General features: G+C 64.2%; 35 protein-coding genes, 1 tRNA gene, 1 pseudogene and 1 CRISPR repeat array. Of the genes and pseudogenes, 20 read left to right on the forward strand and 17 right to left on the reverse strand.

Features of this window, described 5'->3' with window-relative positions:
• Positions 1–366: 366 nt before the first annotated feature.
• Positions 367–525 (forward strand): annotated as a pseudogene (locus J1C48_RS19310) (transposase); the annotation flags it as partial.
• A gap of 44 nt (positions 526–569) precedes the next feature.
• Here the strand turns inward: J1C48_RS19310 and J1C48_RS17645 are convergent.
• Positions 570–659, reverse strand: a tRNA-Ser gene (locus tag J1C48_RS17645).
• A 289-nt stretch (positions 660–948) separates the two neighbouring features.
• Between J1C48_RS17645 and J1C48_RS17650 the strand changes: the two genes are divergently transcribed.
• Positions 949–1,719: a hydroxypyruvate isomerase family protein gene (locus J1C48_RS17650; protein ID WP_343217709.1), complete on the forward strand. Its 771-nt coding sequence runs from the start codon at positions 949–951 to the stop codon at positions 1,717–1,719.
• Positions 1,720–1,726: 7 nt separating this feature from the next.
• On the opposite strand, the gene scpA is transcribed toward J1C48_RS17650, so the two are convergent.
• The 8 genes from scpA to J1C48_RS17690 form a co-directional block, all read right to left on the reverse strand.
• Positions 1,727–3,892 carry a methylmalonyl-CoA mutase gene (gene scpA / locus J1C48_RS17655; RefSeq protein ID WP_207259326.1) on the reverse strand — a complete coding sequence of 722 codons (2,166 nt, stop codon included), beginning with the start codon at positions 3,890–3,892 and terminating at the stop codon, positions 1,727–1,729.
• Positions 3,889–5,937 (reverse strand): ATP-binding protein, encoded by a 2,049-nt coding sequence (locus tag J1C48_RS17660; RefSeq protein ID WP_207259327.1) that lies wholly within the window; start codon positions 5,935–5,937, stop codon positions 3,889–3,891. The genes scpA and J1C48_RS17660 overlap by 4 nt, the downstream gene beginning before the upstream one ends.
• Before the next feature lie 87 nt (positions 5,938–6,024).
• Entirely contained in the window at positions 6,025–6,402 is a 378-nt protein-coding gene (locus J1C48_RS17665) for a hypothetical protein (protein ID WP_207259328.1), read from the reverse strand.
• Positions 6,402–6,686: a DUF2442 domain-containing protein gene (locus J1C48_RS17670; RefSeq protein ID WP_207259329.1), complete on the reverse strand. Its 285-nt coding sequence runs from the start codon at positions 6,684–6,686 to the stop codon at positions 6,402–6,404. The genes J1C48_RS17665 and J1C48_RS17670 overlap by 1 nt, the downstream gene beginning before the upstream one ends.
• Positions 6,664–6,804: a DUF4160 domain-containing protein gene (locus J1C48_RS19040; RefSeq protein WP_231081883.1), complete on the reverse strand. Its 141-nt coding sequence runs from the start codon at positions 6,802–6,804 to the stop codon at positions 6,664–6,666. The genes J1C48_RS17670 and J1C48_RS19040 overlap by 23 nt, the downstream gene beginning before the upstream one ends.
• Positions 6,805–7,066: 262 nt before the next feature.
• Positions 7,067–7,984: a glutathione-dependent disulfide-bond oxidoreductase gene (gene yghU / locus J1C48_RS17680; RefSeq protein WP_207259330.1), complete on the reverse strand. Its 918-nt coding sequence runs from the start codon at positions 7,982–7,984 to the stop codon at positions 7,067–7,069.
• 114 nt (positions 7,985–8,098) lie between these two features.
• Positions 8,099–9,631, reverse strand: coding sequence for an acyl-CoA carboxylase subunit beta (locus J1C48_RS17685; RefSeq protein ID WP_207259331.1), 1,533 nt, complete (start codon positions 9,629–9,631; stop codon positions 8,099–8,101).
• A 148-nt stretch (positions 9,632–9,779) separates the two neighbouring features.
• Positions 9,780–10,505: a GntR family transcriptional regulator gene (locus tag J1C48_RS17690; RefSeq protein ID WP_207259332.1), complete on the reverse strand. Its 726-nt coding sequence runs from the start codon at positions 10,503–10,505 to the stop codon at positions 9,780–9,782.
• A 223-nt stretch (positions 10,506–10,728) separates the two neighbouring features.
• On the opposite strand from J1C48_RS17690, the gene J1C48_RS17695 reads away from it, so the two are divergent.
• The 13 genes from J1C48_RS17695 (at position 10,729) to J1C48_RS17755 (ending at position 28,027) form a co-directional block, all read left to right on the forward strand.
• Positions 10,729–11,019 carry a UxaA family hydrolase gene (locus tag J1C48_RS17695; protein ID WP_207259333.1) on the forward strand — a complete coding sequence of 97 codons (291 nt, stop codon included), beginning with the start codon at positions 10,729–10,731 and terminating at the stop codon, positions 11,017–11,019.
• A gap of 80 nt (positions 11,020–11,099) precedes the next feature.
• Complete coding sequence (locus tag J1C48_RS17700) at positions 11,100–12,278, forward strand: UxaA family hydrolase (protein ID WP_207259334.1); 1,179 nt, start codon at positions 11,100–11,102, stop codon at positions 12,276–12,278.
• Between the two features lie 119 nt (positions 12,279–12,397).
• Positions 12,398–13,330 (forward strand): hydroxyacid dehydrogenase, encoded by a 933-nt coding sequence (locus tag J1C48_RS17705; protein WP_207259335.1) that lies wholly within the window; start codon positions 12,398–12,400, stop codon positions 13,328–13,330.
• Positions 13,327–14,322, forward strand: a complete 996-nt coding sequence (locus J1C48_RS17710) for an Ldh family oxidoreductase (protein ID WP_207259336.1) — start codon at positions 13,327–13,329, stop codon at positions 14,320–14,322. Before J1C48_RS17705 ends, J1C48_RS17710 begins: the two co-directional genes overlap by 4 nt.
• A gap of 53 nt (positions 14,323–14,375) precedes the next feature.
• Positions 14,376–15,569 (forward strand): phytanoyl-CoA dioxygenase family protein, encoded by a 1,194-nt coding sequence (locus J1C48_RS17715; RefSeq protein WP_207259337.1) that lies wholly within the window; start codon positions 14,376–14,378, stop codon positions 15,567–15,569.
• 182 nt (positions 15,570–15,751) lie between these two features.
• The gene (locus J1C48_RS17720; protein ID WP_207259338.1) at positions 15,752–16,342 is read left to right on the forward strand and encodes an ANTAR domain-containing response regulator; all 591 of its coding nucleotides are present in this window, start codon (positions 15,752–15,754) and stop codon (positions 16,340–16,342) included.
• Positions 16,342–17,514, forward strand: a complete 1,173-nt coding sequence (locus tag J1C48_RS17725) for an ABC transporter substrate-binding protein (RefSeq protein WP_207259339.1) — start codon at positions 16,342–16,344, stop codon at positions 17,512–17,514. The genes J1C48_RS17720 and J1C48_RS17725 overlap by 1 nt, the downstream gene beginning before the upstream one ends.
• Before the next feature lie 516 nt (positions 17,515–18,030).
• Entirely contained in the window at positions 18,031–19,413 is a 1,383-nt protein-coding gene (locus J1C48_RS17730; RefSeq protein ID WP_207259340.1) for a CmpA/NrtA family ABC transporter substrate-binding protein, read from the forward strand.
• Positions 19,414–19,497: 84 nt separating this feature from the next.
• Positions 19,498–20,592, forward strand: a complete 1,095-nt coding sequence (locus tag J1C48_RS17735; protein WP_207259341.1) for an ABC transporter permease — start codon at positions 19,498–19,500, stop codon at positions 20,590–20,592.
• A gap of 17 nt (positions 20,593–20,609) precedes the next feature.
• Complete coding sequence (locus tag J1C48_RS17740; RefSeq protein WP_207259342.1) at positions 20,610–22,373, forward strand: ABC transporter ATP-binding protein; 1,764 nt, start codon at positions 20,610–20,612, stop codon at positions 22,371–22,373.
• Between the two features lie 99 nt (positions 22,374–22,472).
• Positions 22,473–24,926 carry a nitrite reductase large subunit NirB gene (gene nirB, locus J1C48_RS17745; RefSeq protein ID WP_207259343.1) on the forward strand — a complete coding sequence of 818 codons (2,454 nt, stop codon included), beginning with the start codon at positions 22,473–22,475 and terminating at the stop codon, positions 24,924–24,926.
• Positions 24,926–25,276, forward strand: coding sequence for a nitrite reductase small subunit NirD (gene nirD, locus J1C48_RS17750; protein ID WP_207259344.1), 351 nt, complete (start codon positions 24,926–24,928; stop codon positions 25,274–25,276). Before nirB ends, nirD begins: the two co-directional genes overlap by 1 nt.
• Before the next feature lie 66 nt (positions 25,277–25,342).
• The gene (locus J1C48_RS17755; protein WP_207259345.1) at positions 25,343–28,027 is read left to right on the forward strand and encodes a nitrate reductase; all 2,685 of its coding nucleotides are present in this window, start codon (positions 25,343–25,345) and stop codon (positions 28,025–28,027) included.
• Between the two features lie 294 nt (positions 28,028–28,321).
• Here the strand turns inward: J1C48_RS17755 and parE are convergent, their stop codons facing one another.
• From parE to J1C48_RS17770, 3 genes are all read right to left on the reverse strand, one after another.
• Entirely contained in the window at positions 28,322–30,346 is a 2,025-nt protein-coding gene (parE, locus tag J1C48_RS17760; RefSeq protein ID WP_207259346.1) for a DNA topoisomerase IV subunit B, read from the reverse strand.
• 374 nt (positions 30,347–30,720) lie between these two features.
• On the reverse strand, positions 30,721–32,130 hold the full coding sequence (gene glnA / locus J1C48_RS17765; RefSeq protein ID WP_207259347.1) for a type I glutamate--ammonia ligase: 1,410 nt from the start codon (positions 32,128–32,130) through the stop codon (positions 30,721–30,723).
• A gap of 65 nt (positions 32,131–32,195) precedes the next feature.
• Positions 32,196–32,534 (reverse strand): P-II family nitrogen regulator, encoded by a 339-nt coding sequence (locus J1C48_RS17770; protein ID WP_207259348.1) that lies wholly within the window; start codon positions 32,532–32,534, stop codon positions 32,196–32,198.
• Positions 32,535–32,784: 250 nt separating this feature from the next.
• Between J1C48_RS17770 and J1C48_RS17775 the strand changes: the two genes are divergently transcribed.
• A complete protein-coding gene (locus J1C48_RS17775) occupies positions 32,785–34,335 on the forward strand; it encodes an NAD(P)H-hydrate dehydratase (protein WP_231081885.1) in 1,551 nt (516 codons plus the stop codon).
• A gap of 23 nt (positions 34,336–34,358) precedes the next feature.
• On the opposite strand, the gene J1C48_RS17780 is transcribed toward J1C48_RS17775, so the two are convergent.
• The 4 genes from J1C48_RS17780 to J1C48_RS17795 form a co-directional block, all read right to left on the reverse strand.
• On the reverse strand, positions 34,359–35,891 hold the full coding sequence (locus J1C48_RS17780) for an undecaprenyl-phosphate glucose phosphotransferase (protein ID WP_207259349.1): 1,533 nt from the start codon (positions 35,889–35,891) through the stop codon (positions 34,359–34,361).
• Positions 35,892–36,056: 165 nt separating this feature from the next.
• Positions 36,057–39,374 (reverse strand): error-prone DNA polymerase, encoded by a 3,318-nt coding sequence (locus J1C48_RS17785; RefSeq protein WP_207259350.1) that lies wholly within the window; start codon positions 39,372–39,374, stop codon positions 36,057–36,059.
• Between the two features lie 14 nt (positions 39,375–39,388).
• Positions 39,389–40,918, reverse strand: coding sequence for a Y-family DNA polymerase (locus J1C48_RS17790; protein ID WP_207259351.1), 1,530 nt, complete (start codon positions 40,916–40,918; stop codon positions 39,389–39,391).
• The gene (locus J1C48_RS17795) at positions 40,827–41,576 is read right to left on the reverse strand and encodes an ImuA family protein (protein ID WP_207259352.1); all 750 of its coding nucleotides are present in this window, start codon (positions 41,574–41,576) and stop codon (positions 40,827–40,829) included. Before J1C48_RS17795 ends, J1C48_RS17790 begins: the two co-directional genes overlap by 92 nt.
• A 485-nt stretch (positions 41,577–42,061) precedes the next feature.
• Between J1C48_RS17795 and J1C48_RS17800 the strand changes: the two genes are divergently transcribed.
• The 4 genes from J1C48_RS17800 (at position 42,062) to cas7c (ending at position 48,079) form a co-directional block, all read left to right on the forward strand.
• On the forward strand, positions 42,062–44,353 hold the full coding sequence (locus J1C48_RS17800) for a CRISPR-associated endonuclease Cas3'' (protein ID WP_207259353.1): 2,292 nt from the start codon (positions 42,062–42,064) through the stop codon (positions 44,351–44,353).
• Positions 44,354–44,662: 309 nt separating this feature from the next.
• The gene (cas5c, locus tag J1C48_RS17805; protein WP_207259354.1) at positions 44,663–45,361 is read left to right on the forward strand and encodes a type I-C CRISPR-associated protein Cas5c; all 699 of its coding nucleotides are present in this window, start codon (positions 44,663–44,665) and stop codon (positions 45,359–45,361) included.
• Positions 45,358–47,136: a type I-C CRISPR-associated protein Cas8c/Csd1 gene (gene cas8c, locus J1C48_RS17810; RefSeq protein ID WP_207259355.1), complete on the forward strand. Its 1,779-nt coding sequence runs from the start codon at positions 45,358–45,360 to the stop codon at positions 47,134–47,136. The genes cas5c and cas8c overlap by 4 nt, the downstream gene beginning before the upstream one ends.
• On the forward strand, positions 47,129–48,079 hold the full coding sequence (cas7c, locus tag J1C48_RS17815; RefSeq protein WP_207259356.1) for a type I-C CRISPR-associated protein Cas7/Csd2: 951 nt from the start codon (positions 47,129–47,131) through the stop codon (positions 48,077–48,079). The genes cas8c and cas7c overlap by 8 nt, the downstream gene beginning before the upstream one ends.
• A 399-nt stretch (positions 48,080–48,478) precedes the next feature.
• Positions 48,479–49,628: a CRISPR direct-repeat array (repeat unit 32 nt; unit sequence GTCGCTCCCTTCGCGGGAGCGTGGATCGAAAC).
• A 40-nt stretch (positions 49,629–49,668) separates the two neighbouring features.
• On the opposite strand, the gene J1C48_RS17820 is transcribed toward cas7c, so the two are convergent.
• Positions 49,669–49,765, reverse strand: a 97-nt coding sequence (locus J1C48_RS17820; RefSeq protein ID WP_207258440.1) for an IS3 family transposase, incomplete at its 5' end; no start/stop codon positions are given.

The following is a 49,765-nucleotide window of genomic DNA, read 5'->3' on the forward strand; positions in this document are numbered from 1 at the left end:
GCCCCGATCCTTCACCAGCCTCACTGTCTCAAGCTTGAACTCGCGGCTGAACTTCCTTCTCTGCATTCCAACTCTCCAGTTCCGTTAAACACCTTATCTCGGTGTCCACGAAACCGGCAGCAGGCCATTCCAACCGTTATTTCATCAGGAGGTTGTTCGCAAAGCTCATGAGTGACGACTCCGAACGGAACCGCGCCGGGTGTGCCGGAGGCTCCCACTTATCAGAGGCTGGAGCGATGACGACGAGAGGTTCTGATTGCTTCCCAACGTCCGCATGCGTGCGGTTCGAATGGTTTCGGATCAATCGCAGCGAGCACGCGTTGCAGTGGGCCGCGTTCAGTCGATCTCATCGACGATCGGCCTTTCACCGCGATGGCCGCCCAGAGGCTGGATATCAAGAAAATCGACGGCGGCATGGGGATCGCCAGCTTTATGAGCCATGATCTCGGATATATCGACCGGGAACAGAGACCCCTGCAGACCATCGACAGTCCGTTCGGCACGAGACTGTCACCCATGTCCTAGGGACAATCTGTTACCCATGTCTCCGGGTCGTACACAGACTGAAGTGGCGGAGAGGAAGGGATTCGAACCCTCGATACCGTCTCCGGTATACTCCCTTAGCAGGGGAGCGCCTTCGACCACTCGGCCACCTCTCCGTCGCGCCCTTCTAGGCTTATCCGGTTGATTTGCGCAAGCCCCTGCGATGGGGTTTCCATCGGCTTGGCGACAGCTTTGGCGGCCGGCGCGCGGTGGCTTTATATAACCGCGATGACGGCGGCAAAAGCGCTGGCTTGACGATCGAAACGGCGAGACGGGGGCGTGCTTGAAGGGCGGCTCGAAGCGTTATTTTCGGGTGATGACGGCGATGGCGGCCTGCCTGCGGTGTGACGGCGATCGGCGTTGCCGGCGATGAGGGCGCCCGGTCAAAATGCGAAGGGGAAATCCGTGGTCCTGCGCTTGTCCGCCAATCTCGGCTTCTTATTCGCCGACCAGCCGTTGCCCGAGGCCATTCGGGCGGCGCGTGCGGCGGGGTTCGATGCCGTCGAATGTCATTGGCCCTACGATGTCGATCCCGGCGCGGTCCGAGCGGCGCTCGTTGAGACCGGGCTGTCGATGGTCAGCCTCAACACAGGACGCGGCAGCCGCGATGACGACTTCGGATTGGCGGCGGTGCCGGGCCGGGAGATCGAGGCGCGGGCGGCGATAAGCGCGGCGATCGCCTATGGGCAGACGATCGGCGCGGCGTCGGTTCATGTTCTCGCCGGACGAGCGGCGGGAGAGGCGGCGGCCCGCACCTTCGAGGCCAATCTCGCCTTCGCCTGCGAGTGCGCCGCGCCCCATGGGATGACGGTGCTGATTGAGCCGCTCAATCCGCAGGATGCGCCGGGCTATTATCTGATCGGGCTCGATATGGCGGTTTCGATCATCGAGCGTCTGGCGCGGCCCGAGCTGAAAATCCTGTTCGACTGCTATCATCAGCAGATCACCGGCGGCGATCTTTTCCGGCGCTTTGCCGCTCATTTGCAGATGATCGGCCATGTGCAGTTCGCCGGCGTGCCGGATCGCGGCGTGCCGAATGCCGGGGAGGTCGCTTTCGATCGGCTGCTGCCGGCGCTGCAGGACCTGGGCTATGCCGGGCCCTTCGGCGCCGAATACCGGCCGGCCGGGGCGACGGAGGACAGCCTCGGCTGGATGAGCGCGTTCCGCCGCCCCTGAGCCACGATCAGGCCGGCAGGCGTTCGCCGTCCCGGCTGTTGCGGCGGCGCCCTTCGAGCACGCCGAGAACGGCCATCGCGGCTTCGAGCACATTCGTGCCGGGGCCGAAAATCTCGGCGACGCCGGCATTATAGAGGGCTGCGTAGTCCTCCGCCGGAATGACGCCGCCGCAGATCACCTGGATGTCGCGCCGGCCGATCTCGGCAAGCTTGTCGATCAGCTCCGGCACCAGCGTCAAATGGCCGGCCGTGTGAGACGAGATGCCGACGAGATCGACATTGCGCTCATCCGCCAGCTTGGCGATTTCGGCCGGCGTTTCGAACAGCGGGCCCAAACACACGTCGAAGCCGAGATCGGCAAAGGCGGTCGCGATCACCTTCGAGCCGCGGTCGTGTCCGTCCTGACCGAGCTTGGCAACGAGGATCGAGGGCTTCCGGCCCTTGGCCGCGCCATGGTCGGCGATCCGTTCGCGGATCGTGCGAAACTCCGGGTCGTCGGTATGGGCGGCGGCAAAGACCCCGGAAATCAGTGAGGTCGAGGGCTCGTGCCGGCCGCCGAACCCATCCTCCATCGCTTGCGAGATTTCGCCGAGGGTGGCGCGCGCCCGGGCCGCGGCGATGGCGGTCTCGAGGAGATTGCCGTGGCTTGCCGCCGTACAGGCCCGCAGCGCCGCGAGTGCGGCCTCGCAGGCATTCTGGCTGCGGCTGCGCCGCACGGCTTCGAGCCGGGCAATCTGCGAACGACGAACGGTGGCGGTGTCGATTTTCAGGATTTCGATCGGCGCCTCTTCCTCGAGGCGGAACCGATTGACGCCGACGACGACGTCCTCGCCCTTGTCGATGCGTGCTTGGCGCAATGCCGCAGCTTCTTCGATGCGGCGCTTCGGCAGGCCGTCGGCGACGGCCTTGGTCATGCCGCCGGCCGCCTCGATTTCCTTGATCAAGGCCCAGGCCTTGTCGGCGAGATCTCTGGTCAGCGCCTCGACGTAATAGGAGCCGCCGAGCGGGTCGACGACTTTGGTCACGCCGGTCTCATGGGAGAGGATCAGCTGGGTGTTGCGGGCGATGCGGGCGGAGGTGTCGGTCGGCAGCGCGATCGCTTCGTCGAAGGAGTTGGTGTGCAGCGATTGGGTGCCGCCAAGCACCGCCGACAGCGCCTCATAGGCGGTCCGCACGATGTTGTTCATCGGGTCCTGTTCGGTCAAGGAGACGCCCGAGGTCTGGCAATGGGTACGCAGCATCTTGGAGCGATCCGAGGTGGCGCCGAAATCGGTCATGATCTTTGCCCATATCTGCCGCGCGGCGCGAAGCTTGGCGACCTCCATGAAGAAGTTCATGCCGATGCAGAAGAAGAAGGAGAGGCGGCCGGCAAAGGCGTCGACGTCAAGGCCCCGCGCCATCGCCGCACGCACATAGTCCATGCCGTCGGCAAGCGTATAGGCGAGCTCCTGGGCGAGCGTCGCGCCGGCTTCCTGCATGTGGTAGCCGGAGATCGAGATCGAATTGAAGCGCGGCATCTCGGCCGCCGTGTAGCCGATGATGTCGGCGACGATGCGCATCGAGGGCTCGGGCGGATAGATATAGGTGTTGCGGACCATGAACTCCTTCAGAATATCGTTCTGAACGGTTCCGGTCAGCTTGGCCTTGTCGACGCCCTGTTCCTCTGCTGCGACGATGAACATCGCCAGCACCGGGATGATCGCGCCGTTCATGGTCATCGACACGCTCATCTGATCGAGTGGAATACCGTCGAAGAGGATCTTCATATCCTCGACGCTGTCGATCGCGACGCCCGCTTTGCCGACGTCGCCGGCGACTCGCGGGTGGTCGGAATCATAGCCGCGATGGGTGGCGAGATCGAAAGCGACCGAGAGGCCCTTCTGCCCGGCGGCCAGATTGCGCCGGTAGAAGGCATTGGATTCTTCGGCCGTCGAGAAACCGGCATATTGCCGGATCGTCCAGGGCTGGCCGGCATACATCGTCGCGCGCGGGCCGCGGGTGAACGGCGCGACGCCGGGCAGGGCGCTCGCAGCGGCCTCCGGCAGGTCGCCCGGGCCGTAGACGGGCTTGATGGCGATGCCTTCCGGCGTTTGCCAGGTCAGCTCCTCGACCGGGCGCCCCTTCAGCTCTTGGGAGGCGATGTCGAGCCAATCGGGGGGATGGTCCGCGCTCATTGTTCGAACTCCATGATGACCGCGTCGACGGTGAGGCTGTCGCCCTCTGCCACAGGAATGGATTTGACCACCGCTTTGTTCTCGGCGCGCAAGACGTTTTCCATCTTCATCGCCTCGACGACGGCAAGCGCCTGGCCGGCTTCCACCGTGTCGCCGGGCGAAACGGCGATCGAGACGACGACACCCGGCATCGGGCACAAGAGTAGGTTCGAGGTGTCCGGGGCCTTTTTGATCGGCATCAGCTCGGCGAGCTTGGCGACATGCGGCTGATAGACCTTCGCCTCGATCGCAATGCCCCTGAGGCGGAGCCGGAAACCGTTGGTGATCGGCTCGACCCGAATCGTCAAAGCGTCGTCGCCGACGCCGACATGCGCCAGCGGTTCGCCGCGCCGCCAATGCGTGGCGACAGGACCAAGATCGACGCCGCCGACGGTGACGCGATCGCCCCTGCACTCGACGGGGAGGCGTTGCTCGCCGATGAAGACGATGCGCCGGATGTCGTCGCGGATCAGCCCGAGGTTGGCGCCAAGGGTCGCCTCGCCAGAGGCGAGGCAACGCTCACTCCGCGCCGAGAGCACGACGGCGGCTGCGGCAAGGCGCGCTGTCAGCGCGTCGCCCGCGACGGCGCCCTGAAAGCCGCCGGGATATTCCTCGGCGATGAAGCCAGTCGAGATCTCGCCGGAGCGCCAGCGCGGATGCTGCATGATCGCCGCGACGAAGGGCACGTTGTGGCCGATGCCGTCGAGGCGGAACTGGTCGAGCGCGCTCGCCATCGCGTCGGTGGCGGCCGCGCGGCTGTCTCCCCACGTGCAGAGCTTGGCGATCATCGGGTCGTAGAACATCGAGATCTCGGACCCTTCCGCAACGCCGGTGTCGTTGCGGATGATTGCTCGACCGCCGCCGATGGCGCGGCCGGCGGGACCGTCGCCGGTTGCCGGACTGCCGTCGAGCGGCCCCTCGGCGGGGGGGCGATAACGCTTCAGCCGGCCGATCGAGGGCAGGAAGTTGCGATAGGGATCCTCGGCATAGATGCGGCTTTCGATCGCCCAGCCGTCGATCGTCACATCGTCCTGCGTGAAGGGCAGCGCCTCGCCATGGGCGATGCGGATCATCTGCTCGACGAGATCGACCCCGGTGATCAGCTCGGTCACCGGGTGTTCGACCTGCAGTCGGGTGTTCATCTCAAGGAAGTAGAAGTTCCGGTTCTTGTCGACGATGAACTCGACCGTGCCGGCGCTTTGATACTCCACGGCCTTGGCGAGGGCGACGGATTGCTCGCCCATCGCCTTGCGGGTGGCGGTATCGAGAAAGGCCGACGGCGCCTCTTCCACGACCTTCTGATTGCGGCGCTGGATCGAGCATTCGCGCTCGTTTAAAGAGACGCAATGGCCGAAGCTGTCGGCGAGCACCTGAATCTCGATGTGCCGCGGTTCCTCGACGAATTTTTCGATGAAGATCCGATCGTCGCCGAAGGAACTCTTGGCTTCGGAGCGGGAGCGCTCGAAGCCGTCGCACGCCTCGGCATCGTTCCATGCGATGCGCATGCCTTTACCGCCGCCGCCGGCCGAGGCCTTGATCATCACCGGATAGCCGATTTTGCGGGCGATCCGGACGGCGTCCTCGGCGTCGTCAATCAGGTCCATATGGCCGGGCACGGTCGAGACACCGGCTTCGGCAGCGATCTTCTTTGAGGTGATCTTGTCGCCCATCGCCTCGATCGCCCGCGGCTTCGGGCCGATAAAGGTGATGCCGGCAGCCTCGAGCTTTGCGCAGAAGGCGGCGTTTTCGGAGAGGAAGCCATAGCCCGGATGGACCGCTTCGGCGCCGGTGTCCTGGCAGGCTTTGAGGATCGTGTCGGCGAGGAGATAGGATTGTGCGGCTTGCGGCGGGCCGATATGGACGGCTTCATCGGCCATGGCGACGTGCAGCGCGTCCGTGTCGGCGTCCGAATAGACCGCGACCGTTGCGATGCCCATACGCTTGGCGGTCTTCATGACCCGGCAGGCGATCTCGCCGCGATTGGCGATGAGGATCTTCTTGAACACCGTCTCGTCCCTCCCTTGCGCGGGGCGGCGCCGGCTCCCCGCTGTTGTCATTGTTGGACCGCCGCGGAAAAGACCCGCCGCCGGCGATCAGACGTCCAGAACGTTCTGAAAGGCTTCCGGATAGCTGTCGCGCGCCACCGCTTCGTCGATCATCAAGAGCGCCTCGTAAGAGGCTGGATCGAAAGGCTTTTCGGCCGGCACGATCTCGCGATTGAATAGCCATGAGATGCGGCCGGCATCGAGATTGCCGCGCTCGAACGGCTCCTCGCCGAACATATGCCACAGGGCGTGCAGAAAGGCGGCGTCGGCGAGCTTTTCCGTCGCGGTGCGATCGTGGAAGCGCTTGCGCTCGATGATCTTGGTCGCGCCCTTGGGATTGGCGCGGCGGATGGTGAACTGAAAACCCGTTCCCGGCAGCCCCGAGGGGAAGCCGCGATGCTTGGTCATGTCGGGAAGTTTCGGCATTATGCGGCGGCCTCTGCGGGCGGGGTGGCTCTGGGGGCAGCGCCCCCGACGATCAGCGCCTTGGCGCTGATATATTCGTCGATGGCTTCCCATCCGACGGCATCGCCGAAGGGGAGGATCTGCCAGTCGCGGCGCTCTGCGGGACTGGCTGTGGCGAGGGGCGGATACCACCACAGCGGCGCTTCGATTTTCCGTCCGTCCGCCATCGTGAAGACGATCATGTTGTCCGTCACCGCGACGTCGCAGACGAGAAGTTGACGGTCACCAATCTCCAAAATGATCATGCCAAGCCTCCAAAAAGCGCTGTCTGTTGTCGGCGACGACCTTGAGGATGGCATTGACCTCATGGTCTGCGAAGCCTGCCACTCGCGCGATGCGCATCTCTTTCAGCCAGACCTTCAAGTGTTTGCCGTTTTGAGGACGTGGATGTGGGGCGGCTCGCCGACGTCTTTCGAATAGAAATGGAAGCGGTGACCTTTCCAGAGCAGAACTTTTGGCACGGGATCGTCCGTCCGCTGTGGTCGGCTCCCGATCAGAATGCGTCAAGGCGACAGTCTTTTCCATGTCGATCCGTTTGGCGGTCGGTGTGGTCCGGTCATCTCTTCCCTCCCCGGCAGACCACCTGGCGCCGAGCGCGCCCGCGGTCAGCCGGGGACGCTTTTTATCAGGCTTTGTCGCCGATCTTGTCCTCAGTCTTCGTTTCGAAGTCCGAGGCATCGTGACGCTCGTGCAGCTGGGTCGCCGGATCACCGGTCAGCGAATTGACCATCGCGCCGCGCTTGACCGCGGCGCGCGCGCCGACCTGCTTGGTCCATCGCTGGACGTTGGCGTAGTCCTCGACCGACAGGAAAGTGCCGGCATCGCCATAGGCATCGTGACTGGCGAGGCGACCATACCAGGGCCAGACGGCCATGTCGGCGATCGAATAGGCACTGCCGGCGAGATATTCGTGATCCTTCAGATGCCGGTCGAGCACGTCCATTTGCCGCTTCGTCTCCATGGCGTAGCGATCGATGGCATATTGGATCTTGATCGGCGCATAGGCGTAGAAATGGCCGAAGCCGCCGCCGACAAAAGGCGCCGAGCCCATCTGCCAATAGAGCCAGTTCATCGCCTCGGTGCGGCCGCGCAGATCACTAGGCAGGAAGGCGCCAAATTTTTCGGCGAGATAGCTCAGGATCGAGCCGGATTCAAAGACCCGTAGCGGCGCGCCGCCGTCCTTCGGCTTGTGATCCATCAGCGCCGGGATCTTCGAATTGGGATTGACCGAGACGAAGCCGGAGCCGAACTGCTGGCCCTTGTCGATGCGGATCAGCCAGGCGTCGTATTCGGCCTCGGCATGGCCGGCGGCGAGGAGCTCCTCCAGCATGATCGTGACCTTTTGGCCGTTCGGCGTGCCGAGCGAATAGAGCTGCAGCGGATGCTTGCCGACCGGCAGCTCCTGTTCGTCGCGGGCGCCGGCCGTCGGCCGGTTGATCGAGGCGAACTGACCGCCGTTGCCTGGCTCGTATTCCCAGACCTTGGGTGGGACGTAGCCGGCCGGCAGGTTGTTTTCCGGCGGAAATTTGTTGTCGTCGCTCATCGGTGATCGACCTTCAAAAGTTTCAATTCTCGGGCGATGCGGCGCACCGCCCGCTCAGACATATTGGGTCGCCGTCGAATTGGGACCGGTGACGGCGCGTTCACGAAATCGGCCTCAGAGCGGAATGTTGTCATGTTTGCGCCGCGGCGTGGCGACGGATTTGGTCTTCAGCATCTCGAAGGCGCGGATGATCCGGCGCCGGGTCGAATGCGGCATGATCACCTCGTCGATGAAACCGCGTTGGGCGGCGATGAAGGGGTTGGTGAAGCGGTCTTCATACTCTTTGGTATGCTGGGCCAGCCGGTCGGCGTCGCCCGCGTCCTTGCGGTGGATGATCTCGGATGCGCCCTTGGCGCCCATCACCGCGATCTGAGCGCTCGGCCAGGCGTAGTTGACGTCCGCGCGAATGTGTTTCGACGCCATCACATCATAGGCGCCGCCATAGGCCTTGCGGGTGATCACCGTGACTTTCGGGACCGTCGCCTCGGCATAGGCAAAGAGCAGCTTTGCGCCGTGCTTGATGATCCCGCCGAGTTCCTGCGAGACGCCGGGCAGAAAGCCCGGGACGTCGACAAGGGTGAGAATCGGAATGTTGAAGGCGTCGCAGAAGCGGACGAAGCGCGCTGCTTTGCGCGCCGCATCGATATCGAGGCAGCCGGCGAGCACCATCGGCTGGTTGGCGACGACGCCGACGCTGGAGCCGTTCAGCCGGACGAAGGCGGTGACGATGTTGGGCGCGAAGTCTTTCTGGATCTCGAGAACGTCGCCTTCGTCGGCGAGCTTCTCGATCAGCTCGCCCATGTCATAAGGCTTGTTCGGATTGTTCGGTACGAGGGTGTCGAGGGACGGCTCGATGCGGGCCGGATCGTCAAACGTCTCGTAGACCGGCGGCGTCTCGCGGCTCGACAGCGGCAGAAAAGCGAAGAGCCGGCGCATTTCGGCGAGCGCCTCGACGTCGTTTTCGAAGGCACCGTCGGCGACCGAGCTCTTCTTCGAATGGGTGCCGGCGCCGCCTAGCTCCTCCGCCGTGACCACCTCGCCGGTGACCGTCTTCACCACATCCGGGCCGGTGACGAACATATAGCTGGTGTCGCGGACCATGTAGACGAAGTCGGTCATCGCCGGGGAATAGACCGCGCCGCCGGCGCAGGGGCCCATGATCACCGAGATCTGCGGGATGACGCCGGACGCCTGAACGTTGCGCCAGAACACCTCGGCATAGCCGCCGAGCGAGGCCACGCCTTCCTGGATGCGGGCGCCGCCGGAATCGTTGAGGCCGATCAGCGGGACGCCGTTCTGGACAGCAAGATCCATGATCTTGCAGATCTTCTCGGCATGGGTCTCTGACAGCGAGCCGCCGAAGACGGTGAAATCCTGTGAGAAGACATAGACCGGCCGGCCTTCGATGGTGCCCCAGCCGGTCACGACGCCGTCGCCGGGGATCCGTTGCGTCTCCATGCCGAAATCGGTGCATCGATGGGTCTTGAAGGTGTCGTATTCCTCGAAGGAGCCGGTATCCAGAAGCGCGTCGAGGCGCTCGCGCGCCGTCAGCTTGCCCTTGCCGTGCTGGGCGGCGATGCGGGTTTCGCCGCCGCCGAGGCGCGCTTCGCTGCGGCGGTCTTCCAACTGCTGGATGATATCGAGCATCGGCGTGTCTCCTCCTTCGTCAGCCGCGAGCCTGCCATGGCGAGGCCGTCCTTGTATGGATGACAACCCGGTCCTCGTAAATGCAACGAAGGGAGGCAGTGTCCAGACGATGCGGCGACGCGCCCGATCGTCACTCGAACGGCCGGTCTCAAAGGTCCAGGCGGTAGTGAAAGTTGGCGGTTCGGCAGTAGGACACCCGATGCTCGACCGGCGTATCGTCGAGGGCGGTTGCCAGACGCTCGATCACGAGCAACGGATCGCCGGCGGTACAGCCAAGCCGCGCGGCCGTTCGGGCATCCGCTGCGCCGGCCTTCAGCTTCTCGGTCGCTTTGCCGATGGTGATGCCGAAGTGCTCCGAATAGAGCGCATAGACGTTGTTGGGGATCGTCTCCATCGCGGCCAACCCTTCGAACCGGATGGCGGGCAGGGTGATCTGCTCCGAAATCACCGGCGTGCCGCCGAGGCTGCGAACGCGGTCGATTCGCCAGACGGCCTCATCGATTCCAAGCCCCAGCAAGGCGCGTTCGTCGGCACTGGCGGGCGCCAGCTGCCTGTCCATCACCCGGCTTTCGGGGAAGATCCGCGTGCCGTCATCGGCGATCAGACGGAAAAACTGGAAGAGGATCCGGCTTTCCTCCGGCAGGGCGACAAACGTCCCGCGACCCTGCCGACGCACCAGAAGATGCTCCGCCGTCATCGCGTCCAGCGCTTTGCGCACCGTGCCTTGGCTGACGCCGAGTTCGGCGGCGAGCTGGAATTCGCTAGGGATCATCGAACCCGGCGTCCATGCGCCATCGATCAGCCGCTGCACCAACATGTCGCGGACCTGGCGATAAAGCGGCGTGAAGGCGAGGCCCTGTTTGGTCTGGCTCATGAGTGTCTCGATGGGTCTATCGTCATTCCAGCACAGCAGGCTTGACAGGGCAAATGAGATCTAATTTATATCTTATATAAGACTGCGGCGCAAATGAATGGCTCGGGTTTTCGATCCGCAGCCGCGCAGGGGCCCGCAGCCGGTTTGCAACCCCGGTCTTTCATCAACGCGAGTGCGCCCTGCGCGACGTCGCCGTGTCAGCCATTTTGAGGGAGAACAGCCCATGAGCGAGCATCCACAGCTCCTCGTCCACGACCACAAGGACAATGTCGGCGTCGTCGTCGTCGAAAATCTGTCGGCCGGCACCGAGATGCTCTGCGTTGTCACGGCCGACAACTCGTCGTTCCGCCTGACCTGCAACGATGATGTTCCGATCGGCCACAAGGTCGCGCTGAAGGACATCGCCAACGGCGATGTGGCGGTAAAGTACGGCGAGGACATCGGCCGCTTCAAGGCCGATGTGAAGAAGGGCGGTCACGTCCATGTCCACAATCTGAAGACCAACCGCTGGTGAGTGCCGGCCACGCGCCCTTGTTTCGAGGCGCTGGCGCCGCGCCCACCAGGTGAACCGACCCCGTTTCAGAAAGTCTCCTCATGCCGATCAACACCAATCGCAAGTTCATGGGCTATCGCCGTGAAAACGGCCGCGTTGGCGTGCGCAACCACGTCGTCATCCTGCCCGTCGACGATATCTCCAACGCCTGCTGCGAAGCGGTCGCCAACAACATCAAGGGCACGCTGGCGCTGCCGCATGCCTATGGCCGGCTGCAATTTGGCGCCGACCTCGATCTGCACTTCCGCACCATGATCGGCACCGGCGCCAATCCGAACGTCGCCGCCTGCATCGTCGTCGGCATCGAGCCCGGCTGGACCCAGAAGATCGCCGACGGCATCGCCGCGACCGGCAAGCCGGTGGCCGCCTTCTCGATCGAGCAGAATGGCGATCTGAAGACGATCATGGACGTCTCGCGCAAGGCCCAGCAGTTCGTCCAGTGGGCGACCGAGCTGCAGAAGGTCGAATGCGACGTTTCCGAGCTGTGGATCTCGACCAAATGCGGCGAGTCCGACACCACCACCGGCCTCGGCTCGTGCCCGACCGTCGGCAACATGTATGACAAGCTGATCCCCGAAGGCATCTACGGCGTTTTCGGCGAGACCTCCGAGATCACCGGCGCCGAGCACATCTGCAAGGAGCGCGCCATCGACGCTGAGGTCGGCGAGCGCTGGTATAAGATGTGGAAGGCCTATCAGGACGACGTCATCTTCGCCCATGCGACTAATGATCTGTCCGAGAGCCAGCCGACCAAGGGCAATATCGAGGGCGGTCTGACCACCATCGAGGAGAAGGCTCTCGGCAATCTCGAGAAGATCGGCCGCGAGTGCAAGTTCATCGACATTCTCGAGCCGGCCGAGGCCCCGCAAAAGGGCAAGGGCCTCTATTTCATGGACAGCTCGTCCGCTGCTGCCGAATGCGTGACGCTGATGGCGGCCGCCGGCTATGTCATCCACACCTTCCCGACCGGACAGGGCAACGTCATCGGCAACCCGATCGTGCCGGTGGTCAAGATCTCCGCCAATCCGCGCACGCTGCGCACCATGTCGGAGCATATCGACGTTGACGTGACCGGCATCCTACGGCGCGACATGACCATCGATCAGGCCGGCGACGCGCTGATCGAGATGATCATGCGCACCGCCAATGGCCGCCACACCGCCGCCGAGGCGCTGGGTCACCGCGAATTCGTCATGACCAAGCTCTATCGCAGCGCCTGATCGGCCTTGCGTCCAGGCCGGCATCCGCGCGTTCGGATGCCGGCTTTTTTGTCGTCCGGGCATCGCCGCATTCTTGCCGGATGGGCCGGATCATTTTCTTTCCCCGACAGGAGGCATCGATGGCCGAGGTCGTCATCAGCGAATTCATGGACGAGGCGGCGGTCGGCATGATCAGCGCCCGCCACGACACGGTCTACGATCCCGGCCTCGTCGACCGGCCGAACGATCTGGCAGCCGCGGTGAAGGGCGCGCGCGCGATCGTCGTGCGCAACCGCACAAAGGTGACCGCGGCGCTGCTCGATCAGGCCGAAACTCTCGTCTGCGTCGGCCGGCTCGGCGTCGGCCTCGACAATATCGATCTTGCAGCTTGCCGCGCTCGCGACGTCGCGGTCTATCCGGCGACTGGCGCCAACGACGTGGCCGTGGCCGAATATGTGCTGACGACGGCGCTGTCGCTTCTGCGCGGATCTTATGCTTCGTCGGCGGCGGTCGCCTCCGGCGCGTGGCCGCGCGGGGCGCTGATGGGCGGCGAGGGCATGGACAAGCGCCTCGGTCTGGTCGGCTATGGGGCGATTGCCCGGCAGGTTGCCAAGCGCGCCCGCGTCTTCGGTTTTGAGATCGCCGCCTTCGACCCGTTTCTCGCCGCCGACGATGCGGCCTGGGCCGATTGCCGGCGGATGGAGCTGGCGGAGTTGCTGGCGACCAGCGACGTCGTCAGCCTGCATGTCCCGCTGACCGACCAGACCCGGCACATGATCGATGCCGCCGCGATCGCGTCCATGAAGGACACGGCGATCTTGATCAACACCGCGCGGGGCGGTGTCGTCGACGAAGCGGCGCTGGCCGATGCCCTGACGGCCAAGACTCTCGGCGGCGCGGCGCTCGACGTCTTCGAGACCGAGCCGCTGACCGCCGAGGCGGGCGCGAAATTTGCCGGCCTGAGCAATCTGATCCTGACGCCGCATATCGCCGGCGTGACGGTGGAATCGAATGTTCGGGTCAGCCGCGTCACCGCCGAAAACGTTCTCAATCATCTGGAGAAGAGCGCGTGACGACCACTCTTTCGATTGGCGAGGCCGAGCGCCTTGTCGCCGAGGCCATGGGCCGCGCCAAAGCCGGGCCGGCGCAGGCCGCTTCGGTCGCCCACGCGCTGGTCGCGGCTGAAGCGGCAGGTCAGGGGGGGCATGGCCTCCGCCGCGTCACCGCCTATTCGGCCCAGTCCAAGGTCGGCAAGGTCGACGGGTTTGCCACGCCCGCCCTCGATCGGCCGCGCAGCGCGGTGCTGGCGGTGGATGCCGCCAACGGCTTTGCCTTTCCGGCCTTCGATCTGGCGGTCGAGCACATGCCGGCGATCGTTGCCAAGACCGGTGTCGCAGTGGCCGCCATCCGTCGTTCGCACCACGCCGGCGTCTTGGCGTTGACCGCCGAGCGTTTTGCCGAAAAAGGACTGGTGGCGATGATGGTGGCGAATGCGCCGGGGGCGATGGCCGCCTGGGGGGGCACCAAGCCGCTGTTCGGCACCAACCCGATCGCCTTTGCCGCGCCGCTCGAGGGCGCCGATCCGCTGGTCATCGATCTCTCTTTGTCAAAGATCGCCCGCGGCAAGGTCATGGCCGCCAAGCAGAAGGGAGCGTCGATCCCCGAGGGCTGGGCGCTCGACAAGGACGGCCAGCCGACCACCGATCCGACCGCCGCGATGGCCGGCACGATGGTGCCGATGGGCGACGCCAAGGGCGCGGCGCTGGCGCTGATGGTGGAGATGCTGGCGGCCGGGCTGACCGGCGCGAATTACGCCTACGAGGCCAGTTCGCTGTTTGACGATCAGGGCGATCCGCCGGGGCTCGGCCAGTTCCTGCTGGTGATGGACCCGGCGGCGATCGGCGGTGCGAATACGCTCAAGCGTCTGACCGCGCTGGCTGACGCGATCGCCGCCGACCCGGGCACCCGCATTCCGGGCCGCCGCGGCCTTCAGGCGCGCCGCAAGGCGGAGGCCGAAGGCATCGTCATCGACGACGACGTGCTGGCGGCGATCGAGGCAGTGTGAGACCATCGGCTGCCGAGCCGCTGCGCCATGAGCAAGCACCGGGAGGAACGGTCATGGATGCCAGAAACCTTGCTGCCGAGCGCCGAGACCGGCTCTGGCTCGACGAGAGCAGCGGCGATTTCGCGATCTTCGAAGACGAGGTCGCGCAGACGACCCGCGCCGAAGACTGGCCGCATGCGAGCGAGATCGCCAAGAACATCCCGATCTATGACGGCGAGGCGGTGCGTCGCACGGCCCAGTCCGTTAGGACGCGGCGCGAGCTGATGGCCGAATGGGCGGCGGTCTTTGCGACAGGGCCGGGCGTCATCGTCATTCGCGCCGCGATGGATGATCTTGCTGTCGTCGATCGCGCGACAGCGGTGTTCGAGACGATCATTGAGACCGAAAAAGCCGGCTCCGGCGGCGGCGGTGATCATTTCGCCAAGCCGGGCGCCAACGATCGGGTCTGGAACGCCCTCGAAAAGCATTGCCTCGCCGATCCTAAGAATTTTGCGCGCTATTATGCCAGCGAGGCGGTGGCGATGACGAGCGAAGCCTGGCTAGGCCGAGGCTATCAGATGACGGCGCAGGTCAATCGCGTCAATCCGGGTGGCGCGGCGCAGACACCTCATCGCGACTATCATCTCGGCTTCATGTCGCCGGAGCAGATGACGGCCTTTCCGGCCCATATTCACCGGATCTCACCGCTCCTCACCCTGCAGGGCGCGATCGCCCATGGCGACATGCCGATCGAGAGCGGGCCGACGGTGCTGTTACCCTATTCGCAGACCTTCTTCGAAGGCTATCTCGCCTTTGGCCGCGAACCGTTCCAGCGCTATTTTGCTGATCATGCGGTGCAGCTGCCGCTCGCCAAGGGCGACGCCGTGTTTTTCAATCCCGCGCTGATGCACGGGGCAGGGGCCAATCAATCGAGTGACATCCGCCGCATGGCGAACCTCCTGCAGGTCTCGTCCGCCTTTGGCCGGGCCATGGAGGCGGTGGACCGCTCACGGATGACGCTGGCGCTCTATCCGGCTTTGCGGGCGGCCAGTGCGGCCGGCGAACTCAGCGCTGCCGCGATCGCCAACGCCGTCGCGGCCTCAGCGGAGGGCTATGCCTTTCCGACCAATCTCGATCGCGATCCCCCGATCGGCGGTCGAGCGCCGAAGACCCAGGCGGAACACGTCCATGCGGCGCTGGCCGCTGGCGAAGATGCCGAAACGTTTGTCAGCCGCATAACGGCCCACGACGCGCGGCGTTCCGCGTGATCCGGCCCGGTCCGATTGTCCGCGCCCGGGCCGCCGGCAGTCAAGGCACAAAGCCGGCGAGCGGGGTGGCCGGCCACGTCTCGCCGTGATAACAGGCGCTGCCCCAAAATTGCGCCTCTTTATCGAGCAGAGCGCCCAAACTATTGCATTGCAATAAGTTGGCGCCTGAGCAGAATGGATGGATGGCGGCTGACCTTTCCATCCTTATCTTCGATGAAAATCAGGTGCGCGCGGCGATCATCGAGGCCGGGTTGCGCGAAGCCGGTCACGCCACAGTGGCGACGGTGACGGAAATTCGCGGCCTCGTCAGGCAGATCGAAGTCCTTCAGCCGGACGTGATCGTCGTCGACCTGGAAAATCCCAATCGCGACCAACTCGAGCATTTTTTTCAAGTCTCGCGATCGGTGCGAAAGCCGGTCGCGATGTTCGTCGATCGTTCGGACTCCGAGGCGATCCGCGCGGCGGTGGAAGCCGGCGTTTCCGCCTATGTCGTGGACGGTCTGAAGAAGGAACGGGTCAAGCCGATTCTCGACATGGCGGTCTCGCGGTTCAACGCGGTGAGCCGGTTGTCGCGCGAACTCGCCGATGCCCGATCGGAACTTGCCGAGCGTAAGGTTATCGAACGCGCCAAGGGGATTTTAATGAAGGCCAAGGGGCTCGACGAGGAAGAGGCCTACAAGCTGCTGCGTCGCTCGGCGATGAACGAGAGCCGGCGGATCGGCGATGTCGCCGCCAGTCTCGTGAGCGCCTATTCCCTTCTCGGAGATGGGTAATGGCTGGACAGAGTTTCATCCGCGCAGGCTATGTCCCGCTTCTCGATAGCGCCGTCCTGATTGCCGCGGCAAGTTGCGGCTTTGCCGAGGAACGCGGCGTCATTCTCTCGCTTCACCGCGAAACCTCCTGGGCGACGATCCGCGATCGCATCGGGGTCGGACAGTTCGATTGTGCGCATATGCTCGCGCCGATGCCGATTGCCGCCAATCTCGGCATCGGGCCTTTGCCGACGGCGATGGTGGCGCCGATGGTTCTTGCGCTCGGCGGGAACGGCGTTGTCGTCTCGGAGCGGATTGCGCAGATGATGACAGAGCTTGCTCCGTCTGGTTTCGAGCGCTCGCCGCGCGCGGCCGGCAAAGCCCTTGCCGCCGCCGTCGCTCGCCGCGCCGCAACCGACGAGCGGCCTTTGAGATTTGCCGTGGTTCACCCCCATTCGAGCCATAATTACGATCTGCGCTATTGGCTCGCCGCCTGTGGGGTGACACCCGAGCGCGACGTGGAGATCACCGTCGTGCCACCGCCGCTGATGCCTGATGCGCTGGCGGGGGGCGCGATCGATGGGTTTTGCGCCGGTGAGCCGTGGGCAACCGTCGCCGTGACACGCGGCGCCGGACGGATTGTCACCAGCCGGGCGGAAATCTGGCGGCGCGGTCCGGAGAAGGTTCTGGGATTGAGGGCCGACTTCGCGCAGCATCACCCCGAAGAGCTGACGGCATTGATCGCGGCGCTCTGCGATGCCGCGCGCTGGTGCTCCGATCGGGCGAATTTCGAAGCGCTCGCCCGACTGCTTGCGGTGCCGGAGCGGTTGAATGTCGATGAGGCGGCACTCATTCCGGGGCTGACGGGGCGGATGGAAATCGCTTCGGATAGTCATCGAACCATTGACGATTTCATGGTGTTCGCCGGCGCAAATGCCAATCGGCCGGATCCCGGCCACGGACGCTGGCTGTATCGGCAGATGGTCCGCTGGCAGGATGCGATATTTTCCGACGAGGGGCTCCAGATCGCCGGTCAGAGCTTTGACCCGCGATTCTTTGACGAGGCCATGGCCGGCGGAGGGGGTCTGGAGGCGACCGGATTCGAGGGCGCGCGCATCGACCCACGCCAGGATGGATCGGCCGCCGGGCGAGAGCGTCCGGATGGGTTGTTCGACGCAGCGGACGGGGAATGAATTCGGAGCTGTTTTCGCCACTCGAGAGCCGGATTGGCGGATCTGCCCTGCCGAAATGCCGATAAGGCAGTCGCCTTGGTCATGGTTTGCGCAATCAGCCTGGACGCCCTGCGTCCGATCGGACGCAGAACGGTCGCTCTCACCCTTTGAATCGACGCATCGTGCTTTGCCGAAAATCGATGCCGACTTTTGGGCCGAGGCTGGAGGCGCCGTCTGCTTGGTCTGAATGCAAGGAGATTACATAATAGGCACGGCGGCGAAGCGCTCAAGAAATTTGCGAAAATTGCATTTTCCGCGTTGCACCACGGTCTTTGTTAGGCTAATAATCCTCTTCAGGCGGCGGTGACCGCCCCATCTTTCCGACGTCCAAAGGCGGGCGTCTCACGGCAAGGCTGCCGACACTTCACGCAAGCTGCAATCGTTTGATTCGGCTTCGAAGCGTCGGGCAGCCTTTTTTATTTCCGAATCGACGTGTGCCGGCGGTTGACCGATCCGAGCAAGGGGAGAGCTTTGTTCATGCCCATCCTGACTTCCATCACCAGACGGCTCTTTCTCGGCGCCACAATGGCCAGTGCTGCGGCCGTGGCGCTGCCGGCATCGGCGAGCGCCGAAATGCTGCTTCCGGAAAAAGACGAACTGAAATTCGGCTTCATCAAGCTGACCGACATGGCGCCATTGGCGATCGCCAAGGAAAAGCACTTCTTCGAGGATGAAGGCCTCTACGTCACGCTGGAGGCGCAGGCAAACTGGAAGGTGCTGCTCGACCGGGTGATCACCGGCGAGCTTGACGGCGCCCACATGCTGGCTGGCCAGCCGCTCGCGGCGACCATCGGCTTCGGCACCAAGGCCCACATCGTCACGCCGTTTTCGATGGATCTCAACGGCAATGGCATCACGGTGTCGAACGCCGTGTGGGCGGAGATGCAGAAACACATCCAGAACGGCCCCGACGGCAAGCCGGAGCATCCGATTTCGGCCGCGGCGCTGAAGCCCGTCGTCGATCAATACAAGGCGGCCGGGCAACCCTTCAACATGGGGATGGTCTTCCCGGTCTCGACCCACAACTACTATCTGCGCTACTGGCTCGCCGCCGGCGGACTGCATCCCGGCTACTACACCCCGTCCGACACCTCCGGCCAGGTCAAGGCGGACGTGCTGCTTTCGGTGACGCCGCCGCCGCAGATGCCGGCGACGCTGGAAGCCGGCACCATCGAAGGCTATTGCGTCGGCGAGCCTTGGAATGAGGCGGCGGTCGTCAAGGGGATTGGTGTTCCGGTCATCACCGATTACGAGATCTGGAAGAACAATCCCGAAAAGGTCTTCGGGATGACCGCGAAATTCGTCGACGACAATCCGCAGACCGCCATCGCCGTGACCAAGGCGTTGATCCGCGCCGGCAAATGGCTCGATGCCAGCCCGGAAAACCGCAAGGAAGCGGTCCAGATTCTGTCGCGGCCAGAATATGTCGGCGCCGACGCGGATGTCATCGCCAAGTCGATGACCGGCACGTTCGAATACGCCAAGGGCGATGTCCGGCCGATCCCGGACTTTAACGTGTTCTTCCGTTACTTCGCGACCTATCCCTATTATTCCGATGCTGTCTGGTTCCTGAGCCAGATGCGCCGCTGGGGCCAGATTTCCGAAGAAAAGTCCGACGACTGGTATGCCGAGACGGCCAAGAGCGTCTATCGGCCCGACATCTATCGTCAGGCCGCAAAGTCGCTGATCGCCGACGGGTATCTGGCGGCCGCCGAGGTTCCTGAGACCGACGGCTACAAGCCCGCGACGACCGATTTCATTGATCACGTCGAATATGACGGCCGCAAGCCCAACGCCTATCTCGAGAAATTCCAGATCGGTCTCAAGGGCAAAGAGGAGGTCGCAAGTCTCTCTCAGTGAATCGAGCTTCTGTCGGCTGCCGAGGGCTCTCGGCTTGTCGGACAGGGCGTGACGACTTTTCATCGATCCGAGGAACTGCCTGAAATGACGACAGCCTCAGACTATATGAGCGACGTGGTATCTGCCGAGGAGCGCCGGACGCTGAAGCGCGAAAAGCGCCTGATGCGCATCACCCGGGTGGCCGGCCCGCTGACCGCCCTCGGACTTGGCTGGGCGGTCCCGATCGCCAAGATCGCTGTCGGCGACGACTGGCGTTCCAATCTCAAAGCGGTCTGGCAGGGGCTGTTCGTGCCGCTGATCGGCATCCTGTGTTTTCTTGCGGTCTGGGCCGTACTCGCGCCGCAGGTCCACACCTCACTCGGAACCGTTCCCGGCCCCACCCAGGTGTTTGATCAGGTGGAGGCACTCTACGCGGATTATCAGCGCGCCCAAGCTGACAAGGCCGCCTTCTTCGAGCGGCAGGAGGCACGCAATCAGAAGTTGGTCGCAGCCGGTCATGCCGATCGCGTTCGATATCGCGACTATACGGGGGCGCCGACTTACCCGGAACAGATTCTGACCAGCCTGAAGACGGTTTTTCTCGGATTCGTCCTCGCAACCATCATCGCCGTGCCTCTCGGCATCGCCTGCGGCCTCTCGAAGACAGTGAACGGCGCGCTCAACCCGCTGATTCAAGTGTTCAAGCCGGTATCTCCACTGGCGTGGCTGCCGATCGTCACGATGATCGTCTCGGCGCTTTACGTTCATCCCACCGATGGTTTTTCGAAATCGATGGTCATTTCGGCGATCACCGTCACGTTGTGTTCGCTCTGGCCGACGCTGGTCAACACCGCGCTCGGGGTCGCCTCCACCGACCGCGATCTCGTCAATGTCGGCAAGGTGCTGCAGCTGTCGACAACGAAGACCATCACCAAGCTCGTTCTGCCCTCGGCGATGCCACTGATCTTTACCGGTCTGCGTCTGTCGCTCGGCGTCGGCTGGATGGTGTTGATCGCCGCCGAAATGCTCGCTCAAAACCCTGGCCTGGGAAAGTTCGTCTGGGACGAGTTTCAGAACGGTTCCTCCGACTCCCTGGCCCGCATCATCGTCGCGGTCTTGACCATCGGCATCGTCGGCTTCGTTCTTGATCGCATCATGGCCGCTCTTCAGACCGCCTTCACCTTCAACGGCACGCGCTAAACGGGGCCGGAACCATCATGACCACGCCGATCATCGAACTCCAATCGGTTTGCAAAAGCTTCGGCGCCGGCAAGGACCGGGCGGACATCCTCAAAGACGTCAATCTCACCGTCAAGGAAGGCGAATTCGTTGCGATCGTCGGCTTTTCCGGCTCTGGAAAGACGACCTTGATGTCGCTGCTTGCCGGACTTGCCATGCCGGATGCCGGCGCGGTGTTGATGCGCGGCGAGGCGGTCAGGGGACCCGGTCCCGAACGCGGTCTCGTCTTCCAGTCGTATTCGTTGATGCCTTGGCTTTCGGTTCGCGGCAATGTGGCGCTGGCGGTCGATTCCGTTTTTGCCAAAGCATCGAAAGCCGAGCGGCAGGCGCGGGTCGAGAAATATGTCGCGATGGTGGGCCTCAGCCATGCCGCCGATCGCCGGCCGGCGGAGCTGTCCGGCGGCATGCGCCAGCGCGTTTCGGTAGCCCGTGCCCTGGCCATCAATCCTGAAGTCCTGCTCCTCGACGAGCCGCTCTCGGCCCTCGATGCCCTGACCCGCGCCAAGCTCCAGGACGAATTCGCCGCAATCAGCCGGGTCGAGCGCAAGACGATCATCCTGATCACCAACGATGTCGACGAGGCGATCCTGCTCGCCGATCGGATCATTCCCCTCGATCCGGGGCCACGGGCGAGCCTCGGCCCGTCTTTCGCCGTCGATCTGCCGCATCCTCGCGACCGCTCGGCGATCAACGGGGATGAGACCTTCAAACGTCTGCGGCGCGAGGTCACCGGCTATTTGATCGAGCGGGGCCGGCACGCCAGCGCCGAGGCCGGCGATCCGGTGGCGCTGCCGTCGATCACGCCAATCCACCTTGGCAAGCGGGCGCGGACGCCGTCACCCGATCTGCCGCAGGCCTATATCAAGGCCGCCCACTCGCCGATTCAGCGTGGCTTTGTCGAATTTTTCGAGGTGCGAAAGGTTTATCTGACCCCCAAGGGCCCACTGACCGTCGTCGGTGGGTTCGACTTGAAGATGGAAAACGGCGAATTCGTCTCGCTGATCGGGCACTCCGGATGTGGCAAGTCGACCGTCCTGTCGATGGCGGCTGGCCTCACCGACATTTCCTCGGGGGGGATCGTTCTCGACGGGCGTGAGGTCCACCGGGCCGGCCCCGATCGGGCCGTGGTCTTCCAGGCGCCATCGCTGATGCCCTGGCTGACGGCGCGCGAGAACGTCGCCCTTGGTGTCGACCGCGTCTACCCGAACGCGACACCCGCCGAGCGCAAGGACGTCGTTGAACATTATCTTCATCGCGTCGGCCTCGGCGATGCGATGCACCGGCAGGCGGCCGATCTGTCGAACGGCATGAAGCAACGGGTCGGTATCGCGCGCGCCTTTGCCCTGTCGCCGAAGCTTCTTCTGTTGGACGAGCCGTTCGGGATGCTCGACAGTCTGACGCGCTGGGAGTTGCAGGACGTTCTGATGGACGTCTGGACGCGCACGAAGGTCACGGCGATCTGCGTCACGCATGACGTCGACGAAGCGATCTTGCTGGCCGATCGGGTGGTGATGATGACCAACGGGCCGAAGGCGAAGATCGGCAAGGTGATGACCGTCGATCTGCCGCGGCCGCGCAGCCGCAAGGCGCTGCTCGAACATCCCGACTACTGGCGCTATCGCCAGGAGTTGCTTGATTTTCTTGAACACTATGAAGGCGGGGCGCGACCGACGACGGCGTTGGGGCAAGACGAACGAAAGAGCTGCACGGACGCTGCCGCCAAAGCTCGGGAGGCGGCCTGATGTCGACTTTGAAAAAAACTGCCGCCAAGGAGAACCGCGCGGCCCCCAATGCCCGGTTCTTCCAACCCTCGATCGTCTGCCCTCATGGAGCGTTCGCCCATGTCTGAAAAGCTCGTCGTCATCGGCAACGGCATGGCGCCCGGCCGAGCCCTGGAGCATCTCTTCGCAACGGCGCCTGGACGGTTCGACGTCACGATCTTCAACGCCGAACCTCGTGTGAACTACAATCGGCTGATGCTCTCGCCGGTCTTGTCGGGAGAGAAGACCTACGAAGAGATCATCACCCACGACGACGCCTGGTATGCGGTGCATGGGGTGACGCTTTACAAGGGCAATCGCATCGAAGCGATCGATCGGGCGGCGAAGACCGTGACGGCTGCGGACGGGACGGTGGCCGCCTACGACAAGCTCATCGTCGCCACCGGATCGAGCCCGTTTATCGTGCCCATTCCCGGCGCCGATCTTTCGGGCGTTCTCGTCTATCGCGATCTCGACGATGTCGAAAAAATGCTCCAGGCGGCGAAGGCGGGCGGGCGGGCCGTGGTCATCGGCGGCGGGCTTCTCGGTCTGGAGGCGGCCGCCGGGCTGAAAATGCGCGGCATGGACGTGACCGTTCTCCATCTCATGCCGACCCTGATGGAGCGACAGCTCGATCCGGCCGCCGGCTTCCTGCTCGAGCGGTCCTTGAAGGCCCGGGGCATCGACGTCGTCACCAAGGCCAACACGAAAGCGATTTTAGGGACCGACAAGGTCGAAGGGGTCGAACTCGACGACGGGAGCGTCATCACCGCGACGATTGTCGTCATGGCGGTTGGTATTCGGCCCTCGGTGCATCTGGCGAAAGATGCGGGGCTCAGCGTCGGCCGTGGCATCATCGTCGGCGACGATTTGCAGACCTCGGATCCTGACATCTTCGCGCTCGGCGAATGCGTCGAGCATCGCGGTGTGTGCTACGGTCTGGTCGCGCCGCTCTACGAGATGGCCGCCGTCGTCGCCGCGCAACTTTGCGGCGACGATGCGGCCCGTTATCTCGGCTCCGTCACCTCGACCAAACTCAAGGTGACCGGGATCGACCTGTTTTCGGCCGGTGATTTCGCCGAAGGGGACGACCGCGAGGAGATCGTGCTGCGCGATGCGTCCGCCGGCGTTTACAAGCGGCTGGTGATCAAGGACGATGCGATCATCGGCGCGGTGCTTTACGGAGAAACCGCCGACGGCGCCTGGTTTTTCGATTTGATGAAGAAAAACGCGCCGGTCTCGGCGATGCGCGAAACCTTGATCTTCGGCCAGTCCTATCAGGGGGGCGCCCCTCTGGACCCTATGGCGGCCGTTGCAGCCTTGCCGGATGATGCGGAGATCTGCGGCTGCAACGGCGTCTGCAAGGGCAAGATCACCGCTGCGATCAGCCAGAAGGGCCTGACCTGCCTCGACGATGTGCGGGCTCATACCAAGGCCTCCTCTTCATGCGGCACCTGCACCGGTCTCGTCGAGCAGTTGATGGCCCTGACTCTCGGCGACGCGTTCAATCCGCGCGCGGTCAAGCCGATGTGTGGCTGTACCGAGCTGTCCCATGCCGACGTGCGCCGGCTGATTGTCGCCAAGGCGTTGAAATCGATCCCCGAGGTGATGCAGGAGCTGGAGTGGAAGACCTCCTGCGGCTGCGCCAAATGTCGGCCGGCGCTCAATTACTATCTGCTTGCCGAATGGCCGGGGGAATATCAGGACGACAAGCAGTCGCGTTTCATCAACGAGCGCGTTCACGCCAATATCCAGAAGGACGGGACCTATTCGGTCGTCCCGCGGATGTGGGGCGGGATCACCTCGGCGAAGGAATTGCGGGCAATCGCCGACGTCGCCGACAAATTCGCGATCCCGACGGTGAAATGCACCGGCGGGCAACGGATCGATCTTCTCGGTGTGAAGAAGGAGGATCTGCCGGCGGTTTGGGCCGATCTCAACGCTGCCGGCATGGTGTCGGGGGCCGCTTACGGCAAGGCCCTGAGAACGGTGAAGACGTGCGTCGGATCCGACTGGTGCCGCTTCGGGACGCAGGATTCGACCGGTCTCGGCGTGCGGATCGAAAAATTCATGTGGGGGTCGTGGACCCCTGCGAAGGTCAAGATGGCGGTCTCAGGCTGTCCTCGCAACTGCGCGGAGGCGACCTGCAAGGATGTCGGAGTCATTTGCACGGACGCCGGCTACGAAATCCATTTCGCCGGTGCCGCGGGGCTCGACATCAAGGGGACCGAAGTTCTCACGCAGGTAAAGACCGAGGACGAAGCGCTCGAAATGATTGTCGCCTTGGTGCAGCTCTATCGCGAGCAGGGCCACTATCTCGAGCGGATTTACAAATGGCTGAAGCGGGTCGGCATGGACTCGGTCCGCGCCGCAATCGTCGATGATTTGGACGAGCGCCGCCGCTATTTCGACCGCTTCGTGCACAGCCAGGCCTTCGCGCAACGCGATCCTTGGGCCGAACGGGCCAGCGGCGAGGTCGCATCACACGAATTCCGGCCATTGGCGGAGATCGGGATGAAGGAGGTCACGTGTTGATGACGGATCTTTGGCATCGCGTCGGTCTGGTCACCGACATTCCGCGGCGGGGCGCGCGTTGCGTCGACTCTCCTTTCGGCCGGATCGCCGTCTTTCGGACCGCCGAGGACCGGATCTTCGCCCTTGCCGACCAGTGCCCGCATAAAGGAGGCCCGCTGTCTCAGGGCATCGTCCACGACACGTCGGTCACCTGTCCGCTGCACAATGCGGTGATTTCCTTGCAAAGCGGCGAGATGGCGGGACCGGACGAGGGACGCGTGCGGCGCTTTGCGGTGCGGGTCGATCCTCTGACGGAGGTCATCGAGCTGTCGCTCGCCGACAACGCGGAGCGTCTGCACGCGGCCGAATGATCAGGCGGACCTTCGAGACGACCTGTCGAAGCCCGCCGCTTGAATCTGCGAAAGGAGACCGATCCGATGCAAGCCGCCGCGGCGACGAAAACCGTTCGCACGACCTGTGCCTATTGCGGCGTCGGATGCGGGGTTCTCGCGACACCGGCGGTGGATGGGTCCGTGGCGATCGCCGGCGATCCGGATCATCCCGCCAATTTCGGTCGGCTGTGCTCGAAAGGCTCTGCGCTTGGCGAGACGCTCGGATTGGAAGAGCGCCTGCTGCAGCCTCAGATCGGGGGCGTCCCGGCGACATGGGACAGGGCGCTCGACATGGTCGCTGCGCGGTTTAGCGAGGCCGTCGCCGACCATGGGCCGGACTCGGTCGCGTTCTATCTGTCGGGCCAGCTTTTGACCGAAGATTATTACGTCGCCAACAAGCTGATGAAAGGCTTCATCGGTTCGGCGAACATCGACACCAATTCCCGTCTTTGCATGGCGTCCGCCGTGACCGGCCACAAGCGGGCGTTCGGCGCCGACACCGTGCCGGGCAGCTATGTCGATCTCGAGATGGCGGATCTTGTCGTTCTGACGGGATCCAATCTGGCCTGGTGCCACCCCGTGCTGTTCCAGCGCCTGGCGGCGGCGAAGGCGGCGCGTCCGCAGATGCAGGTGGTGGTGATCGATCCGCGACGCACGGCAACGTGCGAGATCGCCGACGCGCATCTGGCGATCGCCGCCGATGGGGATGTCGCATTGTTTGTGGGGCTGCTCAACGCCCTGGTGAAAGAAGGCGCGATCGATCGCGACTACATCGAACGGCACACGCTTGGATTTTCCGATGCCGCGCGGGCGGCCCAGACGATGTCGGTGCGAAAGGTCGCGGCCGAAACCGGACTTGGCGAGGCCGAGATCGGTGACTTTTTCGAGCTTTTCGTTCGCAGCGAAAGGGTCGTGACCATCTACAGTCAAGGCGTCAACCAGTCCTGTTCCGGCAGCGACAAGGTGAACGCGATCATCAACTGCCATCTGGCGACGGGGCGGATCGGCCGTCCGGGCATGGGGCCGTTCTCGGTGACCGGGCAGCCGAACGCCATGGGAGGGCGGGAAGTCGGCGGCCTGTCAAACATGCTCGCCGCGCATATGGCCCTCGAAGACGCCGCGGATCGCGCACGGGTTCAGGCGTTTTGGAGGGCGCCGAGAATTGCCGATCATGCCGGCCTCAAGGCGGTCGAGCTGTTCGACGCCGTTGCGGATGGACGCATCAAGGCGTTGTGGATCGCCGGCACAAACCCGGTCGTGTCGATGGCCCGTTCCGGTCAGGTCGAGCGGGCGTTGGCGCGCTGTCCCTTCGTCGTCGTGTCCGAGGTGATCGCGAAAACCGACACCGCCGCCTTTGGCGACGTGCTCCTTCCTGCGGCCGCCTGGGGCGAGAAGAATGGCACGGTGACCAATTCCGAACGCCGGATTTCGCGGCAGCGGCCGTTTCTCGCCTGCCCCGGCGAAGCGCGGCCCGACTGGGCGATCTTCGCCGATGTCGCAAGACGGATGGGTTTTGAGGGCTTCGACTACCAGACGGCGGCCGAGATCTTTGACGAGCATGCCCGCTTGTCGGCCGTTGAAAACCACGGCAGCCGGGATTTCGAAATCGGCGGATTGTCGGGGCTCACGGAGGCGGAATACGACGCTCTGGCGCCGATCCAGTGGCCCGTTCGGGCCCGCCGCGATCGGCAGGAGACCCGCGACAGCCGCTTTTTTGCCGAGGGGGGCTTCTTTCACAGCGATGGCCGGGCCCGCTTCGTGGTCACGGATCCTCCTGTCGCGGCGACGTTGGCCGGCAAGCTTGTCCTCAATACCGGTCGGCTGCGTGACCATTGGCACACGATGACACGGACCGGCCTGTCGGCCCGTCTGTCAGCCCATATCGCCGAGCCCTTCGCCGAACTTAATCCACGCGATGCCGCCAACTTCGGCATCAAAGAGGCCGATCTCGTCAGGGTCATGTCGCCACAGGGGGAGGCGATCGTGCGGGCGTTGATCACCGAGCGCCAACGCCTCGGGTCGGTCTTCGTCCCGATGCACTGGACCCGGCGTTTTGCCCCCAGCGGGCGGATCGGCGCCGTCACCCATGCCGCGCGTGATCCGTTGTCCGGTCAGCCGGCTTTGAAGACGACAAAGGTCACGATCAAGCGCTTCGAAGCGGCGTGGCACGCCTTCGCGATCATGAGAGCGCGCCCCGACATCGATCGGCTCGCCGGCGAAGTTGCGTATATCGCTGCCGCGCGCACGCAGGACGGCTGGCGCGTCGAACTTGCTGGCGAGGCGGCGCTTGCCGATCCTGCGGCCTTCGGCCAGACCCTTACCGGCGATCCCGACGCCGAAACCGTGATTTATCGCGATCGCAAGACGGGCACGGCGCGCGTCGCGATGTTTCGGAACGGGCGGCTTCTCGGCGCGCTTTATCTCTCCCGCAGCCCCGTCGAGGTATCGCGCAACTGGGCCGTGATGCAGCTTACTCTGAGCGAGCACGACGCGGGAAATCGCTCGCGTCTCCTCGCCGGCCGCGGCGGCGCGGATCGGCCCGATCCCGGTGCGACCATCTGCGCGTGTTTTTCTGTCGGCGCCAATCAGATCGCCGCGCTTGTGGCCTCCGGCGAGGCGACAACCGTCGAGGCGGTCGGCAACGCGCTGCGGGCCGGCACCAATTGCGGCTCCTGTCGCAGCGAAATCAAGACAATCATCGATGACGTCCGGCTTGGACTTTCGGCCTGACCGGCTCGCCCGCGCAAGCGCACCGACCTCGGCGCCGCGGCACCGGCCTACAGCATCGGCCCGACAATCGGAATCGATTTTTGGCAAAGCACGATGCGTCGATTCCAAGGGTGAGAGCGACCTTTCTGCGTCCGATCGGACGCAGGGCGCACTAACTTGACACCTGACGCATCGCCGCTGTCTTTACGGCCGTGCAAGGCGTGGCATGAGTGCGGTCCCGGTGGGGCCGCCGTGGCAGCGCCACGCGATGCCATTCACCGGCCGCTTTGCCGACACCAACAATGCCGCCATCCATCAGATGTCGAGGTCGGAAGCGAAGGCCGCCTGTTCCTGGATGAAGCGGAAGCGCGACTCCGGTCGGTTGCCCATCAGCGCGTCGACCGCGCTGGATGTGCCGGCTTCCGGCGTTTCGTCGGCGACCACCCTGAGGAGCGTGCGCTTGCGCGGGTCCATCGTGGTCTCCTTCAACTGCGCCGGCAGCATTTCACCGAGACCTTTGAAGCGCGCCACCTCGACCTTGCGACCCTTGAACTCGCGGCCGACGATCTCCTCGCGATGTTTGTCGTCCCGCGCGTAAAACGTCTTGCCCCCGGCCGCCAGCTTGTAGAGCGGCGGGACGGCGAGAAAGAGATGGCCGCCGCGGATCAGCTCCGGCATTTCGCGATAGAAGAAGGTGATCAAGAGCGAGGCGATATGAGCGCCGTCGACATCGGCATCGGTCATGATGATCACGCGCTCGTAGCGCAGATCTTCCGGCCGATATTTCGAGCGGGTGCCGCAGCCGAGCGCCAGGATGAGATCGGACAGCTGCTGATTGGCGCCGAGCTTCTCGCGGCCGGCACTGGCGACATTGAGGATCTTGCCGCGCAGCGGCAGGATTGCCTGGACTTTCCGGTCGCGCGCCTGCTTGGCCGAACCGCCGGCCGAGTCGCCCTCGACGATGAAGAGTTCGGCACCGACGGCGCCGGTCTGGGAACAATCGGCCAGCTTGCCGGGCAGGCGCAGCTTGCGGGTCGCCGACTTGCGGCTGACTTCTTTTTCCTGGCGCCGGCGCAGCCGCTCGTCGGCGCGCTCGACCACCCAGTCGATCAGCCGGGCGGCATCCTGGGGCGAAGAGGCGAGCCAGATGTCGAAGCTGTCGCGCATCGACTGCTCGACGATCCGCTGCGCCTCCACGGTGGCCAGCCGGTCCTTGGTCTGGCCGACGAATTCCGGCTCGCGAATGAACACCGACAGCATGGCCGAGGCCGTCTGCATGATGTCGTCGCCGGTGATGATCGCCGCGCGCTTGTTGCCGGAGACCTCGGCAAAGGCTTTGAGGCCGCGCAGCAGCACCGAGCGCAGACCGGCTTCGTGGGTGCCGCCTTCGGGCGTCGGAATGGTGTTGCAGTAGGACCGCACGAAGCCGTCGTCGGCGGTCCAACTGACGGCCCATTCGACGGCGCCGTGGCCGGTCGTCTTTTCGGTGCGTCCGGCAAAGAGCTGCGAGGTCACCCGATGCTCACTGCCGAGCGTCGTTTCGAGATAGTCCTTCAGGCCGCCGGGGAAATGGAAGGTCTCGCGGCTTGGAACACCGGCATCGGCTGGAATGAGCGAGGGATCGCAGGACCAGCGGATTTCGACGCCGCCGAAGAGATAGGCCTTGGAGCGGGCCATCGCCATCAGTCGTTCCGGGCGGAAGCGGGCGTTCGCCCCGAAGATCTGCGGATCGGGCCGGAACCGGACCCGGGTGCCACGCCGATTGTGGACCTCGCCGACCTCTTCGAGCTTCGAGGTGGCAAGCCCGCGCTCATAGGTCTGGCGATAGAGCCGGCGGTTGCGCGCGACCTCGACCTCGAGGAACTCCGACAGAGCGTTGACCACCGAGACGCCGACACCGTGCAGGCCGCCGGAGGTCTCATAGACCTTGGAATCGAATTTGCCGCCGGCATGCAGCGTCGTCATGATGACTTCGAGCGCCGAACGGTCCTTGTATTTCGGATGCGGGTCGATCGGGATGCCGCGGCCGTTGTCGCTGATCGACAGCGTCCCGTCGGCTTCGAGCGCGACCTCGATGAAATTGGCATGGCCGGCGGTGGCCTCGTCCATCGAATTGTCGATGACCTCGGCGAAAAGATGATGCACGGCCTTTTCGTCGGTACCGCCGATATACATACCGGGCCGGCGCCGGACCGGTTCCAGCCCCTCCAGAACCTCGATATCGGCGGCTGTGTAATCGGCGCCGGGCACGAATTCCACCGTTGCCTTACGGGCGGTGCCTTGCGGCCGTGGCGCCTTCGGCTGACGCGCGGCGTTGCCCGAAAACAGGTCGTCGCTCATCGGCTTTGGGTTCCTCGCTCGACGGTGGGTTTGACGAAATACGCCGGAAGCATGGCCTTCTAGCTATACTTTCACGAAATGTTCTTCAAGGCGGCGTGCCGCCGTAAGCCGCGCTCTAGAGCGGTTTTCGGCGTTTTCCACTGCAAAAGCTGTTGAATGTGGAAAGGCCCCGGCTTGTCATTGGGTGAAGGTCAGGGCCACGAACGCAAAAAAGGGCGCCCGTCTCCGGACGCCCCTTATAGCGTTTGTCAGCGATGACGGTCGCCTCCAGCATCGTGCTTTGCCGAAAATCGGAATCGATTTTCGGCAAAGCACGATGCGTCGATTCAAAGGCTTAGAGCGACCGTTCTGCGTCCGATAGGACGCAGGGCGCTCTAGACCGAGTAGTACATGTCGAACTCGATCGGATGCGGCGTCATCTCGTAGCGCAGCACTTCGGCCATCTTCAGGTCGATGAAGGCGTCGATCTGGTCGTCGTCGAAGACGCCGCCGGCTTTGAGGAAGTCGCGGTCGGCATCAAGCGATTCCATCGCCTCGCGCAGGCTGCGGCAGACGGTCGGGATTTCCTTCAGCTCCTCCGGCGGCAGATCGTAGAGATCCTTGTCCATGGCCTGGCCCGGATGGATCTTGTTCTTGATGCCGTCAAGGCCGGCCATCAGCATCGCCGAGAAGGCGAGATACGGGTTAGCCGTCGGATCCGGGAAGCGGACCTCGACGCGCTTCGCCTTCGGCGAATGGCCAAACGGAATGCGGCAGGAGGCCGAGCGATTGCGCGCCGAATAGGCCAGCAGGACCGGCGCTTCAAAGCCCGGGACGAGGCGCTTGTAGGAATTCGTCGACGGGTTGGTGAAGGCGTTGATCGCCTTGGCGTGCTTGATGATGCCGCCGATGTAGTGGAGGCAGGTTTCCGACAGCCCGGCATATTCGTTGCCGGCAAACGCCGGCTTGTCGCCCTTCCAGATCGACTGGTGAACATGCATGCCCGAGCCGTTGTCGCCGTAAACCGGCTTCGGCATGAAGGTCGCGGTCTTGCCGTAGGCGTTGGCGACCTGGTGGATGACGTACTTGTAGATCTGCAGCTTGTCGGCGTTGCGGGTCAGCGTGTCGAACTTGATGCCGAGTTCGTGCTGGGCCGCGGCCACCTCGTGGTGATGCTTCTCGACGGCGACGCCCATCTCGGCCATCACGGTCAGCATTTCCGAGCGCATGTCCTGGCAGGAATCGACCGGCGGAACCGGGAAGTAGCCGCCCTTGATGCGCGGCCGGTGGCCGAGATTGCCGGTCTCATAGTCGGTGTCGTCGTTGGACGGCAGTTCGGTCGAGTCGAGCTTGAAGCCGGTGTTGTACGGATCGGCCTTGTAGCGCACGTCGTCGAAGACGAAGAATTCGGCCTCGGGGCCGAAGAAGCAGGTGTCGCCGATCCCCGACTGGGAGAGATAGGCTTCCGCTTTGCGCGCGGTCGAGCGCGGATCACGGTTGTAGCCTTCCCCGGAAATCGGATCGAGAATGTCGCAGGTGATCGCCATCGTCGCCTGGGCGAAAAACGGATCCATGTAGGCGGTATCGGGATCCGGCATCAGCACCATGTCGGACTCGTTGATGGCCTTCCAACCGGCGATCGACGAGCCGTCGAACATCGAGCCTTCCGAGAACATGTCTTCATCGACGATGGAGGCGTCCATCGTAACATGCTGCATCTTGCCCTTCGGATCGGTGAAGCGCAGGTCGACGAATTTGATGTCGTTGTCCTTGATCTGCTTCAAAATCTCGTTGGCGCTCGTCATGGCCGTCCTTCCCATTTTTCATGGTTTGTTGGGTCTTTCAAAGGATCTCGTCGATCCTTCGATGCTTAGATCGCGTCGGTTCCGGCTTCGCCGGTGCGGATGCGAATGGCTTCTTCAATCGGTGACACGAAGATCTTGCCGTCGCCGATACGACCGGTCTGCGCCGCCTTGCGGATCGCCTCGACCGCCGCTTCAACAGTTTCGTCGGCCAGCACGATCTCGACCTTCACCTTGGGTAGGAAGTCGACGACATACTCCGCGCCCCGATACAGTTCGGTGTGGCCCTTCTGGCGGCCGAATCCCTTGGCCTCGGTTACGGTGATGCCCTGGAGCCCGACCTCCTGAAGCGCCTCCTTCACCTCATCCAGCTTGAATGGCTTGATGATCGCCTCGACCTTTTTCATCGACTGCCCTTTTCCACACTATGGTCTCGCATGGCGAGTCTTGCCCGCCGACGCCGACAATGCACGTGTCATGCCAAGCTCGCCGACGTGAAAGGCACACTCGACATAGCTTGATTCGTCCGTGCGGCAATGGAGCCCCTGTCCTAACGGCCTGTCCAGCGAAGAATTTTCCCGGACCTCGGGTTCGTCAGGGCCTAAATGGCTGATATTCGGTCTTGATGATAAGTTTTATGCATAAAAAGATGGCGAAATGAACAAAAAATATGCAATCAAGATGGCGTCAAATCAGGCAATGAGCGCAGCGTTGTTGACGCCGGCCGAAATGGCGCGGGCCGATGCGCTGACGATCGCCGCCGGCACCCCCGGCATCTTGCTGATGGAGCGCGCGGCTGCCGCCATCGTCGAGGCGATCGAAGCGGCCTTTCCAGATGCCGTGCGCGTCGCCTGCCTGGCCGGGCCGGGCAACAATGGCGGCGATGCCTGGGCCGCAGCGGCAATCCTGCAGCGGCGGGGGCGGGCGGTCGCGGTGTTCCGGCTTCAACCGCCGGAGAAATTGTCGGGCGACGCCGCGATCGCCGCGCAGGCTTTCGGCAACGAGGGGGCGCCACTCGCCGCGTTTCGGCCGGAGGCGTTCGATCTTGTCGTCGACGGGTTGTTCGGCGCCGGGCTGTCGCGGGCCTTGGAAGGCGAGGTGGCCGGCATGGTCGACCGCCTCAACGCCGACCCGGTGCCGGTTCTGTCGATCGATCTGCCCTCGGGAATTTCGGGCCTGACGGGAGAGCGGCTCGGCATGGCCGTCACGGCAACGGCGACGGTCACCTTCTTTCGGGCCAAGCCCGGTCATTGGCTCGAGCCGGGGCGCTCCCATTGCGGTTCCGTGACGGTCGCCGACATCGGCATCGCGCCCGTCGTGCTCGATGCGATCGGGCCGCGGACCTTTGCGAACGAGCCGGCGCTCTGGCGCGATCAGCTGAGAACACCGGCCGATGCGGGCCACAAATACGACCGCGGTCATGCCGTCGTCGTCTCCGGTGGAGCGGCGCAGACCGGCGCGGCGCGGCTTGCGGCGACGGCGGCGCTGCGGGGCGGTGCGGGGCTCGTCACAGTGTTGTCGCCATCGAGCGCCGTTCTGGTGAATGCCACCCATCTGACGGCGGTGATGCTGAAGCGTTGCGACGACCGCGCGACCCTTACCGAACTCCTTGGCGATCGTCGCCTGAACGCGCTGGTGCTGGGACCGGGGTTCGGCGTTGGCGCGCAGGCGCGCGACTATGCTGAGGCGGTGTTGGCGAGCGAGGCGCGGCTGGTGCTCGATGCCGACGGGATCACCTCATTTGCCGAGGATCCGGCGGCCTTGTTTGCGCTGGCTGCCCAGGCCGCCGATCGCCGGACGAAGGGCGAGGCGGCGATGGTGCTGACGCCCCATGCCGGCGAATTCAAGCGGCTGTTTCCGGATTTGGCGGCAGCGGACGCGATGGCCAAGCCGGAGACGGCGCGCCAGGCCGCCGCCAGGGCGCGATCGATCGTCCTTCTGAAGGGCCGCGACACCGTCATTGCCGCGCCGGATGGCCGGGCGGCGATCAATACGACGGGAACGCCTTGGCTTGCCACTGCCGGCAGCGGCGACGTGCTCTCGGGGCTCGTCGCGGCGGCGCTGGCGCAAGGCGCGGCGACGTTCGAAGCCGCCTGCGCCGCGGTCTGGATGCATGGCAAGGCGGCCGAGATGTTTGGACCCGGGCTGATCGCCGAGGATCTGCCGGCGATGCTGCCGAAGGTGTTCGCGCGGCTTGCCGCAGGCTGAGCCGCTCGGCCGGCTCATCACACTCAGTAGGCAGAGTCCGTGCGCAGCAGGCTGATCGGTGTCATCAGCAGGATGTACAGATCAAGGGCGAGCGACCAGTTTTCGATGTAGAACAGGTCATATTCGAAGCGTTTGACTAGCTTGGTCGGGTCGTCGATCTCACCGCGCCAGCCGTGGATCTGCGCCCAGCCGGTGATGCCGGGCTTGACCTTGTGGCGGCCGAAATAGCCGTCGACGATCTCGGTGAAGGTCTCGTCGCGGCTGGAGCGGGCATGGACGGCGTGCGGGCGCGGGCCGACGATCGACAGATCGCCGCGCAGCACGTTGAAAAGCTGCGGCAGCTCATCGATCGAGGTCTTGCGGATGAAGGCACCGACGCGGGTCACCCGCTTGTCGTTGCGGGTGACGATCTGCCGGGCCTCGGGGTCGCTCATGGCGTGATGCAGCGAGCGGAACTTGAAGATCTCGACTTCCTGATTGTTGAAGCCGTGGCGCTTCTGGCGAAAGATGATCGGCCCCGGAGAGTCGAGCTTCACCGCGATCGCCGTGATCAGCATGATCGGCGACAGGAGCACGATCGCCAGCGATGCGGCCATGATGTCGAACGCGCGTTTGGCGATCGTATCCCAGTCGGCGAGCGGCCGGTCGATGACGTCGATCAGCGGTAAGGACCCGACGTAGGAATAGGTGCGGGGGCGAAATTTCAGCTCCGCCGAATGAGCGGCCAGGCGAATGTCCAGCGGCAGCACCCAGAGCTGCTTGAGCAGCGAAAGCAGGCGCGTTTCGGCCGACAACGGCAGGGTGACGATCAGCATGTCGATGCGGGTGCGGCGGGCAAATTCCACCAGCTCGGCGATCGTGCCGAGTTTCGGATAGCCGGCAACCAGCGGCGGCGATCGTCGATTGTCCCGATCGTCGAAGATGCCGCAGATCCGGATGTCGTTGCCGGGCTGCATTTCGAGGCCGCGAATGAGGGTCTCGGCGTTCTTGCCGCCGCCAACGATGACCGCCCGGCGCTCCATCAAACCGTTGCGCGCCCAGTGCCGCAGGCGCGAGGCGAAGATCAGCCGGGCGAGACAGATCACCGCAAGCCCGATGATGGCCCAGGAGAGGAGCGGGAGGCCGCTCAGCGTTGGCCGGTCGAAGCCATAGAGGAACAGCGCGACCAAGCCGGCGGCGAGGCCGAGACCGACCGCGACCCGCCAGAGTTTCAGTTGCGAGCCGCGCAGGAACGACAGGTCGTAGGTATGCGCCGCATTCAAAATCCCGATGCCGATGAGGGTGCCGACGAGCATCGCGGCGATGGGCAGAATGGCCTTTGGAGTTTGGCCTTCGAGCAGCCAGCAGACGATGCCGATCAGGAAGAACACGGTGCCTTCGCCGAGCCGCCACAGACCGCACAACATGCGGGGGCTGATGAACTCATTGTCGAGATGAGTGAGGGTTTGCAGGGCCTGGGCGTTGAGTTGCACGTTCTCGTTCGGATCGTCTGGGCGCTTGGGCAAATGGCGCGCCGCCGGTTTCGAAAACGGAAGGCTTTCGTTGGGATCGCTCATCGAATTGGCCTGCGCATCCGCGATTTTCAGACTCGGCAAATGCTATCTGCCGGAACGAAATTCGTCCGCCGCACAGCCTTCGGCGGGGCCGCAGAACAAGATCGTACACTGACAGAAACCACCTAAGAAAGCGTTGTCGCAAGGTGATGAAAGCAACCGGTGCTTTCAACGGAAATTGCGTGCTTTCACGCTGATCGTGTCAAGTTGCAGATCGCGAATATAGATATCATGTGCCGCAGGTGTGCGCGGCGGCTTGTCGCGTGGATCTTGCGTGGGCGATCCGTGGTGGAACTCGTCCCCCCGGCCGTGGGGCAGCGGAAAGTGGGCTTCACGTCCGCCGATACTTGCTAGCTTTGCGGATAGATCCGCCAGCTTCTGGACGACGAGATGCACCACGTCGCCTTCGCGCTGGATGCGGCCATGGGCCCCGAGCATCGTCGCGGTCAAAACGATGCGGCGGAATTTTTCGAAGGTTTTCGGCCAGACGACCAGATTGGCGATGCCGCTCTCGTCTTCCATGGTGATGAACATCACCCCCTTGGCGCTGCCCGGTCGCTGGCGCACCAGCACCAGGCCCGCCGCCGCCAGCCATCGCCCGTCCCGCGCGCCCATCGCCTCGGCGCAGGTGACGATCCGGCGTTGGCGCAGATCCGCGCGCAAAAAGCCGACCGGATGGCCGCGGAGCGACAGGCCGACGTGGCGATAATCGCCGACCACCTCACCGCCGGCGGGCATCTGGCGCAGCCGCACCTGCGGCTCACGCAGCTCCGACGCTGAGGCATTCTCGCCGGTTGCATCGGCACTGGCCATGGCGCTGGCGGCGGCAAACAGCGGCAACGGCTCGTCGCGGAGTGCCTTGATCGCCCAGACCGCCTCGCGCCGGCTCAAGGCGAAGGCCGGCCGGAACGCATCGGCCTCGGCCAGCCGCGTCAGAGCCTGAATGGTGAGGCCCGCCCGTCTCCAGAGATCCTCGATCGAGGCGAAGGGCGCCCCGCCGCGGGTGGCGAGCAGCCGGGCCGCCTCCTTGTTGGCAAGCCCTTTGACCATGCGCAGTCCGAGCCGCACCGCGAAAAGACCTTTGCTGTCGGGCTCTTGCGGTGTTTCGAGGGTGCAGTCCCAGCGCGAATGGTTGATCGAGACAGGGCGGATTTCGACCCCATGCTCCTTGGCGTCGCGGACGATCTGAGCGGGGGCATAAAAACCCATCGGCTGGGCGTTGAGGAGGGCCGCGCAAAAGACGTCCGGATGCCAGCATTTCAGCCAGGACGAGGCATAGGCGACAAGCGCGAAGGAGGCGGCATGGCTTTCCGGAAAGCCATAGGAGCCGAAACCTTCGAGCTGGCGGAAGGTGCGTTCGGCAAAATCGCGCTCATAGCCATTGGCGGTCATGCCGGCGACGAGCTTGTCCTTGAAGGCCGAGACGCCGCCGGTGAATTTGAAGGTCGCCATCGACTTGCGCAGGCCGTCCGCCTCGCCGGGGGAAAAGCCGGCGCATTCGATGGCAACGCGCATCGCCTGTTCCTGAAAGAGCGGCACGCCGAAGGTCTTGCCGAGCACCTTTTCCAGTTCGGGCTTGGGATAGTCGACCTTTTCCAGCCCCTCGCGGCGGCGCAGATAGGGATGCACCATGTCGCCCTGGATCGGGCCGGGGCGTACGATCGCCACCTGAATGACGAGGTCGTAATAGGTGCGCGGCTTCAGCCGCGGCAGCATCGACATCTGCGCCCGGCTTTCGATCTGGAAGGTGCCGAGCGTGTCCGCCCGCCGGATCATCGCATAGGTCTTCGGATCCTCCGCCGGGATGGTCGAAAGATCGTAATCGATTTCCTTGTGCGCCTTCAACAGATCGAGGCCGCGTTTCATGCAGGACAGCATGCCGAGAGCGAGGACGTCGACCTTCATGAATTTCAGGACGTCGATGTCGTCCTTGTCCCATTCGATCACCTGGCGCCCATCCATCGCTGCCGGTTCGATCGGCACGAGATCGTCCAGCCGATCGTTGGTCAGGACGAAGCCGCCGGGATGCTGGGAGAGATGGCGCGGCGCGCCGCGCAGTTGGCCGGCCAGCTCCAGGGTCATCTGGAGGCGGCGGTCGGACAGGTTGAGATTGGCTTCCTTGAGATGTCGGGGATCCACCGGCCCCTCGGACCAGCCCCAGACCTGACTGGAAATCTGGGTGATCAGATCCTCCGGCAGGCCGAGCGCCTTGCCGACGTCGCGCAGCGCCCCTTTGCTGCGATAACGGATGACGGTCGAGCACAGCGCGGCCCGATCGCGGCCATAGGTGTCGAAGATCCATTGGATGACGATCTCGCGCCGCTCATGTTCGAAGTCGACGTCGATATCCGGCGGCTCGCGGCGTTCCTCGGAGACAAAGCGCTCGAAAAGAAGGTCGCACCGCACCGGATCGATGGCGGTGATGCCGAGGACATAACAGACGGCCGAGTTCGCCGCCGAGCCTCTGCCCTGGCAGAGAATGTCTCGAGAGCGGGCGAAGCGGACGATGGCATTTACCGTCAGGAAATAGGGGGCGTAATCGAGCTTGGCGATCAGCGCCAGCTCGTGGCGAAGGATTGCCTGCACTTTGTCCGGAACCCCCTTCGGATAGCGCTCGGCGGCGCCCGCAAAGGTCAGCCGTTCGAGTGTCTCTTGGGGCGTCAGCGCGGGGTCTTCGCGTTCCTCGGGATATTGATAGGCGATTTCGTCCATCGAAAAGCGGCAGCGCTCGGCGATCTCCAGGGTTCGGTGAAGGGCCCCCGGATCATGGGCAAACAGCCGGTGCATTTCCTGCGGCGGCTTCAGATGCCGGTCGGCGTGGCGCTCGCGGCGAAAGCCGAGATCGTCGATGATGACGTTGTGGCGGATCGCGGTGACGACGTCCTGCAGGATGCGCCGGTCCGGATCGTGAAACAAAACGTCGTTGGTGACGACTGGCGCGACGCCGGTCTCGGAGGCGAGATTCGACAGGTCGTACAGCCGCAGCCGATCACCCGGCCGCCGCCGAAGGGTGAGGGCGAGAGAGGCGCGATCGCCAAAACAGGCGGCAAGGCGCGCGGCTTCAAGCCGGCACGTCTCATCCGCCGCCTCGGGCAGAAGGATCGCGAGAAGGCCCTCGGCATGGGCCGCGAGATCGTCCCATTCGAGATGGCAGGCGCCCTTGCCAGCCCGGCTCTTGCCAAGGGAGAGCAGGCGGCAGAGCCTTGAATAGGCGGCCAGGTTCGTCGGATAGACCAGCACCGGCAGGCTGCCTGCCAGATCCAGCCGGCAGCCGACGATCAGCCGCACGCCGGTGGTCTTGGCCGCCTCATGGGCGCGCACCATGCCGGCCAGCGAATTGCGGTCGGCGATCCCGAGCGCCTTGATGCCCATCTGTGCGGCCGTGGCGAACAACTCTTCGGGCGAGGACGCGCCGCGCAAAAAGCTGAAATGGGTGGTGACCTGTAGCTCGGCATAGGCCGGGCCGGCTTTGTGAGGGGGGAGCATGCGGGCGCCGCCGCTCATGCGAACAGGCCGTGCAGGAACCAGCGCTGGGAGCCGGTGGCGGCATCCTCGCCATTGCCGGCGCGAAAGATCCAGAACCGTTCGCCGTCTTCCGCCTCGACCTGGAAATAATCGCGCACGGCCGAGCGCTCAACATCGCGCTTCCACCATTCACCAAAAATCCGCTCCGGCCCGTCGGCGGTGCGCACTCGGCGCCGGACGCCCCGCCAGGTGAAGGCGACCGGCGGATGATCGGGCAAAAGCGCCATGGTCTCGATCGGCTCGGGGCGCCGCAACAGCCGCGTCGGCCGTGGCCAGTCAGCCCGCCAGCTATGGCCGGTCTCCGGCGCCAATGGCGCGATGCGCCGGACCGAGCGTTCGGGCACGTCGCTTTCGACCGGCGCCAAGCGATAGAGCCGATCCTCGCCGACCCGGTTGGCGATGGTATCCACCAGGCCGGCGACATCCGGCAGGATCTCGTCGGTCAGGGCAGCAAGCTTCTGGCGCGGGGCCAACGGCTCGACCAGGGTCGCGGCGAGGCTCATCCGCTCGATGCCGAAGCCCGGGGCGATGGTCTCGATCTTGTCGCAGAGGAGGCGGGTGAGACGCGCGACGTCGCGCACCGGCCGCGCGGTCGAGATCCGCACCGCCTCGACCCGGTTGTCCACCCGGCGGCAGACGAGATCGAGCCGGCGCACGCCGAGGCCTTTCGCCTCCAGCGCGGCGCAGAGCGCGACGACCAGCTTGCCGACATGGCGGGCGATGGTCTCGGCCGCCCCGATCGGTTCGGCGAAGTTGCGGTGGGTCTCGATGATGTCGGCCGGGCGCAGCGGCTCGATTGGCTCGACGCGCCGTCCGCTTGCCTGATCGAGGCGGGCGATCAACGTTTCGCCAAAGCGCAGCACCAAGGGCGCGCGAGGAGCGGCGAGGAGGTCGCCGATCGTCGCAAAGCCGAGATCGGAGAGCGCATCGCGCGTCTCCTCGGCAAGACGCAGCGCCGCTACCGGCAGATCCTTGAGAATATCCGCCCCATGCCGGCGCGGGGCGACGCAGACGGGATCGGCGCGGTGGCGGGCAAGGGCATGGGCGGCGCCCCAGGTATCGGCGACGGCGGCTTGGGCGGTAATACCGGCGCCGGCGAGGCGATCGACCAGCCTGTGCAGCATGGCCGCCTCGCCGCCATGCAGATGATCGGCGCCGGTGGAATCGATGACGATACCATCCCCGCCGTCGACGGCGACGATCGGTGAGAAGCGTTCCAGGATCCAGATCGCCAGCCGTTCCAGCGCTGCGGCATCGGCGGCCGGATCGTGATCCTGAATGATGAGTTCGACGAGGGCCGCACTGGCGCGTGCTGCGGCCATGCCGACGCGCAGGCCGTTCGCCCGGGCGGCCTGGTTGGTCGCCATCACCACCCGGCGGTTCTGCTGCCGGCCCAACAGCGCCAGCGGCAGGTCAACCGGCGCGTCGGCGGTTAAGGTGGGCCGGGCGCGGCATAGCCGGTCGGTCGGGAAGGTCGGAAGGAAGAGCGAGACGACCCGTCTCATCGCAGGCCTCCAATTCATAGGCGGCGGGTTCGCCGCCGCGACAACGCAGGAGTTCGACATGCCAGCGGGCGCGCCCGACGCCGGGCGCCGGCAAGGGCGCCGCCGGCCGGGCCGAGATCCGCCAGCGGGTGGCGGCGGCCGTCGGCCGGCCGAAATCGGCCGCCTCGTTCGGCCGCGACCAGCGGCGCAGCACAATCGCCAGCGCGCCGGTCTTTTCGGCCGCGAGATTCAGCCGCCGCGAGGCGGTCATCGACAGCCGCGCCGTCTCGCCGACGACCAGCACTGGTCCGCCATGGGCGAGGCCCTCTTCCATGCAGGCAAGAACGGTCTTGTCGTCCTGAGCCTCGACATAGATCACTCGGTCAGGGGCAAGCCCCGCCTGGGCCAGCGCCGGCGCGAACAGATCGGGCCGGGTCAGGCACCACAGCACCTTGCCTTTGGTGCGCGCGGCGATCCCGGCCACGAACAGCGCCGCCGCCGGGGCGTCGCCGCCGCTCCGTCCGCCGCCGGCGATCTCGTGCAGCACACCACGCGCCAGGCCGCCCTCCGGCAGCCGGGAATCCAGAACTGGAATGCCGAAGGGCAGCACCGATGTCTGACGCGTTCTGCGGCTTTGAATCGTCTCGATCCGGGTACGCAGTGACTCTAGGTCCGTCATAGGGACAGTTGCAAACGACACCGCGGTCAGGACTCCATTATGGGCGTTTGTTCCTATTTTGTTCTATAAAATTCTGCCCAGAGTCAAGCGCTTACTGCGTGTTTGCGGATGCAAGGGCAGCCGGCGGTCGCGGCATGGTCGCTGCGTCTGAGGGAGCCTTTTCGCTAAAGGCTTGGCTCGGTGAGCGCGTCTGGCAGATCTCGCCGAGCCCATTGGCACTGGGCGAGGCATTTCTTGACGCGTGTTTGACGGCCCCGCTGTCGTTCGCCTCTTTTGCTCGCTTCGAGACTGGATCTGAATCTGGTGCCGAAAAACCTTGATTGCACCCAAAAGATTAAAATGGACATTTCCACAATCTTCAATTTTTTGCTTCGATGCCGCCGTGATTATGTGTCGGGCTGGCTTGCCCCAACGCAGTGTTGTGGCTGCCGCGCCTGTCTCGTTCGTCCAGCTTTGGCGCGCCATCACAAAAAGCGGAGGTCGTCATGTTCTTCGCCCATTCGAACCGCCCCGACGATGTGTCGGACTGGGAACCTTTGAGCGACCATCTTGCTGGCGTTGCCGCAACCGCCGCTGCTTTCGGAGCGCCGCTTGGAATTGCAGCGGCGGCGCGGCTCAGCGGTCTTCTTCACGATCTGGGCAAGTTCAATTTTCGGTTTCAAAAGCGTTTAACGGGCGCGAATGAGCGTGTCGATCACTCGACGGCGGGGGCTGTAGCGCTTCTCGATCTGCCGGGATCCCCCGAAGAGCGCGCAATGGCTATGCTGATCGCGCAGGCGATCGCCGGCCACCACGCCGGGCTTCCCGACCGCTCTGGCAGCGACGAGGCCAATCTCGAACAGCGGATCGCGACCTTCGACCCGGCGGTGCTTGCCGGCGATTGGCGCCAGGTCGTTCCAACTGATCTGACGGGGCTATATCCGGAGTTCGACTGGCATGTGGGCAAGCGCAAAGGGCCGCAATTGGCGCTGCTCGGACGGATGATCTTTTCGTGTCTGGTCGATGCCGATTACAAGGAGACCGAACGCTATTACGACACGATCGGCGGCATTCGACGAGACCGCGACTGGCCGAGTCTGGCTGCCTGTCTGCCGACGTTTCAGGCAAGTTTTGCCGATACCATCGCCGCTTTTGGCGCGCCGCAAAGCCCGATTACGAAGCTGCGGGCGAAAATTTTGGCGACGGTGCGCGAGCGCGCGGTGTCGATGACGCCCGGTCTGTTCACCCTCGATGTGCCGACAGGCGGCGGCAAGACGCTGGCCTCGCTCGGCTTTGCCCTCGACCACGCGGCAGCCCATGGCCATCGCCGGATCATCTACGGCATTCCCTTTACCTCGATCATCGATCAGACCGCCGCGATCTTTCGCGGTATTCTCGGCGATGACGCTGTGCTGGAGCACCACTCGGCGATTGAGGATACGCTGCCCCAGCGCCGCGACGCAAAGGCGGCGGATAGCCAGCGATCGGCGATCGACAAGATGCGTCTCGCCATGGAGGACTGGGCGGCGCCGGTCGTCGTCACCACCCATGTTCAGCTGTTCGAGAGCCTGTTTGCCGCGCGCCCATCCCGCTGTCGCAAGCTGCACAACATCGCCGGCAGCGTCATCATTCTCGATGAGGCGCAGGTTCTGCCGCGCGATCTCCTGGCGCCGAGTGTCGAGGTAATCGACGAGCTCGCCCGCAATTGGCGCTGCTCGATCGTCCTGTGTACGGCGACGCAGCCGGCCTTCGACGCCAGACATTTTGCGACCGATCAGTCCAAAGCTCGCCATCCGCTGGCTTTGGACCTTGAGGGGCGCGAACTGGCGCCGGAGCCCGCGCGTCTTCATGCCGCCTTCCGGCGCAACACGCTCGTCTTGGCCGGCGAGATGGACGACGACGCTCTCATTGCGGCCTTGCGCGGGAAAGATCAGGCGCTGGTGATCGTCAACAGCCGCGCGCATGCGCTTGATCTTTATCGCCTCGCCGAGGCGGCTGAACTCGACGGCCTGATCCACCTGACGACGCGCCAATACGCCGCGCATCGCCGACGGATTTTGGCAGACGTGCGCGAGCGGTTGCGCACGGGCGCGCCCTGTCGGCTGATCGCCACGTCGCTGATCGAGGCCGGCGTCGATGTCGATTTTCCCTGCGCCTGGCGGGCTGAGGCCGGGCTCGAACAGATCGCCCAGGCCGCCGGAAGGGTCAATCGAGAGATGACGCGGCCTGTCGCCGAAAGCCAGGTGACGGTGTTCAAGCCGGTCGGCCATCAAACGCCGCGCGAAATCAAAGCCCTGATCGGTGACATGGATCGCATGGTCAAACACCATGAGGATCTGTTCGCTCCGGCGGCGATCGCCGACTATTTCGGCGAAACCTATTGGCGGCTCGCCGACGACGGCATCGATGGCCAGAAAATCATGCCCAAGATGAGTCTGACGAAGGGACACGGGCTCGATATCGCCTATCGCGAGATCGCTGCGCTTTACCGGATGATCGAGACCGACATGGTGCCGGTGATCGTCTCTCATGATGCAGCGGCATGTGCGGCTGTGGATAAGCTCGCCCGGCCGGAAGTTTCCTCTGGTGCAATTTCCCGAGATCTTCAATCTTTCATTGTGCAGGTGCCGCCGAAGGCGCGGGCTCGTTTGATGGCCAATGGCCACGTCGCCTTTGGTCAGCCGAACCTGCGTGGGGACCAGTTTGCCGTGCTGCAAACGTCGTCGCTCTATAAGGAGGATGTTGGGCTGCTGTGGGATGATGCGGACTATTTGGCGATCGATTCACTTAATTATTAATAATGTAAATGCCGTGCACTCACGATTTAACCATGAGTGCACGGCGAATGCAGAAGCAGTTGGAGCTGCTTCAGGTCGATTCAATCCACGGATAGCTATGATGATTGCCATCTATGGAGGTTCGATGGTTAGCTCAAGCTTCATCCATGACCCGAATTTTAAGCGGAACGTCAATCTGCGTGAGCGAGCCATCGAAAATCCTTTCATAATCCCCGAATATTGAAAGGTAATCGATTTATCGAGTGAGCGTAGGCCAAACAACATTTGCAGAGCAAATGTTGTTGCTTGAGACAGAAACGAGGATGCCACTTGACCTACGGAATCCACCTGCATGTCGCGGGCCCCTTCGCCTGCTTCACCCGGCCGGAGATGAAGGTCGAGCGCGTCTCTTATGACGTGATGACGCCGTCGGCCGCCAGAGGCATCCTGGAAGCGATCCATTGGAAGCCGGCGATCCGGTGGGTCATCGACGAAATCCGCGTGCTAAAGCCGATCCGCTTCCAATCGATCCGCCGCAACGAGGTCGGTCACAAGGCCTCTGCCGCCAATGCCAAACGCGCCATGAAGCGCGGCGATCTGGCCGGCCTTGGCATTCGCGTCGACGAGGACCGCCAGCAGCGCGCGGCGACCGTTCTCGTCGACGTCGCCTATGTCATCGGCGCGCATTTCGTCATGACGGAGAAAGCCGGGCTGCAGGATAACGAGGGCAAGCACCTCGATATGTTCAATCGCCGCGCGGCGAGCGGCCAATGCTTCCATCAGCCCTGCCTTGGCACCCGCGAATTCGACGCCCGCTTCGAGTTGCTTGCGCCCGGCGCGCCGCTGCCCGAGCCGGAACCGAAGGCCCGCACTGCCGATCTCGGCTTCGGAACGCCGCGCGATCTCGGCTTCATGCTCTTCGACATCGACCACCAGGCCAAGGATCGGCCGTCGCTGTTCTTTCGCGCGGCGCTCGTCGACGGCATCGTCGCGGTGCCGCAGCTCGGCGCGCCGGAGATCCTGCGATGACGGTTCTCAGCAAGCTGGTCCGCGCCTATGAGCGCATGCCGGATGCCCCGAAGCCGGGCTTTGCCCAGCAGCGGGTCGGGGTGGTGATCGGACTGGAGCCCGACGGCACGGTCGCCTCGGTGACGCCCCTGAAGCGACGGGTCGGCAAGAAGGACGTGGCGCCGCTGATGGCGGTGCCGGCGCCGGTCAAGCGCACCGTAGACGTCAAGCCGAACACCTTCTGGGACAAGACCGCTTACGTGCTGGGCGTGACCGCCGGCGATGGCAAGCGCACCGCAAAGGAACATGCCGCCTTCGTCGCCCACCATCGCGATCTGATCGGTGAGACCGACGATCCGGGCCTGGTCGCCTTCCTGCGGTTCTTGGATCGCTGGTCGCCCGATCAGTTCGGCACGCATTTCCAGGAAGAGATGAAGGACGAAAACGTTGTCTTCGCGCTGGAAGAGGAGCGTCGGCGCGCCGTCTATCTGCATGATCGCCCGGCGGCTCTTGATCTCATCGGAGCCGGGTCGGGAACCAGCACGGAGGGCGCGCTCTGCCTTGCGACGGGTCGGTACGGCCCGGTTGCGCGGCTGCATCCGGCAATCAAGGGCGTCTGGGGCGGCCAGTCATCCGGCGGATCGATTGTGTCCTTCAATCTCGATGCCTTCGAAAGCTATGGCCATCGCCAGGGCGAGAATGCGCCGGTGTCGCAAGCCGCGGCCGAAGCCTATGTCGGGGCGCTGAACCGCTTTTTGCCAAGAGATTCCGGCCATCGCATCCAGATCGGCGATGCCTCCGTGGTGTTCTGGGCCGAGGCACCTTCGGAGCTTCCCGATCGTGCCGAGGCCGAGGCGCTCACCGAAGCGGTGTTTCGCGAAATGCTCGACGAGCAGGCCAATGAAGACACCGCCGAGGCCAAGCGCGTCGGCGAGGCGCTGGACCGTATCCGCAAAGGCCTGCCGATCCTGGACAATGCCCCGAAAGTCAGCGCCGACGTCAAGTTCTACGTCCTCGGTCTCGCGCCCAACGCGGCCCGGATCTCGATCCGTTTCTGGCTGGATACGACCTTTGGGGCGCTGGCCGAAAACTACCGGCGCTTCATGGAAGACATGGCGATCTTACCGCCGGATCGACAGGGCAACCCGGCGCTGTGGCAATATCTGCGCGAGACGGCGGTTCTCGGCAAGACGGAGAACGTGCCGCCCAATCTCGCCGGCGAGTGGACCCGCGCGATCCTCGCTGGCACGGCCTATCCGCTGACGCTGCTCAACACCGTGTTGATGCGCATCCGCGCCGACGGTCAGATCAATGCCCGCCGGGCGGCGATCCTCAAGGCTCTCGTCATTCGCAATTTCGGCATCATAAAGGAGGCGCCCGTGGGGCTCGACCCGAACAATCCCCGACCGGGCTATCTGCTCGGCCGGCTTTTCGCCGCCTATGAGCAGGCCCAGAGCGCCGCCCTCGGCAAGAACGTCAACGCGACGATCAAGGACAAATATTACGGCTCGGCTTCGGCCCAGCCGCGCAAGGTGTTCGCGATCCTTGAGGCCGGATCGGCCAACCATCTGTCGAAACTCGGCAAGATCCGGCCTGGCCAGCGGGTCAATCTCGAAAAGACCATCGGCGAGATCATGGACCAGATGAAGCCCGGAGCGACGCCCGACGACGATCCGTTCCCGGCGACGCTGCCCGCCGCCGAGCAGGCGCTGTTCGGCCTTGGCTACTATCACCAGCGCAACGCCTTCTTCGTCCGCAAGGATGCATCCGATCCGGAGACCGCCGACCATGACTGATCTGTCCTGCCGCCACGACTTCGTCCTCTTCTTCGATGTGAAGAACGGCAATCCGAACGGCGATCCCGATGCCGGCAATCTGCCGCGCCTCGATCCTGAAACCGGCCATGGCCTCGTTTCCGACGTCAGTTTGAAGCGTAAGATCCGCAACTATGTCGAGATCGCCCATGCGGGCGAGGCGGGCAAGGCGATCTATGTGCAGGAAGGGGCGATCCTCAACGAGCAGCACCGCAAGGCGTACGAGGCGGTGCGGCCTGAAGAGAAGACCGATGGCCTCAAGCTCAATCCCAAGAGCGATGACGAAGCCAATCAGTTGCGGCGCTGGATGTGCGCCAATTTCTTCGATGTGCGCACCTTCGGGGCGGTGATGTCGACCGGTGTCAATTGCGGCCAGGTCCGCGGGCCGGTGCAGATGACCTTCGCGCAGTCGATCGAGCCGATCGTGCCGCAGGAAATCTCGATCACCCGCATGGCCGCGACGACGGCGAAGGAAAAGGAACAGCGCCGCGAGGGCGAGACGGAAGAGGGCGGCGCGCGGACCGACAACCGCACCATGGGCCGCAAACATATCGTGCCCTACGGCCTCTATCGCGCCCACGGCTTCGTCTCCGCCAAGCTCGCCGAGCAGACCGGCTTTTCCGACACCGATCTCGATTTGCTGATCGAAGCACTCGGGGCGATGTTCGAGCATGACCGCTCGGCCGCCCGCGGCGAAATGGCGGTGCGCAAACTGATCGTCTTTCGCCACGACACTGCGCTCGGCCGCGCGCCGGCACACCAGCTGTTCGATCGCGTCGCCGTTCTGCGGTCGATCGACGGAGAAGGACGGGCGATCAACCGCCGCCTTGACAACTACCCGCCGGCCCGCGCCATTTCCGATTACGTCGTGACGATCGACCGCGAGGAATGGCCGGAGGGCGTTGAGATCATCGAGGCGGTCTGATCACGCGATGGCCGACGAGGCGGGGCGGCGAGGGCGCCGCTTCTGCGCGAGGGCAGGACGGTTTGCTGATCGCCGCCATCGCATGCACATGATGTCGGCGCCGGCGGACCGGCTGGCGCCGTTCGCGGCTGCAATGCCAGTGGCGGCAGTGCCCGAGCTGTGGCACAAGACGACGCATCGCACCGTTGCCGTGCCGGGGCGCTCCTCAGCGCCCGCACCGGCGGGCGAACCCCAAGCGTGCCGCAAAATCCCGGCCGGTTCGCGCTCAGCGCAAATCCTTGATCGCACTCCAACTTTCAAAAGTCCTTCCTGCCGATGGCAGCCGTGCCGTTGAAATCCCAGCCGGTTCGCGCAATCGGCGGCATTTCGTTCGTCCCGACAATAGGTTACACAGAGGCAGTCGCTCCCTTCGCGGGAGCGTGGATCGAAACCTCGCTGGCGCCATGATCGGCGCATCCTCGGCCCGTGTCGCTCCCTTCGCGGGAGCGTGGATCGAAACTTCTTTCGCGGCGATCTCTGCCGCCGTCACCTGCCGTCGCTCCCTTCGCGGGAGCGTGGATCGAAACGAAAACGTCATCCACTGCCACGCATTGCCGATGGTCGCTCCCTTCGCGGGAGCGTGGATCGAAACGGGCAGCGCTGCAAATCTAGAGCGGAATGCGATGTCGCTCCCTTCGCGGGAGCGTGGATCGAAACCAGATGGCACGCCGCGCCTGAGTCTGCTCGGGCGTCGCTCCCTTCGCGGGAGCGTGGATCGAAACGCTAACAATCCGTGCTCGACGATGCGGGAATGCGTCGCTCCCTTCGCGGGAGCGTGGATCGAAACGTATAGGTGAGCAGCTCGCCGTCCAGGTGCGGCGGTCGCTCCCTTCGCGGGAGCGTGGATCGAAACTGCTAAGGTGAGGACGAAGAACGGATGGAGGACGGTCGCTCCCTTCGCGGGAGCGTGGATCGAAACTCTGATTTTACGGGCAATGCGGCGCCGGATATCGTCGCTCCCTTCGCGGGAGCGTGGATCGAAACACACGGCCATCTTCGGCCTCCGCGAACCTGTATGTCGCTCCCTTCGCGGGAGCGTGGATCGAAACAAGCAACATCTTACAATAGATCCCCACGCCCTCGGTCGCTCCCTTCGCGGGAGCGTGGATCGAAACCGCACCATGTTGGCGCAAAGCCGACCGGACCTGACGTCGCTCCCTTCGCGGGAGCGTGGATCGAAACCATCCAGGACGACGAAAACTCGCTTTCGTCTTCGTCGCTCCCTTCGCGGGAGCGTGGATCGAAACCAAGACGATCGGGCGATGTCGAGGTAGATGCAGAGTCGCTCCCTTCGCGGGAGCGTGGATCGAAACTTGCCGCCATCGACCGATAACGGTGGTGCAGGAGTCGCTCCCTTCGCGGGAGCGTGGATCGAAACTCGGACAACCAGGCGATCACGACGACGGCTGTCTGTCGCTCCCGTCGCGGGAGCGTGGATCGAAACCATTATGCGGCTGCGTCGACCTATCGGACCACCGGTCGCTCCCTTCGCGGGAGCGTGGATCGAAACCTGCACGGATTGGCCTGCTGCCGGTTTTTCGGACACGCAGTTAAGCTAACATAGCTTTCTCCTCGAACTCGACGGGGCTCATATAGCCCAATGTCGAGTGCCGTCGCTGGGGATTGTAGAAGCGCTCGATGTAATCG

The organism is Jiella flava (genome assembly GCF_017349315.1).
In the GTDB taxonomy this organism is placed as follows: domain Bacteria; phylum Pseudomonadota; class Alphaproteobacteria; order Rhizobiales; family Rhizobiaceae; genus Jiella; species Jiella flava.

Coding starts and splice junctions, on each gene's coding strand:
- J1C48_RS17795 (WP_207259352.1), bottom strand. CDS start 41,576: ATGACGGACCTAGAGTCACTGCGTACCCGGATCGAGACGATTCAAAGC.
- J1C48_RS17740 (WP_207259342.1), top strand. CDS start 20,610: ATGACCACGCCGATCATCGAACTCCAATCGGTTTGCAAAAGCTTCGGC.
- glnA (WP_207259347.1), bottom strand. CDS start 32,130: ATGACGAGCGCCAACGAGATTTTGAAGCAGATCAAGGACAACGACATC.
- cas7c (WP_207259356.1), top strand. CDS start 47,129: ATGACTGATCTGTCCTGCCGCCACGACTTCGTCCTCTTCTTCGATGTG.
- J1C48_RS17715 (WP_207259337.1), top strand. CDS start 14,376: ATGGATGCCAGAAACCTTGCTGCCGAGCGCCGAGACCGGCTCTGGCTC.
- J1C48_RS17695 (WP_207259333.1), top strand. CDS start 10,729: ATGAGCGAGCATCCACAGCTCCTCGTCCACGACCACAAGGACAATGTC.
- yghU (WP_207259330.1), bottom strand. CDS start 7,984: ATGAGCGACGACAACAAATTTCCGCCGGAAAACAACCTGCCGGCCGGC.
- scpA (WP_207259326.1), bottom strand. CDS start 3,892: ATGAGCGCGGACCATCCCCCCGATTGGCTCGACATCGCCTCCCAAGAG.
- cas8c (WP_207259355.1), top strand. CDS start 45,358: ATGACGGTTCTCAGCAAGCTGGTCCGCGCCTATGAGCGCATGCCGGAT.
- J1C48_RS17800 (WP_207259353.1), top strand. CDS start 42,062: ATGTTCTTCGCCCATTCGAACCGCCCCGACGATGTGTCGGACTGGGAA.
- J1C48_RS17665 (WP_207259328.1), bottom strand. CDS start 6,402: ATGCCGAAACTTCCCGACATGACCAAGCATCGCGGCTTCCCCTCGGGG.
- J1C48_RS17670 (WP_207259329.1), bottom strand. CDS start 6,686: ATGATCATTTTGGAGATTGGTGACCGTCAACTTCTCGTCTGCGACGTC.
- parE (WP_207259346.1), bottom strand. CDS start 30,346: ATGAGCGACGACCTGTTTTCGGGCAACGCCGCGCGTCAGCCGAAGGCG.
- J1C48_RS17685 (WP_207259331.1), bottom strand. CDS start 9,631: ATGCTCGATATCATCCAGCAGTTGGAAGACCGCCGCAGCGAAGCGCGC.
- J1C48_RS17690 (WP_207259332.1), bottom strand. CDS start 10,505: ATGAGCCAGACCAAACAGGGCCTCGCCTTCACGCCGCTTTATCGCCAG.
- J1C48_RS17770 (WP_207259348.1), bottom strand. CDS start 32,534: ATGAAAAAGGTCGAGGCGATCATCAAGCCATTCAAGCTGGATGAGGTG.
- J1C48_RS17775 (WP_231081885.1), top strand. CDS start 32,785: ATGAACAAAAAATATGCAATCAAGATGGCGTCAAATCAGGCAATGAGC.
- nirD (WP_207259344.1), top strand. CDS start 24,926: ATGACGGATCTTTGGCATCGCGTCGGTCTGGTCACCGACATTCCGCGG.
- J1C48_RS17785 (WP_207259350.1), bottom strand. CDS start 39,374: ATGCTCCCCCCTCACAAAGCCGGCCCGGCCTATGCCGAGCTACAGGTC.
- J1C48_RS17725 (WP_207259339.1), top strand. CDS start 16,342: ATGGCTGGACAGAGTTTCATCCGCGCAGGCTATGTCCCGCTTCTCGAT.
- J1C48_RS17705 (WP_207259335.1), top strand. CDS start 12,398: ATGGCCGAGGTCGTCATCAGCGAATTCATGGACGAGGCGGCGGTCGGC.
- J1C48_RS17700 (WP_207259334.1), top strand. CDS start 11,100: ATGCCGATCAACACCAATCGCAAGTTCATGGGCTATCGCCGTGAAAAC.
- J1C48_RS17755 (WP_207259345.1), top strand. CDS start 25,343: ATGCAAGCCGCCGCGGCGACGAAAACCGTTCGCACGACCTGTGCCTAT.
- J1C48_RS17730 (WP_207259340.1), top strand. CDS start 18,031: ATGCCCATCCTGACTTCCATCACCAGACGGCTCTTTCTCGGCGCCACA.
- J1C48_RS17780 (WP_207259349.1), bottom strand. CDS start 35,891: ATGAGCGATCCCAACGAAAGCCTTCCGTTTTCGAAACCGGCGGCGCGC.
- J1C48_RS17790 (WP_207259351.1), bottom strand. CDS start 40,918: ATGAGACGGGTCGTCTCGCTCTTCCTTCCGACCTTCCCGACCGACCGG.
- J1C48_RS17735 (WP_207259341.1), top strand. CDS start 19,498: ATGACGACAGCCTCAGACTATATGAGCGACGTGGTATCTGCCGAGGAG.
- nirB (WP_207259343.1), top strand. CDS start 22,473: ATGTCTGAAAAGCTCGTCGTCATCGGCAACGGCATGGCGCCCGGCCGA.
- J1C48_RS17720 (WP_207259338.1), top strand. CDS start 15,752: ATGGCGGCTGACCTTTCCATCCTTATCTTCGATGAAAATCAGGTGCGC.